Source organism: uncultured Thiohalocapsa sp., assembly GCF_913062725.1.
Taxonomy (GTDB): Bacteria; Pseudomonadota; Gammaproteobacteria; order Chromatiales; family Chromatiaceae; genus Thiohalocapsa.
Genome location: NZ_CAJXWY010000002.1, coordinates 1 through 56743, shown reverse-complemented (window position 1 = coordinate 56743; position 56743 = coordinate 1). Strand labels below are relative to the sequence as shown.

The following is a 56743-nucleotide window of genomic DNA, read 5'->3' as shown; positions in this document are numbered from 1 at the left end:
AGATTGTTCTGATAATTGAGCGCGCCGAGCAGCGTCGCCAGCAGCATCAGGCCATAGCCGATGCCGGCCTTGGTGGGGAGGATGTAGACGCTGCGGTGATGGGTGGCGACGGCGGCGCTGGCCGGCGCCGTGCTGCGCCGACGCCCCGGGCGCATCCCGGCGTCGGCGAAGCGGGCGATCAGACGCGTCCCGTGGCGCGCCCCAAGGCCGGTTGCGGTCTTGCCTTTAGCCACGTTGTACTCAACCTTTGGCGGATGCCGTGGTGGCCCGTTGGCGCGCTTCGGCGCCGTTGGCTGATGCTGACGCCGCAGGGGTGCCGAGTCGAGTGTGAGCTTGTGGCTGGCGTTGCCGCGGTAACCCGTCCGCCCGGCCCCCCTGCCCGACCCCCCCTGCCTGGCCTCTGAAACCGTTGGAACGGGCGGCCGCGACGCGGTTCCTGTGCGTCGCGGGCGATCCTGCGACGGCTTCAGGTCACGGCAACGGCCGTGAGGATCAGCTCGGCGATGGCGGCGTGACCGCCGTCGCTGTGGTCACCGCCGGCCATGAGCCGATGCGGCACCACGGCGGGCAGCACCCGCTGGACGTCCTCCGGCAGCACGAAATCACGTCCGTCGAGCAGCGCCCAGGCGCGCGCCGCCCGCAGCAGCCCGAGCCCGGCCCGCGGCGAGAGACCGTGCACGAAGCGCTCGCTGCGGCGGGTGAACTGCAAGATGGCGTGACAGTAGTCGATGACGGCGGCGGCGGCATGGACGTTGTCGACGTCACGTTGAGCGGCGAGCAGCCCCGCGGCGTCCAGCACCGGCTTCAGGTCGGCGACCATCTCGCGGCGGTCCCGGCCCGCCAGCAGGGCCTTCTCCTCGGCGGCGGCTGGGTAGCCCAGGGCCAGGCGCATCAGGAAACGGTCCAGTTGCGATTCCGGCAGCGCAAAGGTGCCCACCTGGTCGTACGGATTCTGTGTGGCGATGACAAAAAAGGGCTCGGGCAGCGGGCGCGTCTCGCCCTCCGTGGTCACCTGACGCTCTTCCATGGCCTCCAGCAACGCGCTTTGGGCCCTGGGGGTGGCGCGGTTGATCTCGTCGGCCAGCACCAGCTGCGAGAAGATCGGACCCGCGTGGAATTGGAACTGCTCTCGCCCGCGCTCGTAGATCGATGCGCCCACCACATCGGCGGGCAGCATGTCGCTGGTGAACTGGATGCGCGCGTGCTCCAGCCCCAACAGCCGCGCCAGCACATGCGCCAGCGTGGTCTTGCCGACGCCGGGCACGTCCTCGAGGAGCAGATGGCCGCGGGCCAGCACGCAGGCCAGCGCCAGCCGCAGTTCGTCGCGCTTGCCGAGGATGATGGCATCGGCGGCATGGAGCACCGCCTGGATGGGGGGCTGCGCGTCGCGCTTGCTTAGGGTCTGGCGCATGCGTCGGTTCCGGCTGTCTGCAGTGCCTGGGCCACAGGGGCGGGCTGCTCACCGCCGGGGACAGTCTTTTTTATCTTGGTGTCCGGCGGAGGCTCGCTTGGATGCGCGGTTTGGGCGACTGGGTTCTGCCCCGGCGCCTGGCGCCTGAAAAGCGTATGGCGGCGGGGAATCAATCCGAAGGAACGCTGTAGTATATGCAACGGCTGTCGATGTCCGGCGCAAGCTTCGACGGGCCGGGTGGCGGCTGCGGGGCTTGCCAGCAGGGATGCCTCCGCCAGCCGTCACCCTGCCGGCAGAAACCGAAAACCCAGCTATGACGAACCTGAAGTGGGGCTCATCCGGCGGGACTGCGAACTATGTCGAACAATCAAGCATACGATGTCATCGTCGTCGGCGGCGGCCACGCCGGCACCGAGGCGGCGCTCGCCGCGGCCCGCATGGGCGCACGCACGCTGCTGCTTACCCACAACCTCGAGACCATCGGCCAGATGAGCTGTAATCCGGCCATCGGCGGCATCGGCAAGGGGCACCTGGTCAAGGAAATCGATGCCCTCGATGGCCTCATGGCGCGTGCGGCGGACCGCGCCGGCATCCAGTTCCGCGTGCTGAACCGGCGCAAGGGCCCGGCGGTGCGCGCCACCCGCGCACAGGCGGACCGGGCGTTGTACCGGGCCGCCGTGCGCAGCGCGGTGGAGCGCCAGGCCAACCTCTGGCTGTTCCAGCAGGCGGTGGACGACCTGATTCTGACCGGCGACGGCGAGCGCGTCGCCGGCGTGCGCACGCAGATGGGCCTGGCATTCCACGCGCCTGCGGTGGTGCTGACAGTGGGCACCTTCCTCGGCGGGCGCATCCACGTGGGCTTGAGCAACTATCGCGGCGGCCGCGCCGGCGATCCCCCGGCCATGGCGCTGGCCCATCGACTGCGGGAGATGCCCTTCACCGTCGAGCGCCTCAAAACCGGCACCCCGCCACGCATCGACGCCCGCAGCGTCGATTTCTCCCGGCTCGAGGAACAGCCCGGTGACACGCCGGTGCCCGTGTTCTCCTATCTGGGCGATGCCGCCGAGCATCCGCGGCAGGTGAGCTGCCACATCGCCCGCACCACCGAGCGCACCCACGACATCATCCGCGGCGGCCTCTCGCGCTCGCCCATGTTCACCGGCGTCATCGAGGGCGTCGGTCCGCGCTACTGCCCGTCCATCGAAGACAAGATCGTGCGCTTCGCGGACAAGACGTCGCACCAGATTTTCGTCGAGCCGGAGGGCCTCGACGCCGCCGAGCTCTACCCCAACGGCATCTCCACCAGTCTGCCCTACGAGGTACAGCTGGACCTGGTGCGCTCCATTCCGGGCTTCGAGCAGGCGCACATCACCCGCCCCGGCTATGCCATCGAGTACGACTTCTTCGACCCACGGGATCTGCGGCCAACCCTCGAGACCGCCTGCGTGCCCGGGCTCTATTTCGCCGGCCAGATCAACGGCACCACCGGCTACGAGGAGGCCGCCGCCCAGGGGCTCCTCGCCGGCGTCAATGCCGCGCTGGCGGTGCAGGGTCGCGAGCCCTGGAGCCTGCGCCGCGACCAGGCCTACCTCGGCGTGCTGGTGGACGACCTCATCACCCGCGGCACCAGCGAGCCCTACCGCATGTTCACCAGCCGCGCCGAATACCGGCTGCTGCTGCGCGAAGACAATGCCGATCTGCGCCTGACCGAGACCGGTCGCCGGCTCGGCCTGGTGGGCGAGGCGCGCTGGCGGCGTTTCACGGCCAAGCGCGAGGCCATCGAGCGCGAGCGCGAGCGCCTGCGCGATTGCTGGGTGCGCCCGGGCACGGCGGCGGCGGCGGACCTGACCCGACACACCGGCGAGCGGGTCACCCGCGAGGCACGCGCCCTCGACCTGCTCAGCCGGCCCCAGGTCGGCTATGCGGCGCTGACGGCGGTGGATGGCGTCGGCCCCGGCGTGACCGACCCCCAGGTGGCCGAGCAGATCGAGATCCAGACCAAATACGCGGGCTATCTGGAGCGCCAGCAGCAGGAGGTGGTCCGTCAGCAGGCCGAGGATGCCCGGATGCTGCCCCGGGACTTCGACTACGACAACGTCCGCGGGCTCTCCGCCGAGGTGCGTGAGAAATTCCAGCGGGTGCGCCCGTCCACCGTCGGCCAGGCGGCGCGCATTCCGGGCGTCACGCCGGCGGCGGTATCGCTGCTGCTGATCCACCTCAAGCGCCAGAGCGCCTGATGACGGCGACAAAGACCCCACCAGCAACGGCCAGCGCCGCGCCGGCGCGCCTCGAGGCCGAGGCGGGCGCCGGCCTGGGCGGCCAATTGGACGCGGGCCTCGCCGCCCTCGGCGTGGCCGCGAGCGCCACACAACGCAAGCAGCTCCTCGCCTATGTGGACCTGCTGGCGCGCTGGAACCGCACCTATAATCTCACCGCCGTGCGCGAGCCCCGGGACATGATCCCCCGCCACCTGCTGGACAGCCTGGCGGTGCTCCCCTGGGTGCACCGGGGCCCGGTGCTGGACGTGGGCACCGGCGCCGGCCTGCCGGGTATGCCGCTGGCCATCGTGCGGCCTCACCTCGCATTCACGCTGTTGGATAGCAACGGCAAGAAGATTCGCTTCGTGCGCCAGGCGGTGCTGGAGCTCGGGCTCGATAATGTCATTGCGCTACAGGCGCGCACGCAGGCGTACCGGCCGCAGGCGAATTTCGCTACCATAACGGCCCGTGCGGTCACGTCATTGGATCAGCTCTGCGCCGATTGCGCGCCACTGCTCGCATCCGGCGGCGTGCTCTTGGCACTGAAAGGGCGCGAACCGACGGCAGAGCTCGATGCATTGGCCAAGGCGGCACCTGCCGGCGCACGCGCGCAGGCAGTCACTGTGCACCGGCTCACAGTCCCCATGCTGGATGCCGAGCGCTGTTTGGTGGAAGTGCCCTTTGAGTGACCTGTCGCCGCCCGTGTCGACCGGACTCGCTTCGCGAGCACGCAACATCCAGCGTGGCCGCCTGAATCAGCCCCGAGCGCGCCCGCATCACCCCGCTCGCCGATGGCGCGGCGCGCCGGCATAAGCCCGAAGGAACCCCATGGCTCGGATTATCGCCATCGCGAACCAAAAAGGCGGCGTCGGCAAGACCACCACCGCCGTCAACCTGGCCGCCTCGCTGGCCTCCCTGAAGCGCCGTGTGCTGCTGGTGGACATGGACCCGCAGGGCAACGCGACCATGGGGGTAGGCGTGGATAAAAACGCCCTGGAATACACTGGATGCGATCTACTGCTGAGCGACATCCCCTTCTCGCAATGCGTGCAGCGGGTGGCGGAGCCCGCGCCGGGCTTCGACCTGTTACCGTCCAACGGCGACATGACTGCCGCCGAAGTCGGCTTGATGCAGGGAGACGCCCGTGAGCGCACCCTCGCGCAGCGGCTCGCCGCGCAGGCGCCAGACTACGAGGTCATCCTGCTGGACTGCCCGCCATCATTGAACATGCTCACGGTCAACGCGCTGGTGGCGGCGCACGGGGTGCTCATCCCGATCCAGTGCGAATACTACGCGCTGGAAGGCCTGTCCGCGCTGCTCGACACCATCGAGCAGATTCGCAGCAGCCGGAACGCCGCGCTGCGCATCGACGGCATCCTGCGCACCATGCATGATCCGCGCAATAATCTGTCCAATCAGGTCTCCACGCAGCTGGTGACGCACTTCAAAGGCCAGGTCTACCGCACCATCGTGCCCCGCAACGTGCGCCTCGCCGAGGCCCCCAGTCACGGCCTGCCGGTGCTCAAGTACGACGGCAGCTCCCGCGGTGCCCTCGCCTATGTCGCCCTGGCGAGCGAGGTGCTGCGCCGCCGCGAGCCGGCCTCCACCGCCGCATGACCCGGATCACACGAGACACGGCCCGTCATGAAAAACGCGCTCTCCCTGACCGAGACCCGCCCGGACGCCCAACTTGACCACCAGGCCGACTCGCTGGATGCCGCCGATGCCCCGACATCTTCACACCCGGCTTCGGCGTTGCGCACCGACACATCCCCGGCGGGCGCCGCAGACAGGGGCGCGGGCTCCGAGCCCGCTTCGGTATCGGAGCCGGCCCCAGAAGCGGTCGAAGGGTGCGCCCAAGCTGCCACTGCGGGGGGCATGCAGCCCATGAACAGCGCCAAGAAGCGCGGCCTTGGCCGTGGCCTGGATGCCCTGCTCGGCGGGGTACGGGAGACTGTGGGCCCTGGTGTCGAGGCGCTGAGCGTCGAGACGGCCCTGACGCAAGGCGCGCCCGGCGAATCGGTGCGGCAGCTGCCGGTGGCGAGCATCCACCGCGGCCGCTACCAGCCGCGCCGGGAATTCGACCCTGAGGCCATGCGCGAGCTCGCCGCCTCCATCGCCCGCCAGGGTGTGCTGCAGCCCATCGTGGTCCGGCCACTCGATAGCGAACGCTACGAGATCGTCGCCGGCGAGCGGCGCTGGCGAGCGGCCGCGCAGGCGGGTCTCGCCCAACTGCCGGCGGTCGTGCGCGCGGTTGACGAGCAGACCGCCCTCGCCATCGCGCTGATCGAGAACATCCAGCGCGAGAATCTCGCCCCGCTGGAAGAGGCCGGCGCCCTGCACCGGTTGCAAGAGGAATTCGGCCTGACGCATCAGGACGTTGCCGACGCCGTCGGCAAGTCCCGCACCACGGTCACCAATTTACTGCGGTTGCTCGAGCTGGGTGCCGAAGTGCGCGGCCTGCTGGATGCCGGGCGCCTGGACATGGGCCATGCCCGGGCGCTGCTCGGCCTCAAGGGCGATACACAGGTACTGGCCGCCCGCCAGGTGGTTGCACGCGGGCTCTCGGTGCGTGAAACCGAGCGCCTGGTGCGCCGGCTGCAGAGCGAGCATGCCGGCGCCGAGCGCCCGCGTGAGCCCGCGCCGGACCCGGACATCCGTCGTCTGCAAGACGATCTCGCCGAGCGTCTCGGTGCCCGGGTCGCCATCCAGCACGGCGCCAAGGGCGGCGGCAAGCTGGTGATCGCCTACAACAGCCTCGACGAGCTTGATGGCATCCTGGGTCATCTTCAGTAATTTCCACAAGAGACCCCGTCATCAATCCGTAAAGCCTCTTTGTCACATTTATGGCACTATACAAACAGTTCGATCAGGGGTTTGACCGGAATATTCGGGCACGCTTATACTTCCGGGTCTTTGCGGGGGGCAGGTGATTTCGGGGGACTCCCGTGGACTCGGCCCGCGTGATCGCGCACAGCTGCGGCGCCTGTTGACTTGGCAGGGCGTCTTCGCCGTGCTCGCCATTGCGTTGGCCGCGCCCTTCGGCGCCACCGTCGTCGAGTCGGCCGCGATCGGCGCAGGCGTCTGTCTCCTCGCCAACTGGGTGTTCGCGCTGCGGGTCTTCCGTCACTACCGCGCTCAGGCGCCGACGGAGCTCGCACTGCGAATCTACGCAGCCGAGATCGTCAAGATTGCCTTGATTCTCGGCTTATTTGCGCTCGCGTTCGCCACCCTCGCGAATCTCAACCTGCCGGCGTTGCTCGGCACCTATTTCGCGGTGCAGGTGCTGCCCGCGCTGTTTGCATCGCGGCCGGCGCAGTAGCGCCGCCGCCAACCAGGACTGATCGATGGCTGCAGATACCCTCACCGCCCAGGACTACATCTCGCACCACCTGACCAACCTCACGCTGGGCTTCCACCCGGAGCACGGGCTCACGTTCGCACACAACGCCGAAGAGGCCGCGGCGATGGGCTTCTGGGCGCTGCATGTCGACAGCCTGCTGTGGTCCTTCGGGCTCGGCTACCTCGCCTATCGGTTCATGCGCGGCGTCGCCGAAAAGGCCACCGCCGGTGTGCCCACCGGCGGCCAGAATTTTTTCGAGTGGATCGTCGACTTCGTCAACGAGAACGTCCGCGGTTCTTTCAGCGGCAAGAACGACCTGGTCGCCCCGCTGGCGCTCACGGTCTTCGTCTGGGTCTTCCTGATGAACCTGATGGACCTCATCCCGGTCGACCTGATCCCCCACGCCTTCGCGCAGTTCATGAGCCTGTTTGGCGCCGATCCGCATCACGTCTACATGCGCATCGTCCCCACCACCGATCCCAACATCACCTTCGGCCTGTCGCTATCGGTGTTCTTGCTGGTGCTCTACTACAGCATCAAGATCAAGGGCGTGGGCGGCTTTGCGGCGGAGCTCACCATGCAGCCCTTCGGCAAGTTCGGTCTGCCCGCCAACCTCGTGCTCGAGGGCATCAGCCTGCTATCCAAGCCGCTCTCGCTGTCGCTGCGACTGTTTGGCAACCTCTACGCCGGCGAGATGATCTTCATTCTCATCGCACTCATGTACGGTCACAACCTGCTGTTGGACGCGTCCGGCATGACACTGCAGCTGGCTTGGGCCATCTTCCACATACTCATCATCACGCTGCAGGCCTTCATCTTCATGGTGCTGACCATCGTCTATCTGGACATGGCCCATCAGCATCATTGAGGCCCGGCGGCGCCACGTCCGTCGCCTCGTATTCCGAGGCGGGTGGCGGCGGGCGCAGACACCAAAAACCCTGACCATCCAACCAAACAGATCCCGAGGGGAACAACATGGAACTCGCACAAGCACTCGTCTACGTCGCCGCCGGTCTGATGCTGGGTCTCGGCGCCATCGGTGCCGGTGTCGGCATCGGCGTGCTCGGTGGCCGTTTCCTGGAAGGCGCCGCGCGCCAGCCAGAGCTGATCCCGATGCTGCGCACCCAGTTCTTCATCGTCATGGGCCTGACCGACGCCCTGCCCGTCATCGCCATCGCGATGGGGCTATACGCCATGTTCGCCCTCTGAGCTGTCCTCTGGCGCCCGAGCCCACACTGGGCGGTCGGTGGCATCGGCCGGTGACCGCCGTTCAACACTAGAGGCACAAGTTCCAGAAAGGCAGACGGATGAACATCAATCTTACTTTGCTCGTGCAGATGATCGCCTTCGGCGTGTTCGTCGCCTTCTGCATGAAGTACGTCTGGCCGCCGATCATGAAGGCGCTGGAGGAGCGCACGGCGAAAATTGCCGAGGGACTAGCTGCGGCGGAGCGTGGCAAGGAAGAGCAGGAGCTCGGTGAGCAGCGCGCGCTGGAGGTCATGAAAGAGGCCAAAAGTAACGCCGCAGACATCGTCTCTCAGGCACAGAAGCGCTACAACGAAATCCTCGACGAGGCCAAGCGGGACGCGGTGGCAGAGGCGGACCGCATCCGCACGGCGGCCCACGCCGAGATCGAGCAAGAGGCCAACCGCACACGAGAGGAGCTGCGCGAGCGCATGGCCCAGCTCGCGGTGGCCGCGGCCGAGAAGATTCTGCAGAAAGAGGTCGACGCCCAGGCGCACAAAAACCTCGTCAAATCCTTTGCCGAGCAGATCTAGGGGCAGCCCATGGCCGGAGATACCACCACCATTGCGCGTCCCTACGCTGAAGCGGCCTTCGAGGTTGCCAAGGCAGAGGGTGCCCTCGACGCCTGGGCCGACGGGCTGAGCCTGCTCGGCGCCATCGCCGATGATGCGCAGATCGCCGCCCAGGTCGGTAACCCCCACGCCTCCTCGGAGCAGCTGCGGGATCTGATCTTCGGCGTCGCCGGCGAGGGCCTCAACGCGCACCTGCAGAATCTGGTGCGTCTGCTCGCCCGCAACAAGCGGCTCAGTGTGCTGCCGGATATCGCCCGCCTGTTCGCGCAAATGAAAACCCTTCACGACGGCCTGCAGCAGATTCAGATCACCAGCGCCTATCCGGTGGGTGATGCCGAGCGTGACGAGCTCATCGAGCGGCTCAAGGCCCACTTCGGCGGTGATGTCCATCTGACCATCGACGAAGACCCAGACCTCATCGGCGGCGTCAAGGTACGCGCGGGCGATGTCGTCATCGACGGCTCCGTGCGCGGCAAGCTGGAGCGGCTGTCCAACGATCTGCAATTCTGACGGCGGCCAGGTCCAGCGCTCGGCGACGGGCGCTCATCGGCGGCCCATCATCGGAGCAACCCTATGCAACTCAATCCGTCCGAAATCAGCGACCTGATCAAACAGAAGATCGAGCAGTTCGATCTCAAGACCGAGGCGCGCGCCGAAGGCACCATTGTCAGCCTTACGGACGGCATCGTGCGTATCTACGGCCTCTCGGACGCCCAGTACTACGAGATGCTGGAATTCCCGAACAACACCTTCGGCCTGGCGCTCAATCTGGAGCGTGACTCGGTGGGCGCCGTGGTGTTGGGTGACTACACCAAGCTCTCCGAGGGCGACTGGGTGCGCTGTACCGGCCGCGTGCTGGAGGTGCCGGTGGGTGAGGGCATGCTCGGCCGCGTCGTCGACTCCCTCGGTCAGCCCGTCGACGGCAAGGGGCCGGTACAGACCGACATGACATCGGCCATCGAGAAGATCGCCCCCGGCGTCATCGCCCGTCAATCCGTCGATCAGCCCATGCAGTCCGGCATCAAGGCCATCGACGCCATGGTGCCCGTCGGTCGTGGTCAGCGCGAGCTCATCATCGGCGACCGCCAGACGGGCAAGACCGCCGTGGCCATCGACGCCATCATCAACCAGAAGGGCACCGGCGTTAAGTGCATCTATGTCGCCGTCGGCCAGAAGAACAGCTCGGTGGCCGGTGTGCAGCGCAAGCTCGAAGAGCACGGTGCCATGGAGCACACCATCATCGTGCACGCCGGCGCCTCGGATTCTGCAGCCATGCAGTTCATCGCCCCCTATGCGGGCTGCGCCATGGGCGAGTACTTCCGTGACAAGGGCGAGGATGCCCTCATCATCTACGACGATCTCACCAAGCAGGCCTGGGCCTATCGTCAGGTGTCACTGCTGCTGCGCCGCCCGCCGGGCCGCGAGGCCTATCCCGGCGATGTCTTCTACCTGCACTCGCGGCTGCTGGAGCGCGCTGCGCGCATCAGCGAGCACGAGGTCGAGAAGCTCACCAACGGCAAGGTGAAGGGCAAGACCGGCTCGCTCACCGCATTGCCGATCATCGAGACCCAGGCCGGGGACGTATCCGCCTTCGTGCCCACCAACGTCATCTCCATCACCGACGGCCAGATCTTTCTGGAAACCGATCTCTTCAACGCCGGCATCCGGCCTGCGATCAATGCCGGTCTGTCGGTGTCTCGTGTCGGCGGTGCCGCACAGACGAAGATCATCAAAAAGCTCGGCGGCGGTATCCGGCTGGCACTCGCCCAGTACCGCGAGCTCGCGGCCTTCTCGCAGTTCGCCTCCGATCTCGACGAGGCCACCCGCAAGCAGCTCGAGCGCGGTGAGCGCGTCACCGAGCTGATGAAGCAGATGCAATACCACCCCATGAGCGTCGCGCAGATGGCCGTCTCGCTCTTCGCCGTCAACGAAGGCTACCTCGACGACGTCGACGTCAAAAAGGTGGTGGATTTCGAGCGCGCCCTGCAAAGCTACATGGCCTCGGCACAGAAGGCCCTGCTGGACAAGATCAACGCATCCGGCGACTACGGCGATGAGATCAAGGAAGGCTTGCACGCTGCGCTGAAAGACTTCAAGGCCAACAACACTTGGTAAAAGGCTGGCGCGCCGGGCGCTGGGGGCTGGGCATATCCGCCGAGCGCCCGGTACTCGGCGCCGACCTGACGCATACCGCATCAAGCAGCAGGGCGAGGGCCAGTGGCTCGCGTCCGCACCGCCCCTGAACGGAATATCCCCTGAACGGAGCATCCCATGGCAGGCGCCAAAGAAATCCGCACCAAGATTTCGAGCATCAAAAGCACGCAGAAGATCACCAAGGCCATGGAGATGGTCGCGACGTCGAAGATGCGCAAAGCCCAGGAGCGCATGCGTGCCTCGCGTCCCTACGCCGAGAAGATGCTCCAGGTGATCCGCCATTTGGCCAAGGCGTCGCCCGAGTACAAGCACAGTTTCCTCGCCACCGAGCGCGAGGTGAAGCGTGTGGGCTACATCGTCGTCTCCTCCGACCGCGGCCTCTGTGGCGGTCTCAACGCCAACCTGTTCCGAAAGATGGTGGCGGAGATCCGTGCACGCCAGCAGGACGGTGTCGAGACAGCGTTCTGCACCATCGGCAACAAGGCGCTCGGATTCTTCAAGCGCTTCGGTGGTCAAGTGCCGGCGCAGGTCACCCACCTCGGTGACACGCCCCACATCGAAGATCTCATCGGTCCCGTCAAGGTCATGCTGAACGCCTTCGAGCAGGGTGAGATCGACGCCATCTACGTCGCCTACAACGAGTTCGAGAACACGATGACCCAGCGCCCGACGATTCGCCAGCTGGTGCCCATCCAGGCCGAAGAGGACGGTCCCACCGGGCCGATCTGGGACTACATCTACGAGCCCGATGCCCGTCTGGTGCTGGATAATCTGCTCACGCGCTACATCGAATCGTTGGTCTACCAGGCCGTGGTCGAGAACGGCGCCTCCGAGCAGGCTGCACGACGGGTGGCCATGAAGGCCGCCACCGATAACGCCGGCGGCCTCATCGACGAGCTGCAGCTCGTCTACAACAAGGCCCGCCAGGCGGCCATCACGCAGGAGCTCTCCGAGATCGTCAGCGGTGCTTCTGCGGTATAGCGGCGCGGCCGAGCCCACCGAATTCCCCACACGACAAATCGATCCGTTGCGTGCTCCCGCGCGCAGCAGCAGACGAGGAAAACATTATGAGCTCCGGTAAGGTCGTGGAAATCATCGGCGCCGTCGTCGATGTCCAATTCCCCCGCGGTGAGATGCCAAAGGTCTATGATGCGCTGATGATCGACAAGAACGGTCTGACGCTGGAAGTGGAGCAGCAGCTCGGTGACGGTGTCGTGCGCACCATTGCCATGGGCTCCACCGATGGATTACAGCGGGGTGTGGACGTCACCAACACCGGCAAGCCCATCAGCGTGCCCGTCGGGCAGCCGACCCTCGGCCGCATCATGGATGTGCTGGGTCGTCCCATCGACGAGAAGGGCGAGGTCGCCGCCGACGAGCACTGGTCCATCCATCGCAAGCCGCCGAGCTTCGAGGAGCAGTCCGGTGCCACCGAGGTCCTGGAAACCGGCATCAAGGTTATCGACCTCATCATGCCCATTTCCAAGGGCGGCAAGGTCGGGCTGTTCGGCGGCGCCGGCGTGGGCAAGACCGTCACCCTGATGGAGCTGATCCGCAACATCGGCGTCGAGCACTCGGGCTACTCGGTGTTCGCCGGCGTCGGCGAGCGGACCCGCGAGGGCAATGACTTCTATCACGAGATGACCGAGTCCAACGTGCTGGACAAGGTGGCCCTCGTCTATGGCCAGATGAACGAGCCCCCCGGCAACCGCCTGCGTGTGGCCCTGACCGGTCTCACCATGGCGGAATTCTTCCGCGATGAAGGCCGCGACGTGCTGATGTTCATCGACAACATCTACCGCTACACCCTCGCCGGCACAGAGGTCTCGGCGCTGCTCGGCCGCATGCCCTCCGCCGTGGGCTACCAGCCCACCCTGGCTTCCGAAATGGGCGCCCTGCAGGAGCGTATCACCTCCACCAGCACCGGCTCCATCACCTCCTTCCAGGCCGTCTACGTGCCGGCGGACGATCTCACCGACCCGTCACCGGCCACCACCTTCGCGCACCTGGACGCCACCCTGGTGCTCTCGCGCCAGATCGCGGAGCTTGGCATCTACCCGGCCGTGGACCCGCTGGACTCCACCAGCCGGATCCTCGACCCGAACGTCGTCGGCCAGGAGCACTACGACACCGCCCGCGCCGTACAGGGCACGCTGCAGCGCTACAAGGAGCTCAAGGACATCATCGCCATCCTCGGCATGGATGAGCTCTCCGACGAGGACAAGCGCATCGTCGCCCGCGCGCGCAAGATCCAGCGCTTCCTCTCGCAGCCGTTCTTCGTGGCGGAAGTCTTCACCGGCTCGCCCGGCAAATACGTGTCGCTCAAGGACACCATCGCCGGCTTCCAGGCCATCGTCGATGGCGAGCACGACGGACTGCCTGAGCAGGCCTTCTACATGGTCGGCTCCATCGACGAGGCCGTCGAAAAGGCCCAAAAGATGTAAACCGACCGCGCTCGGCGCGGCGGCACACCCAGTGCCCGTCGCGTCCAGCCCGGCAGCTATCCGGAGTCCGCCACCATGGCAATGCAGATTCACGTGGATATCGTCAGCGCCGAAGGCGCGATCCACTCCGGCAGCGCGACCATGCTCTACGCGCCCGGGGAGATGGGTGAGGTCGGCATCGCCGCCCGTCATGCACCACTGATCACCCGGCTCAAGCCCGGCGACGTGCGGGTGGAGGACGCACATGGTGAGATGGAGCACTTCTACGTCTCCGGCGGCATGCTCGAGGTGCAGCCGGACGTCATCACCGTGCTCGCCGACACCGCGATCCGTGCCGAGAACATCGACGAAGCCAAGGCACTCGAAGCCAAGCGCCGTGCCGAAGATACCCTGTCGGGTCAGACGGCCCAATTCGAGTACGCCAAAGCCCAGGTTGAGCTCGCCGAGGCCGTCGCCCAGCTGCGCGCCATCGAAAAGCTGCGCAAGATGCGCGGCAGCTGATCCGCTGCGGCCCCCTGCGCGCCGTCGGCTGTGCCGCACCGTTCGCCCGCCCGAGCCCTGTCGGGCGTGTGCCAGCCGGGGTATGCTTGGGGTTGCGGACAAAAGTAAACAGCGACCCTGCCCATGACCGATCGCGTCGACGTCGGCCAGCCCATTGCCTTGCCTGAAGGCGCCCGCGCCAAGGTTATCACGTCATGACCCTCGGTGTCGTCATTCTCGCCGCCGGCAAAGGCACACGCATGCGCTCGGCGGTGCCGAAGGTGCTGCACCCCCTTGGCGGGCGCCCACTCCTGCGTCATGTGCTCGATGCCGCCGACGCCGTCGGCGCCGCCCGCGTCTGTGTGGTCTACGGGCACGGCGGCGGGCTCGTGCCACAAGCCCTGGCCGATGCCGACTGCACCTGGGTGGAGCAGGCCGAGCGCCTTGGCACGGGGCACGCCGTGCAGCAGGCACTGCCGGTCATGGCAGACGTCGAGCGGGTGCTGGTGCTCTACGGTGACGTGCCCCTGATCGAGCCGGAGACCCTCAATCGCCTGATCGCCGATAGCGGCGAGACGGGCTTGGGGCTGCTCACCATGACACTGCCCGATCCCAGTGGCTATGGACGCATCGTCCGCGATGGCAGCGATCGCGTCGTGCGCATCGTCGAGCAAAAAGACGCGAGCGACCAAGAGCGCACCATCACCGAAGTCAACACGGGTATCATCGCCGCCGATCGGCACCGCCTTGCCCATTGGCTCGGGCGCGTGGACAACGACAATGTCCAGCGCGAGTACTATCTCACCGACGTCATCGGGCTCGCCGTCGCGGATGGCATCGAAGTGGTGACGGCGCAGCCCGAGCGCCTGGAAGAAGTCGCCGGCATCAACGACCGCGTACAGCTGGCGGCGTTGGAGCGCATTCATCAGCGCCGCATGGCCGACTGCCTGATGCGTCGCGGCACCACCCTCATGGACCCGGCGCGCATCGACATCCGCGGCCGCCTGGAATGCGAGCGCGACGTGGTGCTCGACATCAACCTGATCTGCGAAGGCGATGTGCGCATCGGCGCCGGCGCGCGCATCGGCCCGAACTGCCTGCTCAAAGACTGCGAGATCGGTCCCGGTGCCGAGGTGCTCGCCAACTGTGTCATCGAAGGGGCACGGGTGGGCGCGGGTGCGCGCATCGGCCCCTTTGCGCGGCTGCGACCCGAGACCGAGATCGGCCGAGCGTGCCATATCGGCAATTTCGTCGAGATCAAGAAAGCGCAGATCGCCACGGCCAGCAAGGTCAACCACCTCAGCTACATCGGCGATGCCGTCATCGGCAGCGGCGTCAACGTCGGCGCCGGCACCATCACGTGCAACTACGACGGCGCCAACAAGCACCAGACGGTCATCGATGACGGCGCCTTCATCGGCTCCAACACGGCATTGGTGGCGCCCGTGACCGTGGGCGCAGACGCCACCATCGGCGCCGGCTCGGTTATCACCAGCGACGCGCAGGCGCAACAGCTCACGTTGAGCCGCGCCCGGCAGGTGAGCATCAGCGGGTGGCAGCGGCCGGTGAAAAAGTGACGCGCGCCGGCGTTCGGGGCAAGGTGCCCACGGTGCTTGGATAGACCTGGTATCCCCGATGGCCAATAGGGGGCTTCGCCCCTGCACACACGATCCTCATCACTGGAAACTGCCCCCTCTCAACCCTCAGCAGGCATTCATCTTATGTGCGGCATCGTCGGCGCCATCGCCCAGCGGCCCGTCGCGGCCATCCTGTTGGAAGGCCTGAAGCGCCTGGAGTATCGCGGTTACGACTCCGCCGGCCTCGCCGTGCTCAGTACCGAGCGGGGCATGCATCGTCTGCGCACCCTGGGCAAAGTCTCCAGGCTCGCCGAGGCCGTCGTCGCCGACCCCATGCCCGGCACCCTCGGTATCGCGCATACCCGTTGGGCCACCCACGGTGAGCCCTCCACGGACAATGCCCACCCGCATCTCTGCGGCGAGCGTTGCGCCATCGTCCACAACGGCATCATCGAGAACCATACCAGGCTGCGATCCGAACAACTCGCCGCCGGTCATGCCTTCAGTTCCCAGACGGATACCGAAGTGGTGGTGCATGCCGTCTACGATGAGCTCACCGCCGGACATTCCCTCACCGAGGCGGTGCGTCGCACCACGACGCAGCTGCAGGGCGCCTACGCGCTGGGTGTCATCGACGCCGAGGACCCCACCCGCCTGGTCGCAGCCCGCCAGGGCAGCCCGCTGGTCATCGGGGTCGGCTTCCAGGAGCACTTCATCGCCTCCGATGTCTTCGCCCTGCTCCCGGTCACCAACCGTTTCATGTTCCTCGAGGAAGGTGACCTCGCCGAGCTGCGCCTCGACGGCGTCACCATCTGGGACCGGGACGGGCAAGTGGTGGAGCGCCCGGTACGCGAGTCCGCCGTCGCCGCCGACTTCGCCGAGCGCGGCGAGTATCGCCACTACATGCAAAAGGAGATCTTCGAGCAGCCGCGCGCCATCGCCGATACCCTGGAAGGCCGTATCGCCGCCGGGCGGGTGCTGCCCGAGGCCTTCGGGCTGGAGGCGGAGTCGGTGCTCGCCGAGGTCGATGCCGTCACCATCGTCGCCTGCGGCACCAGTTATCACGCCGGGCTGGTGGCCAGATACTGGATCGAAGCGCTGGCGAACATCCCGTGTCGTGTCGAGGTGGCCAGTGAGTATCGCTACCGCAAGCACGTGGTGCCCGCGCAGGCCCTGTTCGTGACCCTCTCCCAGTCCGGCGAAACCGCCGACACCCTGGCGGCGCTGCGTATCGCCAAGGACAGCGGCTATGCCAAGACCCTCGCCATCTGCAACGTGCCCGAAAGCTCCCTGGTGCGCGAATCGGATTTGGTGCTGCTGACCCGCGCCGGACCCGAGATCGGCGTCGCCTCCACCAAGGCCTTCACCACGCAGCTGGTCGCCCTGCTGTTGCTCACCATCAGCCTCGCCCGCACCCGCGGCATGGACACGGCGGCGGAGGCGCATGCCGTGGAGCTGCTGCGCGGCCTGTCGGCGCAGCTCGAAGCGGTGCTCAGCATCGATCCGCAGCTCGCCGCGCTGGCCGAGCACTTCATCGAAAAAGAGCATTGTCTGTTCCTCGGCCGCGGCGAGCAGTACCCCATTGCCATGGAGGGGGCCCTCAAGCTCAAGGAGATCTCCTACATCCACGCCGAGGCCTATCCCGCCGGCGAGCTCAAGCACGGCCCCCTCGCCCTCATCGACGAGCACATGCCCGTGGTGGCGGTGGCACCCAACAACGCCTTGTTGGAAAAGCTGAAATCCAATCTGGAAGAGATCCGCGCCCGCGGCGGGCAGCTGTTCGTCTTCGCCGACACCCAGGTGCCCATGCAGGAAGAGGCGGGCATCACGGTCATTCGCCTACCCGAGACCGATGATCTCATCGACCCCTTGGTCTTCACCATCCCCATGCAGCTACTCGCCTACCATGTGGCGACGCTGAAAGGCACCGATGTGGACCAGCCCCGCAACCTGGCCAAATCCGTCACCGTCGAATGACGCTGCGCCGGCCGCCGACTGGCTATCATCCCCGGCGCAGGGTCACTCACCCATCAGACCCGGTGGTCAGATCGGTAACGGCTTGAGGGCGCGACGCGCATATCGACGATCGCCCGGATAACAGACGTGTGGTCGATGCCGGCGACGCGTGCGACGTCGCTCAGGCGCGCAGACAGGTACGATCGCGCTATGGCTGCAGCAGACGGAGGTCAGTGCGTATGCACATCGCATTCACCAAGCAAGAGTACCAGACGCTTGTGGAGATGCTCCTCGTCGCCGACCTGGTGATCCGGGGTGATGAGGAAGCGCCGCGGGCAGAGACGGCGCCATACGCTGCACTGCGAAAGAAGGTGCTTTCACATTTCAGGGAGATGGGTCTGGCAGAGGACTTCCATTACGACCCGGCGCGTGACGACTACTTCGAGACCTCGGCGTATGAAGCCCGCGCGTCGCATCTGCGGTTCGTCGACGAGCACGACGAAGCCGTGTTCTGGTCGCAGCTCGCAGCCAAACTGGCGGCTCGTGACATGGCCGCCGAACAGCTCAAGCGCGGGGAGCAGGTGCTCAGCGATGAGGCACGCTTTGGCCGGCTCCTTGAGATCACCGAACGCTATGCAAGGGCGCTCGAGGCCCATGGTGTCGACAACCTGCGCCTCGTGACAGATGCATCTGCGCCGTGATAGCGCGTCTGGCTGTCGCGCCGGATCAGCGCGGACGCTCGATGACCAGCCGTGAATCCAGGTCGCGCACGCCGGGCATGTTGCTGGCCAGGTCCTCCGCCACCTTGCGCTCCGCCGAGGACGTCACCGCCCCGCTCAGAATGGCCGTGCCTTCCCGGGCCTCCACCTCGATGCTGTGTGCGTTGACTGTGGTGTCGAATTGCAGCAAGCGGCGCAGCCGGCGCGTAATCCAGGCATCGGGGCGTTGCACCTGCTCCAACTCCGCCTGCCGCTCGCGAATCTGCACAATGTTCGCCGGGTCCACACTCATGTAGTTGAACACCGCATCCACGCCTTCGGTGGTGGCGGCGAGGGCGGCGACGCGGTCTTTGGTGGCGGTGGTGCCGACGTCACCGTTGAGACGCACCTCGCCGCGGTTGACTTCCAATGCGACATCCAGGGCGGCGGTATCGCGCTGCCAGCGCAGTGTCTGGCGCAGCCGCGCGGCGGTGGTTGCGTCTTCGTCTTCTCGAAATAGGGCCCCTGGATCGCGCGGCAGATCAGCATCCAGGGTCAAGGCATTATCGATCTCAGCGCTCGCGGCCACGAGCGCGGTGAGCGCAACGGCCAGCCGTCGCTCGGCGGTGTCGACCACGGCACCCTCCAGGCGCAGCCCCGAATCGGTGGCCCGCACGCGGATGTCGTGGCCGCTCAGCAGCGGATTCACGTCGATCAGGGTCTGGGCCCGGGCGGCGGCGCCGGTTTCGGCCATGGCGGTGACGGCAACGCCCGAGAGCACGGATACCGCGGCGACGGTGGCGGCGAGCCGGGCGAGTCTGGACTGCGACATGGAAGACGCTCCTTTGTTGGGGTGAATGGTTGGGGTGAATGGTTGGGGTGGCTGTGCTGGGGTGGCTGTGCTGGGGTGGCTGTGCTGGGGTGGCTGTGCTGGGACCGCGCGCCGGTGTCGACGTATGGCGCCATGGTAGCCGCTGGCGGCACGGTGACGCTGCTGGCCAGCAATTGCGCTCCGGCCGCGTCGGTCAGCGTGGTGCTACCAACCGAGAACTGCAACCATATCGGAACAAACCCGCCTGACATCCAGGACTTGTGACCTCCGATACCCTCGGGTGTCTTGTGGCGGTCGCCCGGCGCCGTGCGCGTGCTAGGCTGATCCGGTGCCCACGCGCATCGGGGCTACGCACGGCGGTGCGCGTCCGCTACCGACGCTGCGAGTCCTGTGTCGTCATGATGATCATGCAGAAGCCAGGTTCCAACGCCCGTGACGGGCAACCCAAAGCCCCGCCCTGGCAGATCGTGCCGCTCGCCGACTACAACCTGCCGTCCACCCCGGCCGCGAGCGCCGCCCGTGCGCGCTGGATGTCTCTGCGCAGGCTCTTTGCCCACCGTAGTGAGCCGGTCGCGCCGCCGGCGCGGGCCGAAGCCGATTTGCGCGGTCTCCCCGAGCCCGTCCTCGACGCCTTGGTGGCGCCGGTGGATTGGTCAGCCGGGGCCGAAGCCCTCCAGCAGCAGCGCGCGCACGACGGCGGCGGCGATGGCGTGAGCTTCGTCGTTGGCCCGCCGCGCAGCGGCCATGACGCGCTGCTGCGCCGCTGGGCGCGCGCCTGCGACGCGCGGGTCATTCTGCCGCCGGAGGCCCATGCCATGCTGGCGGATGGATGGGCGGGCGGGCGGGCCTGGCTGGATGCGTGGCCGCGGGATGACCGTCTGTGGCTGCTGCCGCGGCTCGAGCATTGCTGGCTGCGCCACGCCGCCGGACTCGCCCTGGTGCGCGAGCTGCTGGAACGGGCGCAGTTGGGACGGCTCGGGCGCGGCGTCATCGGCTGCGACAGCTGGGCTTGGGCCTACCTGCGCCGGGTTGCGGCGCCGCCGACGCAATCCGCGTTGACGCTCCAGGGCTGCGACGGCCCGCGCTTGGCCGCGCTGTTTCGGACGTTGGTGGTGTTGGATGATGCCCGCCCGGTGCGCTTTCGCAACGCCCAGACCGGCAAGCTGGTGCTCGCCGTCGACGGCGACGACGACGGCGGCACCGAGCTGCAGTATCTCGCGGCGCGTAGCCGCGGTAATGCCGGCCTCGCGCGCGCCCTTTGGCGCCGTCGGCTGCGTGCCGAGCCCGATCCGGCGGAAGACGCCAGCGGCGCCGATGCGGCAGCGGCAGCCGAGGACGGCGCGGGTATCACGCTCTGGCTCGCGGCGGCGCCTGCGCTCAGCACGGAGCCGGACGAGGCTACGGCCCTGATGCTGCACGCGCTGCTGCTGCACAACGGGCTGAGCGGACCCCTGCTGGCCGAACTGTTACCGCTGCCGCCCTATCGTGTGCAACGGCGCCTGCTGCGGCTCGCGGCGCTCGGTGCCATTGCCGCCGGCGCCGACGGACGCTGGCGCGTCCACGCCCTCGCCTATGCCGACGTGCGTGATCTGCTGCGCACCCAGGGCTTACTGCTCGACGATTTTTAAGGGCCGTTCGCATGGATCAGACGCTCTCGCGCCTTTTCTCGGATCTGGACACCGGGGTGCTGCTGGATCTGGGCATCATCGTCGCCGTTGCCGCCGCGTTGATCCTCAGCACACAGAAGATCCTACCCTGGCTGGCCAACCGCCTGCGCGGACGGCGGCGCTACCTGCTGCTGGCGCTGGTGCCCCTGCTGCGGCTCAGCATCGTCGTCGTCGCCTTCCTGCTCATGGTGCCGAAGGTCATCGAGCCGTCCTTTCAGAACATGGTGGCGGTGCTGGGCTCCCTGGGCCTGGCGCTGGGCTTTGCGCTCAAGGACTATGCCAGCAGCCTGGTGGCCGGTGTCGTCGCCGTGGGCGAGGCGCCTTACCGCAACGGCGACTGGGTGGATATCGACGGCATCTACGGTGAAGTGACGCATGTGGGTATGCGCGCCCTGCGCCTCGTCACGCCCGACGATAATCTGGTGACCATTCCACACCTCAAGCTCTGGACCGGGTCCATCAGCAATGCCAACAACGGTGGACCGCAGCTGCAGTGCACGGCGGACTTCCATCTGCACCCGGCGCATGATGCCGCCAGGGTGCGGGCCGCGCTGGAGGACGTGGCGCTGACCAGTCCCTACCTCGCGCTCGAGCAGCCCATCGCCGTGGTGGCGCAGGAGCAGCCCTGGGGCACCCGCTACCGGCTGCGCGCCTATCCCATCGATGCCCGGCAGCAGTTTCGCTTCGCCACAGACCTGACGGTGCGGGGCAAGGCCGAGCTGCTGCGCCTGGGGCTGGCCTTCGCCGCGGCCTCCACGGCGCCGGACCCGGACCCGCGCGCGACCTGATACGCTAGCGCCTTGCTCCTTGTCGGGCGGTACCGAGCCCATCGGCGGTCCCGATCCGCCTGCTGCCATCCGGAGGCGCCGTGGAAATCGCCGAGCTCCTCGCCTTCAGCGTCAAGAACCAAGCCTCGGACCTGCACCTGTCCGCGGGCCTGCCGCCCATGATTCGCGTCGACGGCGACATGCGCCGCATCAATGTGCCGCCGCTGGCGCATCAGACGGTGCAGGCGCTGCTCTACGACATCATGAACGACCAGCAGCGCAACGAGTACGCGCAGCATCTCGAGACCGACTTCTCCTTCGAGCTGGCCGGGGTCGCGCGCTTTCGCGTCAACGCCTACAACCAAACGCGCGGCGCGGCTGCGGTATTGCGCACCATCCCCTCCCGCGTGCTGACGCTGGAGGACTTGGGCGCGCCGGCCATCTTCAAGGACATCGTGCAGGCGGCGCGCGGCCTCGTGCTGGTGACCGGGCCCACCGGCTCTGGCAAGTCGACCACCCTGGCGGCGATGATGGACTACCTGAACGAGCACCAGCACGCGCACATCCTCACCATCGAGGACCCCATCGAGTTCGTCCACAAAGCCAAGCGCTGCCTGGTCAACCAGCGCGAGGTGCACCGCGACACGCTCGGCTTCAGCGCGGCGCTGCGCTCGGCGCTGCGCCAGGATCCGGACATCATCCTGGTGGGCGAGCTGCGGGATCTGGAAACCATTCGCCTCGCGCTCACCGCGGCCGAGACCGGCCATCTGGTGTTCGCCACCCTGCACACCAGTTCCGCGGCCAAGACCATCGACCGCATCGTTGATGTGTTTCCGGCCGCCGAAAAGGACATGGTGCGCTCCATGCTCTCGGAGTCCCTGCGCGCGGTGATCTCCCAGACCCTGCTCAAGAAGACCGGCGGTGGGCGCGTGGCCGCCCACGAGATCATGATCTGCACCCCGGCCATCCGCAACCTGATCCGCGAGGACAAGATCGCGCAGATGTACTCTGCCATGCAGACCGGCCAGGCCAACGGCATGCAGACACTGGATCAGAACCTCAAGCACCTGCTGCAGCGCGGCCTGATCAGCCAGGCCGAGGCGCGCGCCAAGGCCGAGCACAAAGGCGGCTTCGGCTAGCAGTCACGGGCCCCACAACGCACCAACCGCGTCGGTCTGGTCGCCGCCGGCATCCGCAGTGCGTCCCGGCCCCGCCGTCGCGGGGCCGGGGCGACTCGGCGTTCTCCGCCGGGCGGTCAAACGTCCGGCATGCTCCCGTTATTCGCCAAGACAGGCTCGCCAACCGCCGCGCCTGAAGGTGTTCTTATCACACCAGGCCGCCACTGGATAGTATTCGTCCATGATGGCTTGCACGGTTGGCCCGGCCTCGGTCACTTCGGCTCGTGAGGGCAGGTCCGGGAGGAGGAAATCGATGACCGCCTTTGGATAGAGGCAAGCCTCTCGGTCGCCATCCTCTTTTCCCTCCCAGCAATCTACCACCACCTTTTGGATGGCATAGTCGAACGGGATATCGGCATATTCGCTCTCGCTTTCCACCGGGATCATGTGGCGGTAGAACAGGAGCTTCGGATAGCGTTCGTCGCCCCAGGGCAGCCAATTGACATTGGGTCGCAGCCAGCGCGGGCGCACCAGGTCGTTGGAGATCACGATGGTGTAGCCATGGCCCTGGCGCTTGATGCTGCGGTCGGCCAGGCAGCGCACCGTGCCGATGGGCAGCTCCATGTCATTCAGGCAGATCGACCAATAGCGCACATCGGGCTCCTTGCCGCGGCGCTCCTCATGCTTGCGGTTGGGCGGCCCGCCGGCGGTCGACTCCGGAAACGTCGGTGCTTTGGCATGGATCACCAGCATCTTACCGGGCTGGTAGGGTCCGGGGATCGCCACGAGATACTTGTTGTCCGGGTTCGGGAACAACAGCACCGGCGGGTCCCAGGGCGGTGCGAACCACACCTGCCCCTCGGGCATGTCGTCCCAGTCTTTGTGCTGGTTGATATCGAAATCCTCCGGGAACAGGAACCGCAAAAACCCCAGGACATCGGCGAACTTATTGATCGATCGCATCGGGAAATAAGCCGGTGGGTCTATGGACGCCGGGATGGGACAGGGCTCGAGCACCGTCACCGACGCCTCATCATCGGCGCTGGTGAGTGTCACCATGGGTAACGGCACGCCGCCGGATAACGCCAGGCCGCCGAGCGCATCGTCGGCCGCCGGCACATAGATGCGCAGCGCAATCCAGGCGGGATTTTCGTCCACCACAATGGTATTCGCGCCGTTCGTCACCGGTACCTCTGTCGCCTCGCGTACCACGTTAATGGTGTAGGTTCCGACATCCGGCTTCGGCGGCCGCCGCTGGCCGTTGTAAGGAATGAACGGATTGATACCGGAGCCGGGGTCAGGCGCGATGATGGCATCAAAGAGATGCCCTGCGGTGCGCACAGGACGGCCATCTGCATTTCCCGCGTAGGCGACGAAAGAAAAATACCGGGCCGCGGGATAGGTGCCCTCGATCGTCATACTGTCGTAAGCCGCTTCGAACGGCATCATCCAGTAGCGGGCCTGGTCGTCGGGCGCCAGGTAATTGCCGAAACCTTCCGGAGATACCTGCAGCGGCCAAGCGCACGCCGAGAACGTCGGCGGCGTCTGCGCCTGCAGGAGTCCGGGATGACTCAGTGTGGCGATACTGACGAGGCCGATCGCCAGCCATCGTTTCAACGCTTTCATGGCAGCCTCACCTATTGGTTGAGTAAAGACGCCAGGCTGCGGTGATATCGGGAAAAGCCATGCCCATCAGTGCTGACACGGCGTCAGGATCTGCACAAATGCTCGCGCCCGGTGGGTAACGACTTCCACACCCAGGGCCATTAGCGTCTTTTTGCGTTGTATAAAGCGAGCCGCGGGGCTCCTTCCCCTGGATGCGATGGCAATGCTGTTGCCATCGGCGAAGTGCGCATGCCGATTGCGCTCGAGCATTGTGACCGCAGGCATTCAATCGCTTCGGGACTCCCCTGAAGCCCCATTGGCATTCGCTGACGACGGCGATCAGTGCTGTTTCGCAATCGCGCGCTTCTGCTACCGAGAAGTATAGCGGCGAACGACGCCTTCGCTTGCTCACTCGCGAAACTGCGGTGTGCGACTGACATCAGGCTCAAACATTCACCGATGGCAGTGCGGGCAGGGGCGACTTCCTGCTTGGGCAGGGCGGCGCCTGGGCCAAGTGCAACCTGCCCGCGCACCAGCAGGACGCCCGGTACTGACTCGGGCGGATCCAGTTTGCGCACAAGGGATTATTGAGACACGACGGGGAACGGGTGAGGCGGCGGCTTGCCCCGGCCCTGTGGAGCCGGCTCAGCGCTGTAGACCGTGACCGCGTGCGCAACGCCGCACTTGCGGCTATCGAGCGTTACGTCGGCGCCGCCAACCTGAGCATGTGCGGGATGGATTGATGAGACGCGGGATACTGAGGCTGTCAGGCTTAGCCTTGAGCAGCTTCGTAATGACCGGGAAGATGGGAACTGAGTGGCGCAGCCCGGTGCACCAAGCGGCGGCATCCCTGCCGCCGGGGTTCTTACCGAAGCCGGTGTCGGTTCCGGCCGCACTCATCCGATGGATGGCTGCACATGAAGCGGCAGGGCTTGACCAGCACGCCTGCGCGCAGGTCGCCTAGCCGCAGCAGAACGGAGTATCAGTCCGCCGAGGCCTGCTCGTTACCTGCCGTTTCGGTCACCTCCTGGTTCACCGGCGACTCCGGATCCAACAGGTAGGCCATGACGTCAGTGAGTTGCTCCTGCGTCAATGTGCCGTGGTGGCCGAAGCGCGGCATGTTCGTGCACGGAAAGAACGTATGCGCGTTGTAGAGGATCTTGTAGGTGTGGTTTAGCATGGCATCGCTGGTACCGCGCAGCCGGCCGTAGCCCGTGAGGCTCGGTCCGACGGTGCCGTAGGCGATTTCATTCGGGTCCAGTTGGTGGCAGGCATAACAGTTGCCGCCAGGTGTTCTGCTCGCATGGTCGTCGACGCGGTGACCGATGCGGAACCCGTAGCCGGAGCGGGCGATTGCCTCGCCGCGCTTCCAGTCGCCGAGGGCCACGCCGCCTTCCGGGAAGACGATGGTTTCTTCCGCCAAGGCACTGATCTTGGCGGCCGTGGCGCGGTCGAGCTCTTCGCCGCTGCGGTTGATGGCGGAGCAGACCTTCTGTGTGCGGTCTTGAATCATGCGCTCGAGGGCGGTGCTACCGTCCTGAGTGGTTGCGTCGAGGTCGAAGCCGCCGGCTTCGAAGACCAGGTACTCCGCGAGCTCTTCGGGGCTCATGGAGGTGTAAGCCGCTTGAGGTGCCGGCGGGGCCGCCGTGGCGGACGTCGTCAGACCGAGCAGCGCCGCTGCTGCGAAGACGGTGACTGTGGAGGTGTGATGGTTCATGGCTGCTTCCTCGTGGCTGATGACCGTGCTCAACGCTTCATGTCCGGCAGGATAGCCGGCTGGCCGCGGGCCGCGTCGGTCCAGTAGGACATCAGTGCGATGGCGGCGTCGGAGCCGGGAATGCTTTGTGGTTGGCGCATCTGCCAGTAGCAGCCACGGACACGATGGTTACTGCTTCGCACCTGCTGATGACCCACGCGGTAGGCAGGCCAGGAGATGGCCTTGGTCCACTCGTGCGGGGCGTTGATGTTGGGCAGCACGGAGGCGCGGATACGGTTGCCGGTGTTGGTGTGGCAGGTGGCACAGCTGAAGTCCGAGGTACCGGCACGACGGTAGAAGAGGGCTTCACCGGCGTCTCGCATCGCCTGTTCCAGAGGATGATCCAGGGGTGGATTCCAGGGCAGACCGCTGGAGCGGCTGGCGATGTAGGTTTGCAGCTTCATCATGTCGGAGTCCGTCCCGTGACGCGACTTGACCGCGGGGTCGTCAGGCGCGAAGCCCTGGATGGTGGTCATGCAGTAGATGAGGCGGCTCTCCAGATCCATGACGCGCCCCGTGTCTTCGAAGAACCGCGGCAACTCGACGTAAGCGCCGTCGACGACGCCAGGCCCCTTGCCGAGGTCGCACGTCTCCAGCGAAACGTTGTTGGGGCCGCGCTTTTCGAGAAACAGTTCTTTGCCTTCGTCTGCCGTCCAGAGGGCGGCGTTGTCCGGCATCATCATGATGTTCTGTTCGCTCTGCGTGAGATACGCAGACTCGTGGTTATCGATGAGCTCCTGCAGCACATCCTCCGGTGCGCGCACCTCACTGGCAAGCGCGGCTGTCGATAGAACCGCCGCGAAGGCGGCGGCGGAAGCGATGGGTTTGACCATTGGTGGTGTCTCCTCCCGACTCTTGGGCTGTTTCGCCGTTATCTTTCGCACACAAATCGGCCGACGCAGCCGCTGGGCGCGTCGACGTTCATCCGTTGGGGTTAGCTGGGACCCGTCGACCGTCGTCTGTTCGGGGTGGCTGACCCCCGCGGGCGATGTTCCATTTGGGCTAGTTTGCACGCGTTCAAGGGCGAGGTCGACCCCCAACCATAAAGCTTCGAAAAAACGACTCAAAGCATCGAAATTGACAAGAAAATGTTGGTCTGGGCGGGGCTTTGTGTGTACTGAAGAGTGCGTCACGGCCCGATCGGGATGGCCCTCGGAGATCGTGCGGGATGATGTGGCTCAGCCTTAACCGGCTGCGGTGACGGCGGCGGCGGGGTTAATGCGTTGGGCGCGATACACAGGTTACGCGGCCGCGCATGCCCGTGAAAAAGCCCGGCCCGGATGCCGACCTGCGGTCGGCTGCCGGCACCGGGCTTGCGGCCTTTCGCCACGCCCGAGGGGGCTGAAAGAGAAGCTGCCCGGCTCCGTGCCGGGGCGAGCTTACCGAGCCCGCCTACTCACAAGGGTCTCGGGCCCGTGGGCTGAAGAGCCGGAGGACTTACCAGCGGCGGCCGCCGCCGCCACCGCGCGGGCGGTCGCTCTTCGGCTTGGCCTGGTTCACGGTGATATTGCGGCCCTTGTAGTCGGTGCCGTTCAAGGCCTTGATGGCGGCGTCTGCCTCGGTGTTGTTACCCATCTCGACGAAGCCGAAGCCCTTGGATTCGCCACTGAACTTGTCGGTGATCAGGTTGACCTGGTCGACGCTGCCGTACTCGGAGAAGGTCTGACGCAGATCGCTGTCGGTGACGCTGTAGGGCAGGTTGCCAACGTAGATGTTCATGGATGTGTCTCGCGAAAAATGATGCTTGAGTTGACGTTGTCGCAACCACGTCGACGCATGCCTGCGACCCTGCCGGTTTCGGGCGGGACGCGCATGCGCGGGCGCGGGCGCGAACTGCCGCTGGCCGCCACACTTGATTGGTGATGCGGCGTCTGCGCGGCTGCGCGAGGAGACAGGGAGCTACGGATCTCGGGGGGAGTGTGCGGGCTATGTTGCGTTGGCGACCCGATCCGGTCCGGATCGCGGGCCTGGCAACGCGCCGGGCGGTCTCGTCGAAACTGGCAGATGCCTTGTGCCGGGCAGCCCGGGGGCGGCGCCGGCGTATCCTCAGGACGCACAATAGCAGGTTTGCCGTGGGCGGGAAGCTTTTTTTGTGGCGGCCGGTAGCGCCGCCCCGACGGATGCACGCCGTGCCGCCGCTAGCCCTTCGCCTCATGCACCACCCGCCCCGCCAACAGTGTCCAGCGCACGCGCCCGATCATCTCGGCGCCGCGCAGGGGGGTGTTCTTGCCGCGGCTCACCAGGGTGTCCTCACCCACCACCCAGCGCGCGTCCGGGTCGAAGATGCAGACGTCGGCGACGGCGCCCGGCTGCAGCCGTCCCAGGGGGCGGTCGAGGATGGCCGCCGGGTGGGCGGTGACGCAGGCGAGGGCGTCGCAGAGGTCCAGCACATCCTCGCGTACCAGGCCCAGCACCAGCGGCAGCAAGGTCTCCAGCGCCGACATGCCGGGCTCGGTCTGCGGGAAGGGGTTCAGCTTGGCGTCCGGCTCATGGGGCTGATGATCCGAGCAGATAGCGGTGATCTCGCCGGCGGCGATCGCCGCGCGCAAGGCGTCGCGGTCGGCGGCGGTGCGCAGCGGCGGGATCAGATGGGCGTCGGCGCTGAAGCCCGCCACGGCATCCTCGGTGAGCCAAAGCTGGTGGGCGGCGACATCGGCGCTGACGGGCAGGCCACGGGCTCGGGCCTCCGCGAGCATGGCCGTGGCGCGCGCCGTGGACAGGCCGCGGAAGTGCACCCGGGCACCGGTCTGCTCCGCCAGGGCCAGGTCCCGGGCGACGCCGAGCACCTCCGCCGCCTCCGGAATGCCGGGCAGTCCGAGCTGGGTGGCCACCAGGCCCTCGTGCACCAGGCCGCCTTCGCTCAGGTAGGCATCCGCCGGGTGCAGAAAGGTGCCGAGGCCGTAGGTGCTGGCGTACTCCAGCGCCCGGCGCAGCACCCGGGTGTTGCGCACCGGTCGGTCGGCATTGCTCATGACCGGGCAGCCCGCCAGCTTGAGAGCCGCCATTTCGGTGATGTGCTCGCCCTCCAGCCCGCGGGTGAGGGCGCCCGCCGGCAGGACCCGCGCATAGCCGCGCTCCTCGGCGAGCTGGCGGATGAGCTGCGCCACCGCTGGCGTATCCACCGCTGGCAGGGTGTCCGGCGGGCAGCATAGGGTGGTGATGCCGGCGGCGGCGGCGGCGCGGGTCTCGCTGGCGATGGTGGCCTTGTGCTCGCGCCCCGGTTGGCGCAGCCGCGCGCTCAGGTCCACCAGCCCCGGGCAGACGACGAGCCCGGCGGCATCGATGATATGTTGGGGCGCAAAGCCCGCGGGCGCCTCGCCCAGGGCCTTGATGGCACCGTCGGCGAGATGCAGATCCATGACGGCGTCGATGTTGGCCGCGGGGTCGATGACCCGGCCGCCGCGGATGCTGATGGCTTGGGGGCTGCCGGCGGCGGCGTTGTCAGGCATCGCCGGTCTCCGTCAGCGGCCGCTGGCCGGCGGCGTGCAGCCATAGGTTCTGGGTGCCAATGCACATGGACATGACAGCCATGCGCACGGCGAGCCCGTTGCTCACCTGCTCCAGGATCACCGAGCGATCGCCGTCGGCCACGCCGGAGTCCATCTCCACGCCGCGGTTGATGGGGCCGGGGTGCATGACGATGGCGTCGGCTGCGGCCAGGCGCAGGCGCTTCTCGGTCAGCCCAAACAGGTGGAAGTACTCGTGCTCGCTGGGCAGGAAGCCGCCGTCCATGCGCTCGTGCTGCAGGCGCAGCAGGATGATGACATCGACGCCGCGCAACCCCGCGCGCAGGTCGTGGCAGACGCGCACGCCGAGGGCCTCCGCCGCCCGCGCCGGCACCAGCGTGCTCGGGCCGATGGCGCGGACCTCGGCGACGCCCAGGGTGTTGAGCGCGGTGATCTGCGAGCGCGCCACCCGTGAGTGCAGCACGTCGCCGACGAGGGCCACCGTGAGTCCCTCGAAGCCGCCCTTGTGGGCGCGAATGGTGAACATGTCGAGCATCGCCTGTGTCGGGTGCGAGTAGCAGCCATCGCCGGCATTGATGACGGCCACCGGCGCCGCCGCATGGGTGGCGATGAAGTGCGCCGCGCCGCTGTCGGCATGGCGCACGACGAACATATCCACGTGCATCGCTTCCAGATTGCGCAGCGTGTCCAGCAGGGTCTCGCCCTTGGCCGTGGCGGAGGTGCTGATGTTGAGGTTCAGCACGTCTGCCGACAGGCGCTTGGCGGCGAGCTCGAAGGTGGTGCGGGTGCGGGTGCTGGTCTCGAAGAACAGATTGGCGATGATCTTGCCGCGGCACAGCGGCACCTTCTTGACCGCCTGCTGAGCCACCCCAAGGAAGCCCTCGGCGCGGTCCAGAATGTCGATCAACAGCGCCCGGTCCAGTCCGTCCAGGGTCAGGAAATGCTTGAGGTTGCCGTCCGCGTCCAGCTGCAGCGCGGCGGCCTGCTCCTGCTGCGAGGCGCGCGGCGTGATCACGGCCCGGCGCCCTCTGCGCCGCTTGCGCGTCCCACCGGCGGGCTGCCGCGGTAGAGCGAGAGCGGTCCCGGACCGGCGAGCTTCAGGTGCTCGCCATGGGCGAGGTCCGCATGCAGGCCCACCACATTGGGCTCGATGGGCAGCTCGCGACCGCTGCGCTCGGCGAGCACCGCCAGCATCACGGAGGCGGGGCGCCCGTAGTCGAAGAGCACGTTCAGCGCCGCGCGGATGGTGCGCCCGGACTGGATCACGTCGTCCACCAGCACGATGTGGCGATCGTCCACGGCCACCGGCAGGTGCGATGGGCGCACCCGCGGGTGCATGCCGATGCGCGTGAAGTCATCGCGGTAGAAAGAGATATCGAGATACCCCAGCGGCTCGGCGAGCGCCAGCAGCCGGTGCAGGCGCTCGGCCACCCAGACGCCGCCGGTGTGAATGCCGATCATGAGCGGCGGTCGGGCGCCGCGCGCGCTGAGCAGGGTGTCCAGCGCCTGCGCCATGTCACTGATGGCCGCATCGACGGCGGCGGCGTCGCGATACAGCGCGGTGGCGGGGCCGGGATTGGCAGTGTCCGGGGTGTGGGTGGGGGTCATGGGCGCGGATCGGCGAGCCAGGTTTCCAGGATCAGTTTTGCGGCGTAGGCATCCACCACATCACGCTGCGGGCCGCCGTGGCGGCGGCGCTTACGCGTTCCGGCGCCGGCGTCTGCGAGGCGCCCCTCAGCGGCGAGGGCGCGCTCGGCGGCGAGGGTGGTGAGGCGCTCGTCCACCAGATGTACGGGAATGGCGAAGCGCCCGGTGAGCTGGCGCGCGAAGCGGCGCACCGGTGCCGCCAGGGTTTCTTCTTCGGTGTCGTCCATGTTGTGCGGCAGGCCCAGCACCGCGGCTTGCGGACGCCATTCGCGGATCAGTGCCTCGATGGCGGCCCAGTCCGGCTTGCCGCCGCGATGGCGCAGCGTTGTCAGCGCACTCGCTGTGGCGGTGACCGTCTGGCCCACGGCGACGCCGATTTTGCGGGTGCCAAAGTCGAAGCCGAGCAGCGTGGCCAAAACATCCGACCGCCGTCTCGGCTAGGCGGCCCGCTGGACCGGGAGGCTGCCGGGGAGGCGACCACTGGCGTAGCCACTGGAGCCGCTGGGCGGCGTGCCGACATGGTGCCGCCTGGACCTGAGCCCCTCGGCCCTGGGGCCCGCCTCAGGCATGGCCTGCCTCGCCGCTGAGCAGATTCAGGTCGATGCCGAGCAGCCGTGCGGCGGCGAGCCAGCGCTCCCCGACGGGCTTCGAGAAGAGAATCTGCGCATCCGCCGGGCCGCTCAGCCAGGCATTGGCGCTGAGCTCCTCTTCCAGCTGGCCTCCGCTCCAGCCGGCGTAGCCCAGGGCTACCAGGCATTGCGCCGGTCCCTGTCCCGCGGCGATGGCTTCCAGCACGTCCTTGGAGGTGGTGACGCGCAGATCAGCGGTGACCGCCAGTGTGGAGTCGTACTCCGTCGGCCCCGAATGGATAACGAAGCCGCGGTCCGTTTGCACCGGTCCGCCGAGGAACACCTGCGCATCGCCGACGCCGGCGACGCTGGGCTCGATGTCCAGTTGCTCCAGCACCTCGCCGAGCTTGATGTCCATGGGGCGGTTGATGACGATGCCCATGGCACCCTGCTCGGTGTGCTCGCAGACATAGGTGACCGTGCGCGAGAAGTTCGGGTCGTCCAGACCCGGCATCGCGATGAGAAAGTGGTTGGTGAGGGAGGTGGCGAAGCTCATGGGGCTAGTATCCCGGGGCGCCCGCCCTGTGGCAAGCACCGCCGACGGCATTGGATCAATCGTTCCAGCCGAGCCGATGGTTACGCTGGAATTGCCAGACCCGGGTGATGTCCAGCACGTCGGTCTCGGCCTTGATGCTGTCGGGGAAAGGGGCGAAGGGTGCGGCGAGTCGGACGATCTTCACGGCCGCCTCGTCGAGCACCGCATGCCCCGAGGAGCGCACCACGCGCACGCCCTCGAGGCTGCCGTCCGCACGCACCGCCACATGCAGGATCAGGCTGCCGAACAGGGCCTGCTCGCGGGCCGCCTGCGGATAGTTCAGATTGCCGATGCGCTCCACCTTGCGCCGCCAGGCCTCCATGTAGGCGCCATAACGATACGCCTTGGTCGTGCCGCTGATGGCCCTGCGGCGCCCGCCGCCGGCGGCGTTGTGGGCGCTGATGCGGGCGCTCAGCGCCGCAATGGCGTCATTGCGGCTGGCGAGGATGGCGCCGGCGTCCGGTGCGCTGGCCGGCATGCTGGCCGGTGCACTCATGGGGTCGCCGGCGGGCGCAGGGGACACCGTCGCCAAGCGCGGCGGTGCGACGGCCGCGCCGGGGCCGTTGAAGATCCTGGCCATGGCCTCGGGCGTGGTGTCCAGGAGTCGGCGAATGGGCGGCGTGTCCGTCGGCGAATCGGCGACGGGCGGCATTGGCTCGGGCGCTGGCGCTGCTGTCGGCGCCGGCTCGGGCGCTGGCTCGGGCGCCGGCTCGGGCGCTGGCGCTGTTGTCGGTGCTGGCTCGGGCGCTGGCGCTGTTGTCGGCGCTGGCTCGGGCGCTGGCGTTGCTGTCGGCGCTGGCTCGGGCACTGGCACCGTTGTCGGCTCCGGCTCCGGCGCCAGCACTGGCGTCTTTGCGGCGGTGGCGTCGGCGCGGGCTGGCGACGGCGTCGACACGTTGGCGGTCTGGCCCGCCGCCGCCGATGCGACCACGGCCTCTGGTGCGGGCTCGCCGGCGTCGCCCGCCGGCGCGGCGACGGTCATCAGCGCCAGCGTCCGCACCGGCGCTGGCCCCGGCGCCGGCAGTTCGAAGCCGGTGCCGAGCAATACCAGCAGATGGACCGCCAGCGCGGCGGCTACGGCCCAGGGCATGGCGCTGCGTCGGGCGGCGGCGCCACCCCCATGACCAAACGTCGTGCCTGATGTGGCGCCCCGCATGCCAGGCTCAGTCGTCGGCGCCGCCCCTGTCGCTGGGCGCCTCGGGCTGGAGGATGGCCACGTCGGCGCCGTCGTCGAGCAATTCCAGGCGCTCGGCCATGGGCGGTGTCATGTGCATGGTGCCGGCGTCGTCGATGAGTAGCACATAGCGCAGATCGAGCCGCGCGGCCACGTCCCGCCAGCCCTCCAGTCCTGCCACCATTAGGGCGTCGGCGGCGACGTCGGCGACGGCGGCGGAGCCCGCCACCATGACCGTCACCGCCTGCAGACCGGTGGCGGGCCGACCGCTGCGCGGATCGATGACATCATGGAAGACCTGGCCGTCGTGGATGAAGTTGCGCTCATGCATGCTGCTGGTGAAAACAGCCATGTCGCCAACCACGTCGATGATGCCGAGCACGCCGGTGCTGCTGCCGCGGCGCACTGGCACGCGCCAGGGCCGGCCGGCGCGGTCGCCCATGGCGCGCACATCGCCGCTGCGGTTCAGCATGGCGTGATGGATGTCGCGCTGGCGTAGGTTGTCCATGGCGAGATCCATGGCGTAGCCGACGACGATGCCGTCGAAGTCGAGCAGTACCGCCGGGTTGTCGCTCTGCAGCATGATGCCATCGAGATAGAGATCCGCCATGGTCGGTGCTTGCGTCACCAGGGACTCGATCGCGCTGGCCGAGGGCGGCGGGCGGCATTCCGGCTCTGCGGCCTGAAAGCCCCAGAGCTGTAACAGTTGGCCGATGGCCGGATTGAACAGATTGCGCGTCCGCAACGCCAGCGCCTGGCTTTGCTGTAGCAGCGGCAGCAGCGAGGGCGGCGCGGCAAAGGGCTCGCCCTTGGGCAGTAGCGCGTTGACCCGGGCCATGGGGCCGGGCTTCCAAGTGTTGGTGGCGTAGTCCAGGAACAGAAAGTCCTGCTCCACCTCCGCGGAGGCGGCTTGGGCGTCTGCCTTGAGCTTGCCGACGATGCTCAAATCAACCGCCGCGTCGAAGGCGACGAACTGCGTGGTGTAGACCGGCGTTTCGGCGCCGCGGCAGCCACTCAGCAGAGCGCCCAACAGGGCGCCGATCAGGACGTTGGCCAGGGCGCCCAATGGCAGCGTCGACGCCCGCGCCGGGTGCCGCAGCCGCAACCTGCGAGTGGGCACAGGCAGGGGCGGCGTGGTTGCGGCGTCCGGGCGCTCAGCGCGCACCGAGGTGGGCCTCGATACAGGTCATCAGATCGCCTGCGACATCGGTGCCGTAGGCATGGTCGATTTCGCGGATGCAGGTGGGGCTGGTGATGTTCACTTCCGTCAGGTAATCGCCGATGACATCGAGGCCGGCGAAGAGCACGCCGCGGGCGCGCAGCTCGGGCCCCACCCGGGCCGCGATGGCGCGCTCGCGGGCATTGATGGGGGCGGGCTCGGCGCGGGCGCCGGCGGCGAGGTTGCCGCGGGCGTCGTCGGCGGACGGAATGCGCGCGAGCACGTAGGGCACCGGCTCGCCGTCCACCATGAGCACACGGCGGTCGCCGTGGGCGATCTCGGGGATGAAGCGCTGCGCCATGCAGAAGCGCTGGCCATGGTCCGTCAGCGTCTCGATGATGACGCCGGTGTTGGGGTCGCCGGTGCGCACGCGAAAGATCGAGCGACCGCCCATGGCGTCGAGGGGTTTCAGCACGGTGTCGCCGTGCGCGGCGATGAATGCGCGCAGGATGGCGGCGCTGCGGGTGACCGTCAGTGGCGGCGCGCAGTCCGGGAATTGGGCCGTGAAGACCTTCTCGTTGGCATCGCGCAGGGTGCGCGGCTGGTTGACGACCAGGCAGCCGGCGGCCTGTGCCAGCTCCAGCAGATAGGTGGCGTAGACATATTCCATGTCGAAGGGCGGATCCTTGCGCATGAGCACCGTGTCGAGCGCATGCAGCGGTCGGCGCTGGGGCTCACCCAGACTGAACCAGCCGGCGGCGTCATCGCTGACCGTCAGCGCGCGCATGCGCCCCTGGGCTTCGCCGTCGAGCAGGAAGAGATCGGCGAGCTCCATGTACCAAAGCTGCCAGCCCCGCCGTTGCGCCGCCAGCAGCATCGCGAAGGTGCTGTCCTTCGCGATCTTGATGGAGCCGATGGGGTCCATGACGACGCCGACTTCTCGTTTCATACGGCCATGTTAACGCAAGCGTCGGGGGGACTCAGCCGGCCTGGGTGTGCGGCCTGCGCTGCCCCGGGCTGTGTCCGCAGTGACGGCGGATGAAAGTGCTGATGTTGCCTGGCTTGCCAGGACATGGTCGCGCCGGCATCGCGGCGGACCACCGCCAAAATAAACCCCGGTGCTCGGGGGAAGCAACCGGGGCAACGTCTCCCGATTGCTCGGGAAAAAGTCCGCCGGGAGGGGGAGGCCCAACGGACTCGCGCCGATCAGCGCTTAACTCATCAGACTCGCCACCCAGATCTTTGGTTCCGGAGGATTCAAACGGGCGCTTGAATCCTCTGGCCGGCCGTCTGCCATCGACCACCGTTTGTCAAGTCGCTTCGCCGTGGCTGCGCTCACATACCCGTCGCATCTCGGTTTTCGCTTTCTGCGGGCTGGGTTGCAGCTGGCGGGGGACGCCGTGAATACGTCCCTGTAGGCTTCACGACAGCATCCCTGCTGTCGAGACCCCCGCCAGCTGCAACCCAGCCCGCAGACGCCTGCGCCGGACATTGACATCCGCCGGGTATCAGTTCGCGGGCGCTCGCGCCGGCGCGTGGCTGTGTTTCGTCGTCGGCGTTCAGGGCAGCACCACCTTGACGAACTCCGACGGGCGCAGAATCTCGTCCGGGCGGGCGTCGAAGATCACATCGAGCTCGTAGACGGCCCCGGCGGGGTCGATGCGCACCGCCTCGACGCCGAGGCTGTAGACCACCGCCGGACGGCGTTCGCCGCGGATGATGACAGCCGCTTCCTGCCCGGGGCGGTAGCGCCGCAGCACTTCGGCGGTGACGAGCGCCCGCGCCAGCATGCGATCGGTGGGGGCGACGGCGACCAGCGGCGCCTGCTGGAGGCTGGTATAGATGACGGCACCGTCATAGGCATTACGCTCGACGACGATGCCGGCGAAGGGGGCGCGCAGCTCGGTGCGCTCCAGCATCACCTCGGCGGCGGCGACGGCTGCGCGATCCGCCTCGTGTGCGGCGAGTGCGGCGCTGTGGCCGAGCTCGGCGTCTTTGAGCTCTTCCATGGCAATGAGGCCGCGGTCGAAGAGCTCTTGTGCGCGGTCGAGCTCGCGGCGGGCGTCATCCAGGGCCACGATGCCGCGGGCGAGTCGCGCTCGCGTCTCCAGCAAGGTGGCCCTGATCTCGCGCTGGTCCATGCGCAGCAGCAGCTCGCCTGGCTCCACGTGTGCGCCCACGGTTACGAGCACCTCGTCCACCACGCCGTTGGTCACCGCCCGCATCTCCACGCGGTCCACCCATTCGAGCCGGCCGCTCAGCTGCTGCGTCGCCGTCGCCGCGGTGCTCGCGGTGAGCAGCAGGCACAGCAGGCCGCGCCGGGCCGCGGGTCGCAGACGCTGGCATGTGTCCTTCATCGGCTTGCCTCCGGGCTGTCCGCGGCGCCGGTGATCTCGATGGGCTTGCCCTGGAGGGCGTCCAGCTCGGCGCGGGTGAGGATGCGGCAGAGGTCTACGGCCATGCGATCGCGGTGAGCCTTCGTTTGCCGGCTCATGGCGTAGCCGAGGTCGGCGGTCACTTCCATCTCGTACATGGTGCGGCTTTGGTCCAGCTTGAGATCGCGCCAGTCGGCCTCGACCCGGGTCTGCTCGGCGGCCACGGCGAGAAGCTCCAGGCGCTCCAGCAGTTCCAATGCCTGCTGGCGTAAGGCCATGCGCAGCAGCGCCTCTTGCGTGGCATCGGCGCCGTCGCGCAGCGCCCGAATCCGCGGGTTTTGGGCGCTTGCCGTCGCCACCACAACGTCCAGATCCGGCGGCGGTGTGTCCGCGGGCGGCGGCGGGTCGACCAGATCCTTCGGTAGATCTTCGGGTGTGCCTATGGCCTGTGCCAGCAGCGAGCGGGTCACGCGACGGGCGGCATCACTGGCCGCCCGGCGGCGGCGGATCACCTGATAAGCTGCCTCTAACTCAGCCACCACCAGCGGCGAGTATTGTCCGAGGTCGCGACGGTTCTCGGCGCGGTCGAACTGGATATAGGCGACGGCCATGGCTTCGTTGTCGCGCATGTAGCTCAGGTCCGCCAGCAGTACGTCGAAGAAGCGCTGCATGATCTCCAGACGCTGTGCCGCCGCCGCCGGCAGCAGCGGCCCCCAGGCGGTATCGCGCTCGGCATCCGCGGGCCGGGCGTTGTTGAAGGCCAGGCTATGACACGCCAGATGCAGGGGCTGTGGACGCGCGGGCAGCCAGGGCTCGGCGCCCGCCGCAGCCCGTGGATGGCCGTCGGCGAAGGCCAGTGCATCCATGAGGGTGAGCGGCTCTGGTGGTGTCTGAGCGATGCTGGCGCTGCCCGTCAGGATCAGCAGTAGCACCGGCGCCCAGCGCAGGGCGCGGTGGCGGCAGCGAATGTGGGCGGGCCGGCTGGCGTTGTGCATCGGGCTGATGGCGGTGGGACGTCGCGGGGGTGGGGTTGCTTTGCTGGTTTGCGCATCACAGCACCGCGCCACGCCAAGCGCAAGCGCCCCGGTCGCTGCGCCATGCATCCCAAGGCAGCCATTGCGGCTGCGGCCCTGCGCCGCAACCGTTCGCAGCGCACCTGAGCAACGTCGCCGGCCACGGCAGGACGGCCTGCGCATCTCTGCCGCACGCCCTGCGTTGCGTTATCATGCTGAGGTTTATCGCGGTGAGCTCCAGCCCATGGCAAAGGATCCGAGCCCGCTAGTCCAGGGCCGACTCGGCGTGCGGGTGTACTACGAAGATACCGATGCGGGCGGCGTCGTTTATCACGCCCGTTACCTACACTTCATGGAACGCGCGCGCACCGAATGGCTGCGCGCACTCGGCTTCGAGCAGGACCGCCTGCGCGCACAGGCGCAGATACTGTTCGCCGTGCGTCGGCTGGATATCGGTTTTCTGTACCCGGCCAGGTTCAATGAGCTGTTGCAGGTGGAGACGGCGGTGACGGGCCACGGCCGCGCCAGCCTCGACTTTGTGCAAAGCGTGCTGCGCGACGATGACCAGCGAGTGTGCTGCCGCGCCAGCGTCAACATGGCCTGTCTCGACGCCGAGCGGTTGCGCCCGACGCGCATCCCGGCAGATATCCTGGCCGCTATTTCGTCGGAGAGCACTGCCCATGGGCGCTGAGCTGTCACTACTGGACCTGGTGCTGCAGGCGAGCTTGATGGTACAGCTCGTGCTGGTGGTACTGGTGCTCGCGTCGGTGTTGTCCTGGGCCGCGATTTTCGAGCGCTCCCGCATACTGCAGCGCGCGCGCCACGCCGCCGACGATTTTGAAGCACGCTTCTGGTCCGGCGGCGACCTGAGCGCGCTGTACCGCGAGCTGGGTCAGGAAGAGAGCAAGGGACTCAATGGCCTCGCCGCCATCTTCCGCAACGGCTTCCGCGAGTATGCGCGGCTGCGCAAGAACGCACCCGACGACACCATGGCCGTCATCATGGGCGCCGAGCGCTCCATGCGGGTGGCCCTGAGCCGGGAGATGGACCGGCTGGAGAACAATCTGTCCTTTCTCGCCACCGTCGGCTCGGTAAGTCCTTATGTGGGCCTCTTCGGTACCGTGTGGGGCATCATGCACGCTTTTCAAGCGCTGGGTAACGTGCAGCAGGCGACGCTGGCCCTGGTGGCACCCGGCATCTCCGAGGCGCTGGTGGCGACGGCCATCGGGCTGTTCGCGGCGATCCCCGCCGTGGTCGCCTACAACCGCTACTCCAATCAGGTGGAGCGGCTGAACAACCGGTATGAAGAGTTCATGGAGGAGTTCTCCACCCTGCTCCAGCGCCAGGGTCGAAGCACGGCGGCAACCACGGGTCAGGCCGCATGAAGCAAAAGGAGCGCCGCCAGCGCCGCAAGCCCATGGCGGAGATCAATGTCGTTCCCTACATCGACGTGATGCTGGTACTGCTGGTGATCTTCATGGTCACGGCGCCGCTCATCACCCAGGGCGTGAAGGTGGATTTGCCGCAAGCGGTCGCGGACCCGCAGCCGGGCGAGGGCACGCCGCCGGTGGTGATCCACATCGATCAGTTCGGCGATACCTATCTCGATCTCGGCGATAACGAACTACTGCCCGTGGACCAGCAACTGCTGTTCGAGCGGCTGCTGGCCGTGCTGGACGATGCGCCCATGACCCCCATTATGGTGCGCGCCGATCAGTCGATCGACTACGGCCTGGTGGTGGATGCCATGGTCGCGGCGCAGGCGGCGGGCGCTCCCAGCGTCGGTCTGGTGACCCGGCCGCCGCCCGGCGCCGACGCGGCCCGCGGGCCGGGCTGACCGGGAGCCATGTGGCAGATCTGGACCCACTATCCGAAGGCCTTCCTGTGGTCGATTCTTCTGCATCTGACGCTGGCCGCCTTGATGTTCTTTGGCATTGATTGGCTGGTGCGCAATCAGGAACTCGGCGCCTTCGAGAACATGGTTCAGGCGCAGATGACGGCGACACCGGACATCGAGCGCCGCATCGAGGCGCTGCGCGCCAATGCCGCGGGCTCGCCGCCACGGGCGCCGGTGGCGCCGCAACCCCTGGAGCCGCCGACACCGACCGAGACCGAGCGCACCGCCGAAGCCGCCCGCCAGGCGGCGCTGGCGCAGGCGGCGGAGGAAGCGCGTGACGCCGAGCTGGAGCGCCAGCGTGAAGCCGAGGCTGAGCGCCAGCGCCAGGCCGAGCTGGAGCGCCAGCGTGAAGCCGAGGCTGAGCGCCAGCGTCAGGCCGAGGCTGAGCGCCAGCGTCAGGCCGAGGCTGAGCGCCAACGTCAGGCCGAGCTGGAGCGCCAGCGTCAGGCCGAGGCTGAGCGCCAACGTCAGGCCGAGCTGGAGCGCCAGCGCCAGGCCGAGGCTGAGCGCCAACGCCAGGCCGAGCTGGAGCGCCAACGCCAGACTGAGCTGGAGCGCCAGCGCCAGGCCGAGGCTGAGCGCCAACGTCAGGCCGAGCTGGAGCGCCAACGCCAGGCCGAGCTGGAGCGCCAGCGCCAGGCTGAGGCTGAGCGCCAACGCCAGGCCGAGGAGGAAGCTCGCCGCCGCGCCGAGGAAGAGATTCGCCGCAAGGTGGCGGCGGAAGCGGCCCGGCGGGCGGAGGAAGAAGCCCGCCGCCGCGCCGAGCAGGAGGCCCGGCGTCAGGCCGCCGAGGCCGAGGCCGCCGCGCGTGCCGAGCGCGAGCGTCAGGAGGCCGAGCGCCGCGCCGCCGAGCTGGCCGCTCAGCGCGAGGCCGACGAGCGGGCCCGCCGCGAGGCGGAAGCCGCCCGCCAGGCGGCGCTCGATGCGCAGCGCCGTGCCGAAGAGCGGGCCCGGCGCGAAGCCGAAGAAGAAGAAATCGCCCGGCGCGAGCGCGAGCTGCAGGCAGCACTGGCCGCGGAGCTTGAGCAGGAACGGGCCCGCGCGAGCGCTGAGCAAGCGGCGCAGGCGGCCGAGCAGCGGCGCCGGCGGGACGCCCTGGAAGCGGCCCAGCGCGAAGCCGCCCGCGAGCAGGTCACGAGTCGCTGGGTACCCATGATCCAAACCCGCATCCGCAGCTTCTGGGTGCGGCCCGCGGGCAGCCCGCGCGGCGTCGAGACGGTGGTCAACCTGCGCCTGGAGCCGGGCGGGCAGGTGATCCCCGGCAGCGTGCAGGTGATCCGCAGCAGCGGCCATGGCGCCTTTGATCAGTCTGTGATTTCCGCCGTCTACAAGGCCTCGCCGCTGCCGGTGCCCGATGGTGAAGACTTCGAGGCACTGTTCCAGGACTTCAATTTCCGCTTCAAGCCATGAGTAACGGGCTTATGCAACCACCACACAGTCTCGCCGCGCTGCTGCTCTCGGCGCTGCTCGCCTGGGGCCTCGCGGGCACCGCCTGGGCCAAGCTCACCATCGAGATCACCGGCGGCGTGGAAGGCGCCCAGCCCATCGCCGTCGTGCCCTTCGGCAATGTCGACGGCGCCCGGCCCGACGTTGATATCGGCGCTGTCATCGCCGCCGATCTCGCCCGCAGCGGCAAGTTCAAGCCCATGCCGCGGCGCGAGATGCTCATGACCCCGCACCGCGAAGAGGACGTGGACATCCGCGAGTGGCAGGTCCTGGGCATGAACAGTCTGGTGGTCGGAGAGGTGATGCCCCGGGCCACCGGCGGCTACGACATCCGCTATGCGCTGCTGGATGTCTTCAGCGGCAAGACCTTGCTCGTGGACACCGTCATCTCCACCAGCAGAGGCCTGCGCAACGCCGCCCACCGCATCGCCGATGCCATTTATGCCGACCTCACCGGCGAGCCCGGGGTCTTCGCCACCCGTATCGCCTACGTGACTTCCGGCGATGATCCATCGCGCGTGGCGCTGCGTGTGGCAGATGCCGACGGCTTCAATGCCCAGACCATCGTCGACTCCGCACAGCCCATCATGTCGCCGGCCTGGTCGCCGGACGGCCGCTGGCTCGCCTATGTCTCGTTCGAGGGCGGCCAGTCCGCGATCTATGTGCAGGATCTCGGCAGTGGCCGGCGGGAGCGCATCGCCAGCTACGAGGGCATCAATGGCTCGCCGGCGTTCTCGCCGGACGGGCGCAAGCTCGCCATGACCCTGTCCAAAGACGGTAACCCCGACATCTATGTGCTGGAGCTGGGCAGCCGTCAGTTGACGCGGCTCACGACTCACTACGCCATCGACACCGAGCCCGCCTGGTCGCCCGCCGGCGACCATCTGGTATTCACCTCCGACCGCGGCGGCCAGCCGCAGATCTATCGCATCGCCGCCACCGGCGGCATGGCGCAGCGCGTGACTTTTCAGGGCGACTACAACGCCGCCGCCGACTATTCGCCAGACGGCAATTCGCTGGTGATGGTGACCCGGGAGGGCGGGCGTTTTCGCGTCGTGATGACCGATGCCCAGGGCGGCGCCAGGCGTTACGTCAGTAACGGCAGCCTGGATGAGTCACCGAGTTTCGCCCCCAATGGCAACATGATAATTTACGCCACGCAGAACAACGGCCGCGGTGTGCTGGCGGCCACGCCGGTCTCCACCGGCGCCAGCCACCGCCTGTCGCGGGATTCCGGCGAAGTCCGCGAGCCCGCCTGGTCGCCACTGTTGCGGTGAGCGCCGCAACTCACACATTTGTGCCACGCACTGTGAAGCCGCACGCCACCGTGCCGGCCCGGCTCGGACGGCCGATGCATCGGCGGCGATCACCGTCTCGACCCCGCGCCCGCCGCCAGGAGCCCGACGTGAATCTGCATGCCCACCCGCTCATCGTGCTCCCGGCTGTCGTGCTGTTGCTCGCGGCCGTCGCCGGCTGTGCCACCCAGCGGCCACAGCCGGCGCCGCCGAGCGCCGCCGAGCTGGATCGCCTGCAGCGCAGCGGCGACGGGGCGCCCGCCGCGCGCGAGCCCGCACAGCCGCGTTCGCCGCTGGACGACCCCGCCAGCCCGCTCTACCGCAAAGTCGTCTATTTTGACTACGACACGACCGAAATCCGCCCGGAAGGCGCCGCGCTGCTGCGCACTCACGCCAATTACATCTACCAGACACCGGGCGCGCGGGTGACGCTTCAGGGACACACCGACGAGCGCGGCACGCGGGATTACAACCTGGCACTCGGCGAGCAGCGCGCCGATGCGGTTCAGCGTTTCCTGATCGCCGAGGGCGTGCCGGCGGAGCGGCTCTCGCGCCTGAGCTACGGCGAGGAGCGCCCGGCGGAGCGCGGCCGCTCCGAGCGCGCCTGGGCCCTGAACCGCCGCGTTGAACTGGTGTACTGACCATGACTTGCCACCTGACTCCCGCCGACCCCCCGCCCGCGCGCCGGCGCCAGGGCGCCGCCGCTGTCCCGGGCAAGCCCGCGCGCACCGCCCACGGCTCGTGCTTGTGCGTTACCCCGGCAATTGCCCCCATCGTTGCCCCGATCGTCGCCCTGGCGCTCGCCGTCAGCGCCGCCAGCGCCTCGGCGCAGCTGCGCCGCGATGACCTGCTGGCGCCGGCTCCTCTGCCGGGGGCCACCGGCGAGGTGCTCTCCAACGCCGAGCTTAGCCAGCGTCTGGCACGTCTGGAGCGCATGCTGAACGACAAGAGCCTGTCCGACTTCGTGCTCCAGCTGCAGCAGCTTCAGCAGGAGGTGCAGGCCCTGCGCGGCCAGGTGGAACTGCATCAATACTACTTGCGCCAGGCGCGCCCCGGGCGGCCACAGCTCGGCGAGTCCTATGCGGCGCGTCTGCGCACCGAAGACAGCGGCGGCGAGACCACCGCGGGCGCGACGGACTTCGACGCGGCGGCCCGCGTCGGTGGCGGGTGGCTGGGCACCGCGGTCGACGCGCCCACTGGCGCGCAGACCACAGCGGACACCGCGTCGCAGGTGCCGTCGACGCCACCGCCGCAGACCGGCGTGGGGGCCCGCGGCGGTGGCGATGATGCCGGCGGCACGCTGGCGCTGCCAGCGCCCGAAACACTGGCAGGTGGCGAGCGCGAGGCCTATCGCGATGCCTTCGAACTGCTCAAGGCGCGCGATTACGACGCCGCCAAACAGGCGTTCGCCGCGATGCTGGCGCGCTATCCCGAAGGCCAGTTCGCTGACAACGGCGCCTTCTGGCTCGGTGAGATCGGCTATGTCACCAAGGACTACCCGGCGGCCCTCACCCACTTCAACCGACTCGTCAGCGATTATCCGGGCAGTCCCAAACTGCCCAGCGCCATGCTCAAGCTCGGCTATGTCCACTACGACCAGGGCAACCTGCAGCAGGCCCGCAGCATGCTGGAGGCGGTGGTGGCACGCTTCCCGGACACCACCGAAGGACGCCTGGCGCAGGGACGGCTGCAGCAAATGACGCGCGAAGGCAGCTGACGCGCCCGGCCGCGCCCGGACCCACGGCGGGCGACGATGACCCCGGCGCGGGCGCGAGCGTCCAGCCCCAATCGTGGCCCCCACGCATGGTCGTGCATCGCCGTACCAGCCCTCCGGTGAGACAAAGCGATGCGCCGGATCACTGTTTTCTCGTCCGCTGATCTGTAATCCTGAGCCGTCGAATCGGGCGCCGCAGGTGGCCGACACCGAGCCGTAGGGACTCTTGATCCCTCACAGCACGCGATTTCACAGTGACCACACCGTCTGTACAGGTTTCCCAGGGCGCCGCCGAGCCCGTGAGTGACGACGAGCACCTGCTGGCGGCCATCACCGCGCTGGGCGAATGCCCCGGTTGGCTCTTCACCGTCGCCGCCACCTGGGGCGCCTCGCCGCGCCCGCCGGGCTCCATGCTGCTGTTGGATGCGCACGGCCGGGAGACCGGCTCGGTTTCCGGCGGTTGCGTGGAAGCCGATCTGGTGCGGCGGGTGCGCGCCGGGGAACTCGCCGCCGCCCTGCCCGGTGTGATGCGCTACGGCGTCGACGCCGATGAGGCCAGGCGCTTCGGCATCCCCTGCGGTGGTCGGCTCGACCTGTTGGTGGAGCGCATCGGCGACCTGACGCCGTGGCGGCTGCTGGAGGAGCGTGTCATCGCCCGCGCCAGTCTGCGCCGGCGGCTCTGTCTGGAGACGGGCGAGGCGAGCCTGCACCGAAGCGCCGAGGAGCATCCTGACAACGCCGCGTTTCGCTTCGACGGCCGCATCGCCGAGCGTACCTTCGGCCCCTGCCTGCGGCTGGTCATCATCGGCGCCGTCCATATCACGCGCCATCTGATACCGATGGCACGGGCCCTGGGCTATCGGGTCATCGTCTGCGACCCGCGCCGGGAACGCCTGGCGGCGCTCGCCGGCTTCGGCGTGGAGTTGGATGCGCGCATGCCCGACGATTGCGTGCGCGATCTCGCCGATGACCCGCGCAGTGCCGTGGTGGCCCTGACCCACGACCCCAAGCTCGACGAGATGGCGCTGATGGAGGCGCTGATGGGGGATGCATTCTACGTCGGCGCCCTCGGCTCACAGCGCACCCAGCAGGGGCGCCGGCAACGGCTTGCGAGCCTTGGCGTGACGCCCGGGCAGGTGGCGCGGTTGCGCGGCCCCGTCGGGCTGCCGCTGGGCGGGCGCACCCCCGCAGAGATCGCCGTGTCCATCGTCGCCGAGCTCGTGGCCGTGCGCCAGGGCGCCGCGTTGGCGCAGGGCAGACCTGGGGTGTCCGCGTAGCCGACCCGCCCATCGGGCACTCGAGCAGCGGCGCCATGGGCGCCTCTGCGCGGCGGCTTGCTGACTGGGCGAAAACGGCCGTGCCGATCCGGGGCGAGCGCGACGCGGGGCGCGCGCACCCGACCCCGTGTGCCGGGCGCGTCAGCTGCGCTCGTTGAGCCAGTTGCCGATGGCCGGGGTGACCTCTTTCTGCGCCTTGCCGCTCACGTAGATACCGATATGGCCGCCGGGGAAGGCAAGCTCCGTGTAGTCTTCGGAGCTGGTCATGCCGTTCAGGGCTTTGGACGCCGCCGGCGGCACGAGGTGGTCCTGCTGGGCGTAGATATTGAGCACCGGGCAGGTGATCTGCTTTAAGTCCACCAGCCGGTCGCCAACGCGGGCAGTGCCCTCGATGAACGCGTTGTTCTGGTAGAAGTCCTTGATGAACTGGCGGAAGGTCTCGCCCGCCTGATCCGGGCTGTCGAAGATCCATTTCTCCATTCGCAGGAAGTTCTTGACCTTGGCCGGGTCGTCCAGCAGATCGACCATGTTGACGTACTTCTGACCCGTGAGGCTGAAGGGCTTGAGGCTCAGGAACGTCCAGTTGAGCAGCTCGCCGGGGATATTGCCCATGGTGTCCACGGCCAAATCCACATCGATGTTCTGCACCCAGCTCGAGAGCAGATTATCCGGTGTTTTGAAATCCACCGGTGTCACCATGGTCACCAGGTTTTGCACCTTGTCGGGGTGCAGCGCGCTGTACATCAGGCTGAAGCTGCCGCCCTGGCAAATGCCCAGGATATTGATCTTATCCAGGCCGTGCTTGTCGCAGATGTAGTCCACGCAGCCGTCGAGGTAGCCGTTGATGTAGTCATCGAGGGTCAGTGACCGGTCTGCCTGATCCGGATAGCCCCAGTCGATGAGGTAGACGTCCTGGCCGGTGCCGAGCAGTCCCTTGATGGTCGAGCGGTTCTCCTGGATATCCGTCATGTACGGACGGTTCACCAGCGCGTAGACCACCAGCAGCGGCACCGCTTGCTGCGCCACCTCGCTGGGGCGGTGGTAGCGGTAGAGGGTCAGCTTGTCGTCGTGGTAGACGGCGTCCTTGGGGGTCACACCGGTGTCGATGTCACCGGCGTTGACGAGGTTTTCCATACCCTGACCCAGCTTGCGGCTGTAGTCGAGCATTTCCTCGCCGAGTTTGTCGGGGCGGATTTCGATCGGGAACATGGGCGCGTAGATCCTCGAAGGTGGTGCTAGTGCATCGGCGGCGGCGGTGTCGCCGCGCCGGGCGCGTCGTTCTGGCGAGGGCGCGGGGCCGACGCGCTAGACAGCGCGTATGCGGCTCGCGTCCCTGGGCGCTCTGTGCCGGGCTCTTTGTGCCGGGCTTGTTGGGTTGGGCGCCCGGCGTTAGGCGAGCGGACCCTCTTTGGCGGCCGTTTTCTTGCGCGCGACGGCCTTTTTCCTTGGCATCGGCGGCGCAGGCGCCGGCCTGGCCGGGGTCGGGCGCCCGGCGATCTGACGCTTGATCGACTCCAACTCCCGGCGCAGGCGCTTGTTCTCGCGACGGGTCTCCTGCATGCGGTCCTGCAGCGTGCGCAGCTCTCTGCCGGTGGGCATGTTCAACGCCCCCAGGGTCTCATCCACCAGTAAAGACATCCGCTTCTTGAGCGCCATCTGCGCGTTGACCAGCCGGCCGTGGATGCGGGCATACTCGGGCGTGCTCACCTCGTCTGCATAGACGTGCTCGCAGCAGGCAACCCAGTTGTCGTACAACTCGCGGGCGGACTCGATGGCCTTGCCCTCGTTGGCACGGGACTGAATGAGCTCGCGCAGGCGATCGACGGACTTGCCGCCGAGCTTGGCGAAGAAGCCCATGTACTCCTGGTAGGTGCGCTGGTAGTCCATGCTGACGCGCAGCAGGTCCTGGTACTGGGCCTGTTCCTCGCGGGTGTAGCCGAGGCCCGGCGCCGAGAGGATGCGGTCGAAGTTCTCTTTCAGCTGCTCGTGCGGCATATTGCGCAGCATGTCGCCCGGCATCATGGGCGACAGCGACGACATCATGCGCTGCCAGTTATCCAGCGGCATTTCCCAGAACCCCAGCATGCGTCGCATGGCGTCATCGCCGCCGGCGAAGGGGTTGGCCGAAACGCCGCTTTGCATGGCGTCGGTGAAGGCGCGCTGCATCTCATCGAAGGTTTTGTTCAGTGCGTCCCAGCCGGTGCCGCCGCCGGTGTCCGACAGACCGCGGGTGAAGCGCTCGATGGTGGCGAAGTAGGCCTTGCCCTGCTCCATGAGCCGTTCCATGAACTGCTTGGAAGGGTCGCTGGCGGCCGGCGAGACCGCCTTCCACCATTGGTCCATGGCGGCCTCCCAGGGAGCGGCTTCCCAGCGATGCTGCCGGGGCGCCTCCAAGCCCATCGCCTTGCGGCTCATGTTAGTGAGGTTTTCCCAATAACGCTGTTGCAGCTTCAGCCAGTCTTCGTTGAACCAGGTATCGTTCGCCATGTGTGTTGCGGACGCCGCCGCCCTCCTCTTTAGTGCTATCCCAGTCACGCTAACACGGAAATTTGTGCACTGCAACAAAACCCCGTAGACTTTGACTGCGTCAGCGCACGCACGATCACGTCATTGTCGCTAGACTCGCAGTCGCCGACCTGGCCTTCCGGCCCAGGCCGTGAGCACGAATAACGCTGGCCAGCGCAGACGGCCGGCGGATCCCGTAACCGAAGACGCCACCGCAGAGGAGATCCCTGTCATGTCCCAATCCGCCGTCATCGTCGCCGCAGCCCGCACCCCCGTTGGAAACTTCGGCGGCAGCCTCGCATCCCTGCCCGCCACGGCGCTCGGCGCCGCTGTCGTCAAGGCCCTGCTCGAGCGCACCGGGCTCAAGCCCGAGCAGATCGACGAGGTGATCCTGGGCCAGGTGCTCACCGCCGGCGTCGGCCAGAACCCGGCCCGTCAGACCACCATCCATGCCGGGCTGCCGCAGGAGGTGCCGGCGATCACCATCAACCAGGTTTGCGGCAGTGGCCTGCGGGCCGTGCACCTGGCGATGCAGGCCGTGCTCTGTGGCGATGCGGATGTGGTCATCGCCGGCGGGCAGGAAAGCATGAGCCAGGCCGCGCACGTGCTGCCCGGCTCGCGCGACGGCAAGCGCATGGGCGACTGGAAGCTGATCGACAGCATGATCGTCGACGGTCTCTGGGACGCCTTCAACAACTACCACATGGGCGTCACCGCCGAGAACGTTGCCAAGAAGTACGAGTTCTCGCGCGAGCTACAGGATGCCTTCGCCGCCGATTCGCAGCAAAAGACCGAGGCCGCCCAGGCCGCCGGTCGCTTCGACGACGAGATCGTCCCGGTGGCGATCCCCCAGCGCAAGGGCGACCCAATCATCTTCGCCAAAGACGAGTTCCCCCGCGCCGGCACCACCGCCGACAAGCTCGGCAAGCTGCGGCCTGCCTTCGACAAAGCGGGCACGGTAACCGCAGGCAACGCCTCCGGCATCAACGATGGCGCCGCCGCCGTGGTGGTGATGAGCGAGGCCAAGGCACAAGCGCTGGGCCTCGAGCCGCTGGCGCGTATCAAGGCCTTCGCCACCGCCGGCGTCGACCCGGCCATCATGGGCACGGGCCCCATTCCGGCATCCACCAAGTGCCTGGAGAAGGCCGGCTGGAGCGTGGCCGACCTCGATCTGGTGGAGGCCAACGAGGCCTTCGCGGCGCAGGCGATGTCGGTCAACAAGGACATGGGCTGGGACACCGAGAAGGTGAACGTCAACGGCGGCGCCATCTCCATCGGCCACCCCATCGGTGCCTCCGGTGCCCGTGTGCTGGTGACCCTGCTGCACGAAATGCAAAAGCGCGATGCCAAGAAGGGCCTGGCGACGCTTTGCATCGGCGGCGGTCAGGGCGTTTCGCTGGCTGTGGAACGGGGCTGATACGGTGTTGTGCCGGCGGCGGCAGCGCCCGGCACAAGGACGTTGATGGATGATCACTCAGCCCCGCCGTGGGTGGGTTAGACTGGGGGGACAACTCCGCTGTCTCCCCGGTCGCTATGCCCACCGAGCGCATCATCAAAAAGTATCCAAACCGGCGTCTGTACGACACCGAGCTGAGTCGTTACATCACCGTTGCGGATGTGCGTGATCTCGTCATGCGCGGCGTGCCGTTTCGGGTGCTCGACACGGCCAATGACGCGGATCTGACCCGATCGATCCTGCTGCAGATCATGCTCGAAGAGGAGGCCGGCGGCGAGCCGCTGTTCTCCGCTAACATGCTGGCGCAGATCATCCGCTTCTACGGTGGCACACTGCAGGGGGTGTTCGCACGCTATCTGGAGCACTCGCTGGACGCCTTCGCCGACCAGCAAAAGCACCTCGCCGAGACCTGGGGCGAGACGCCCTTCGATGCCATCAACCGCATGGCGCAGCACAATATCGATCTCTGGGCGGATGCCCAGGACACCTTGCTGCGCGCAGCGGGTCTGGAGCCGGCGCGCGCATCGCACAAGGCCGATGATGACCGATCCGACGACGCGGACGGCGACCAGCACAGCTGAGGCGGCGCGCTCGCGCCCGGGGTTGGTGGCGCCATCGGTGTCTGCGACGGCGACGGTGCACAGCGACTTCAGCCGGCGCCCAGGTAGTTGCGGGCCGCGGCGGCGTCGCGGCCGATCTGCGCCTTCAGCGCCTCGAAGGACTCGAAGCGATGCTCGCCCCGCAGGCGCAATCGCAATTCCACTTCCAAGTGGGCGCCGTAGAGGTCGCCGTCGAAGTCGAGCAGGTGCACTTCCAGGCGCACATCCTGGCCGTCCACGGTGGGCCGGCGACCGACGTTGGCAACCGCTGGCCACAGATCCGGCCAGCGCCCGGTCCAGGTGGCGGGCCGCCGGGCCGGCAGCCGTCCGCCGTCCAGATCTCGCACCGCGACGGCATAGACACCGCTGACCGGGCTCACCCGCCGATGCAGCGGCAGATTCGCCGTTGGAAAGCCGATGCTGCGCCCGCGCTTGTCGCCGTGGGCCACACGCCCGCGCATGGCGTAATGGCGGCCCAGCAGATGGCGGGCCTGCGCCAGCTCGCCGCGGGCCAGGGCTTCGCGCACCCGGGTGCTGCTGATGCGCGCCTCGCCATGGGTGATGGTGTGCAGGTTCTCCACCTCGAAACCGTGCTGCGCCCCCGCCGACTGCAGCAGCTGGAAATCGCCGCCGCGGTGACGACCGAAGCGGAAATCGTCCCCCACGAGCAAAAAGCGCACCCCCAGCCCTTGCACCAGCAGGTCGTCGATGAAGGCGTCCGCCGGCATGGCAGCGAGCCTGGGGCCGAACTCCAGCAGCATCACCCGGTCGATGCCGTCGGCGCCGATGGCAGCGAGCTTCTCGCGCAGTCGCGTCAGGCGCGCCGGTGCAGCGTCCGGCTGGAAATACTCCATGGGCTGCGGCTCGAAGGTGATCACCGTCGCCCCCAAGCCCAGCTCGCGTCCGCGCTGCAGTAGGCGCTGAAACACGGTGCGGTGACCAAGATGGACGCCGTCGAAGTTGCCGATGGTGGCGACACAGCCGCGCTCGCGCGCGCGCAGATTGTGTAGGCCCCGGATCAGTCTCATCGCGCTTGGTTGCTCGGGCTGGGGTTGGTCGGGATTGCGCGGCCGATTATAGACTGCCTGCGGCCCGCGCTTGCGCGTCGTCATGCACCGCCAGCGGCGGCGGCTCGCGAAAATGACGCGGGCGCAGGCCCAAGGCCAGCAGTGCTCCGCCATACACCAGGGCGGCGGCGGCGATGATCGCCAAGAGCCGGCCGGTTCGGCTGGCGGTGTCGGCGCTCAGCCAATCGGCGTCTGCGCCCGCGAGCCACCACAGCAGCAGCGCCATGGCCAGGTTGGCCGCGAGTGCCCGGCGCAGCAACCGTCGCCAGCCCGGGCGCGGGCGATAGACACCACTGCGCACCAGACCCAGCAGCAAGAGTCCGCCGTTGAGCAGGGCCGCAACGGATGTGGCCAGCGCCAGACCGCCGTGGCCGAAGGGGGCCATCAGCACCAGGCTCAGGGCCAGATTCACGGCCAGCGCCATCAGTGCGATGCGCACCGGTGCGCGCATGTCCTGACGGGCGTAGTAGCCGGGCGCCAGAGCCTTCACCGCCATGAAGCCCGTCAGTCCCGCCGCGTAGGCCACCAGGCTCTGCCGGGCCATGGCGACATCGCCGGCGTCGAAGCTGGCGGACAGAAACAGCGTCGCCAGTATGGGGCCCGCGAGCAGCATCAGGCCAATGCTCGCCGGTACGCCGAGCAGCAGCACCCAGCGCAGGGCCCAATCCAGGGTGGCCGAGAAGGGCTCGTCGGCGCCGGGCGCTGCCCGCAAGGCGCCCGATCGCGACAGCCGCGGCAGGATTACCGTGCCCAGTGCCGCCCCCAGAATCCCGAGCGGGAACTCCACCAGGCGATCAGCATAATACAGCCAGGAAATGCTGCCGGTGGTGAGGAAAGACGCCAACAATGTGTCGATCAGCAGTGCCAGCTGCGCCACCGACACCCCAAACAGGGCCGGTCCCATCAGGCGGCCGATGCGCCGCACCCCCGGATGCCGGAAGCCAAGCCGCGGCCGCGGCAAGAGCCCGAGCTTGGCCAGAAACGGGAGTTGGAAGGCCAACTGCATCAGCCCCCCCAGCAGCACCCCCCAGGCCAGCGCCATCACCGGCTCGTGCAGCCGGGGGGCCAGCCACAGCGCACAGGCGATCAGCACCAGATTCAACAGCACCGGGGTAAAGGCCGGTACCCCGAAACGCTCATAGGTGTTGAGGAGGGCGCCGGCGAGGGCCGTGAGGCCGATGAAGCACAGATACGGCAGCGTCAGCCGCAGCATGGCCGCCGCCAACGCGTGGGTTTCGGCAGCCGCTGCGAAGCCCGGCGCAAAGACGAGCACGAACATCGGTGCCGCGAGCACGCCGACCAGCGTGAGGGCGAACAGCACCAGCGCCAGGGTGCCCGCGGCCCGGTCGATGAAGGCCCGCAGGCCGGAGGCATCGCCGAGTGTCCGATACTGCTGCAGGACCGGCACCAGCGCCGCCGCGAAGGCACCCTCCGCAAACAGCCGCCGCAGCAGATTCGGCACCTTGAAGGCCACGAAGAAGGCATCCGTGGCGGCATCGGCGCCGAACAGGCGGGCGATGAGCAGGTCGCGCAGAAAACCGAGCAGCCGCGAAAGTAGCGTCGTGGCGCCCACCCTGGCGCCGGCGGTTGTGAGCCCGGCCACGGTCACTCCTCATAAAGGGGTCAGAGCCCTTTATGGCCTGACTGCGCTGCGATGCGCAAGACCCAGGGCCTCGCAACACGCCTGATCGGCGCCCGGCTCGCGGTTATATCCACCAGCAGCTGGCGGCCGCCGTGGCGGAGATGATCCCCGTCGCGGAGGCCTACGACGCCACTCAGAGGCGAACGCGTACCCGATAGGTGAGCACCGTCTCGCCCTCCGCGGGCACCGTCAACCTCCAGACCGCCATGTTGGCGTTACCCACCTCGTGCGGGGCGCTCTCTTCGAGTATCCGCCAGTCGCCGGGGATGCGTTCCTGCACGGTGACGGGCTGCGGCTCGGGCTTGGCATTTTTGATACGGATCTCGTAGGCGCTGTCGAACTCGTACTGCCAGGGGCCGGTGCCGGAGCGCTTGTCGAAGGCGGTTTGCTTGCGCTCGGCGGTGACGTCGAAAGACTCGCCGAGCTGCAGGCGCAGGGTTTCGTTTTTGGGCGTATGGTCGATGCGATCCTCGCCGACGAACTGGGCGTTGCCGGCCGCATCGCGCTTGTAGATGCGCACCGTGCCCGCCGGCAGCGGCATGCCCAGGTTCGATGCCGCGTCGTTGGTGAGGGTCAGGAAGACGCTGACCGTCATCTCTTCGCTCAGCTGTCCGCGGGCGCCGCGATAGCTGCCGGGGTTGCCGCGGATCAGCAACTCCTTGGCGACGGCCACCCCGGGGGCATCGAGCAGCGACACCTGCTTGGTCTGGTTGTCGGCGATGGTGGTGGGGCGCTCCAGGGTGTAGAGGTGATACTCGAACAGGCGCTCCTCGCGCATCTGCGGCGCCGCCACGGCCCGCGGCATGGCCTGCATCATCATCATATCGGCCTGCGGCTCGGCGGCGACGTTGACCTCGCCGGCGACGAGCTGGAGCTTGGCATCGGGATAGGCGGTGCCGCTCTGATTGGTGAGGGTGACCCAGCCGGTGAGGTCGAGAGCGGTCTCGTCCGCGGCCAGCTCGCCGACGTAGTCCGCCTCCCAGCTGAGTCCGCCGCTCAGATAGGACAGCTCCAGCTCACGCTCGGCGGCGCTGGCCGTGTCCAGCGCCAGCACCAGGGTGGGGCGATCCCGCAGGTTGGACGGGATGTCGCGATAGACGATGCGCCCGGGCAGCTCGCCGCCGCGGCTCGTCTCGATCCGCTGCTCGTCGCCATGGCCGATGCGCAGTACCACGCCGTCGCTGGCGGCGAGCACGGTGGCGCGTTCCTCGGTCTCCTCACCTGTCGTGGGGTGGGTGCGCACGATGCCCACCTCGCGGCCGACATACTTTTCCAGCAGCTTGTTGGGGGTCAGCAGGTCGAAGTCGAAGTTCTGCTCCAGCACCGTGAAATCGCCCGCGCCGGCGGTATCGCGCAGTAGGGCGGTTTCCGGGCGCATGCGGGCGCTCACGTCCCGGTAGGCCAGGTCCACGCGCCCGGCGGGCAGCGTCAGTCGGCGGCGGTCCTTGATGAGGGCCAGATTTTGATTGTAGATGGTCACGGCGACGCCGGTCTGCGTCGACAGCGTGCTGGTTTGCTCGGGCACGTCGCTTTGAGCCGGGCGCTGCTGCTGAGCGCCCGTGGTTGCGGACGAAGAGACGGGCGTCTGCGCCGGCGGTTGCGCCGCGGTCATGTCCGTGCCGATGAGGGACAGGGCCGCGAGCAGCGCGGCCGGTATGCCGATGGACTGATGCATGAGTCACCTAGTCGGTGGGCGCCGGCCCCGAGCTTGGACCGGACAATGGGCCAGCGCGCCGGCGCTCGCCGGTCGGTCTCGGCGTGGATGGCCGGGAACAGCCGCGCCAGGAGCTCCGGAAAGAATCCCTCCAGGGCCGCCTGCCAAGGACTGTCGCCGTCGCCCGACGCCGATCCCAACGCGGCTGGCGTGTTGCTGCGAACCATGTCGTCAGTGTAGCCGGTCGCCCGCCTGCTGTCGGCAGTACCGTCAAGGGCTCTGACCCCTTTCAGCCCGAGGCGGAAACATGTCGCAGGTCGATCGGCTGCTGGACCTAGATCATGCTTCCAGGTTCTCACAAATCGAGCAGGCGGCCGCCTCGCTCGGCAAGCGTGTGAAGGTGCGGGTGGTCTAAGGGCTCCCGCTGCAGCAGAGGCTGATGCGCGAGCTCGGAGCACAAGCCGGTCAGGTCCCTCACCGCCTCGGCCAGCTTGATCCTTGCGTCGCAGGCGCGCAAATCAAATCCTGAGCCCCATTCCTGATCGGATATATCGAGTCGACAAACACGCATCTCTGAAACTGACAGCATCCACGGGCAACTTCCCGATCCGATGTTTGATCGCCACTTCCCAGACGCTGGCGACGGAGACCCGTGCGCGATACGACGCGATTAGTACTCGGGTGTCATCCCGCAAACGGGTGTCACCCAGCAGCCACCAGAGCATGACCTGGGTGTCCAGTAGCAGGGTCACGGACCATCGAACAATTTGACAACCTCTGACTCCGTTGCCTCCGTGAAGGCCTCGTCGACATCCATGCGCCGGTCCGCCCAGCTCCCCCAACCCCGCAATCCCGAAGCCGGTGTGCATGGCACCAGACGCACCTGAGGCTGGCCGTGGCTGGCGATCACCACCTCCTCACCGGCAGCGGCGGCCTTGACCAGCTTCGAGAGTTGGTTCTTGGCCTCGAGCATGTTGACTTGCATGCGTTGTGGCTCCTCTAAAGCGTTTCCGGTCAAAGGATAAACGTATTAGCCAGGTTAGCCAACCTCAACTTTGGTCATCACGTCAATCAAGAAGTGACATAGTGCCCGGTAGAGGTGCTCAACCCCGACATCCGGCCCCGGCCTCACGTCAGACCCGACTCGGCGCCTGGGTGACCTTTTTCGAGCATTGGCAGGAGGAACAGACGATGGCACAGCTCGAGCACGCCCCCATCCAGCGGGCGCTGAGCCGGGTACGCGAGTTGAGCGTGGACAGAAGAGGCGCGGCGCCTGGCCTTCGTGCGTGAGCGGGCCCTGGGGTAAAGTCAACTGCCCCCGGAATTCGCAGACCCCCACTCCTCGCTTAATGAAAGATGGTTTCCGGGGTCTCGGCGCTTAGAATGCGGATCGACCACTGCAGCAACTGCTCGGGCTCGGCGGCCGTGATGCGCTCGCGGTAAGCGTCGGCGGTGTCTGGCCCGAATTTTTCTTGTAGCAGCGCCAGCAACATCATGGCTTCGCCCTGCTTGACGCCCTGCTTAAGCCCCTGCTTGACGCCCTGCTTGAGGCCCTTCTCGATCCCCGCTTGTTCAACCGTGGTGACATAGGGCATACGCTGTTGCTCCTCGTAAGCATAGAGTGCTTGGCGAAAGTCTGCTTCCAGTCCTGCAGGCAGACGAATCATCCAGTCGATGAGCCGAAACAGTTCCAGGATCAGCGCGCGCTCGTAGCCGCGCTCGTACATCAGGCGGATCAGGCGGAATTTCCAACCCTTGAGCGTTTCGCCATCGTCGGTCACTTTGGCCCGGATCTGTGCCATCACCACCAGGGCAAAGACGTTGTCGCTGGCTTCCAACTCGGCCCACCGCTCCGGCTCATCGTCGTCGAGCAGTTTCACCATGGGAAAGCGGAAGTCAACCCGGCAGTCCCAGAGCGCTGCGCTGTAGTGTTGGGGGCGAAAGCCATGATCCGTATCGGCGAGCACGGCCAGACTGGCCACGGGCACCTGGTAGCGGTCGCGGATCTTATAGTGGTAGGTGTACATCCGCTCAGCAAAGGCCGCTTCTGGCTCGCCTTGCACCTCCACATGGATCAGCACCCAGGCCGCCGTGCCATCGCGCAGCGTGACGCCGACCAACTTGTCGGCATAGCGCCGGGTGGTCTTGGCCTCACGCACGATCTGCTGGAATTCCTTGTCAAGGAATTGAATCTCCTTGGCCCAGTCGATCCCGGCATGGACGCGCGGGAACAGCAGCGCGAGAAACTCCGGAAAGAAGCGCTCCAAGGCCTCCTTCCAGGGGCTGTCGTAGTCGCTCTTGGCTGATCC

53 protein-coding genes (1 of these 53 cut by a window edge) are annotated in these 56743 nt (G+C 67.5%); 29 read left to right on the top strand and 24 right to left on the bottom strand.

The features are described 5' to 3' along the window. Together QZ588_RS00830 and QZ588_RS00825 are read right to left on the bottom strand one after the other, a co-directional pair. A protein-coding gene (locus QZ588_RS00830; RefSeq protein WP_295538621.1) for a DUF58 domain-containing protein crosses the window boundary here: on the bottom strand, positions 1-233 show its beginning. 784 nt of this gene lie to the left of the window's left edge; 233 of the gene's 1017 nt are visible here — the first part of the coding sequence; the start codon lies at positions 231-233; its stop codon lies off the left edge, out of view. A 233-nt stretch (positions 234-466) separates the two neighbouring features. Continuing rightward, positions 467-1411: an AAA family ATPase gene (locus tag QZ588_RS00825; protein ID WP_295538618.1), complete on the bottom strand. Its 945-nt coding sequence runs from the start codon at positions 1409-1411 to the stop codon at positions 467-469. Between the two features lie 356 nt (positions 1412-1767). Here QZ588_RS00825 and mnmG point away from each other — a divergent pair, with 356 nt between their 5' ends. The 16 genes from mnmG to QZ588_RS00745 all read left to right on the top strand — a co-directional run bounded on the left by mnmG (position 1768) and on the right by QZ588_RS00745 (position 18141). Then, on the top strand, positions 1768-3648 hold the full coding sequence (mnmG, locus tag QZ588_RS00820; RefSeq protein WP_295538617.1) for a tRNA uridine-5-carboxymethylaminomethyl(34) synthesis enzyme MnmG: 1881 nt from the start codon (positions 1768-1770) through the stop codon (positions 3646-3648). Beyond that, positions 3648-4358 (top strand): 16S rRNA (guanine(527)-N(7))-methyltransferase RsmG, encoded by a 711-nt coding sequence (gene rsmG, locus QZ588_RS00815; protein ID WP_295538614.1) that lies wholly within the window; start codon positions 3648-3650, stop codon positions 4356-4358. Before mnmG ends, rsmG begins: the two co-directional genes overlap by 1 nt. Before the next feature lie 139 nt (positions 4359-4497). Further along, positions 4498-5286, top strand: a complete 789-nt coding sequence (locus QZ588_RS00810) for a ParA family protein (RefSeq protein WP_295538611.1) — start codon at positions 4498-4500, stop codon at positions 5284-5286. A gap of 270 nt (positions 5287-5556) precedes the next feature. Then, positions 5557-6465 (top strand): ParB/RepB/Spo0J family partition protein, encoded by a 909-nt coding sequence (locus tag QZ588_RS00805; RefSeq protein ID WP_295538609.1) that lies wholly within the window; start codon positions 5557-5559, stop codon positions 6463-6465. A gap of 133 nt (positions 6466-6598) precedes the next feature. After that, on the top strand, positions 6599-6991 hold the full coding sequence (locus QZ588_RS00800; protein WP_295538606.1) for an ATP synthase subunit I: 393 nt from the start codon (positions 6599-6601) through the stop codon (positions 6989-6991). A gap of 25 nt (positions 6992-7016) precedes the next feature. Further along, entirely contained in the window at positions 7017-7880 is an 864-nt protein-coding gene (atpB, locus tag QZ588_RS00795) for a F0F1 ATP synthase subunit A (protein WP_295538603.1), read from the top strand. 107 nt (positions 7881-7987) lie between these two features. Next, entirely contained in the window at positions 7988-8221 is a 234-nt protein-coding gene (gene atpE / locus QZ588_RS00790; protein WP_058557788.1) for a F0F1 ATP synthase subunit C, read from the top strand. A 98-nt stretch (positions 8222-8319) separates the two neighbouring features. Then, entirely contained in the window at positions 8320-8790 is a 471-nt protein-coding gene (locus tag QZ588_RS00785) for a F0F1 ATP synthase subunit B (RefSeq protein WP_295538597.1), read from the top strand. Positions 8791-8799: 9 nt separating this feature from the next. After that, complete coding sequence (locus QZ588_RS00780; RefSeq protein ID WP_295538595.1) at positions 8800-9339, top strand: F0F1 ATP synthase subunit delta; 540 nt, start codon at positions 8800-8802, stop codon at positions 9337-9339. 63 nt (positions 9340-9402) lie between these two features. Then, positions 9403-10944 carry a F0F1 ATP synthase subunit alpha gene (gene atpA, locus QZ588_RS00775; protein WP_295538593.1) on the top strand — a complete coding sequence of 514 codons (1542 nt, stop codon included), beginning with the start codon at positions 9403-9405 and terminating at the stop codon, positions 10942-10944. 156 nt (positions 10945-11100) lie between these two features. Further along, a complete protein-coding gene (gene atpG, locus QZ588_RS00770) occupies positions 11101-11964 on the top strand; it encodes a F0F1 ATP synthase subunit gamma (RefSeq protein WP_295538592.1) in 864 nt (287 codons plus the stop codon). Between the two features lie 86 nt (positions 11965-12050). Further along, on the top strand, positions 12051-13427 hold the full coding sequence (atpD, locus tag QZ588_RS00765; RefSeq protein WP_295538590.1) for a F0F1 ATP synthase subunit beta: 1377 nt from the start codon (positions 12051-12053) through the stop codon (positions 13425-13427). 75 nt (positions 13428-13502) lie between these two features. Next, entirely contained in the window at positions 13503-13928 is a 426-nt protein-coding gene (locus tag QZ588_RS00760; protein ID WP_295538587.1) for a F0F1 ATP synthase subunit epsilon, read from the top strand. Between the two features lie 194 nt (positions 13929-14122). After that, the gene (gene glmU / locus QZ588_RS00755) at positions 14123-15484 is read left to right on the top strand and encodes a bifunctional UDP-N-acetylglucosamine diphosphorylase/glucosamine-1-phosphate N-acetyltransferase GlmU (RefSeq protein ID WP_295538585.1); all 1362 of its coding nucleotides are present in this window, start codon (positions 14123-14125) and stop codon (positions 15482-15484) included. 144 nt (positions 15485-15628) lie between these two features. After that, complete coding sequence (glmS, locus tag QZ588_RS00750) at positions 15629-17461, top strand: glutamine--fructose-6-phosphate transaminase (isomerizing) (RefSeq protein WP_295538583.1); 1833 nt, start codon at positions 15629-15631, stop codon at positions 17459-17461. Positions 17462-17679: 218 nt separating this feature from the next. After that, positions 17680-18141, top strand: a complete 462-nt coding sequence (locus tag QZ588_RS00745; protein ID WP_295538581.1) for a hypothetical protein — start codon at positions 17680-17682, stop codon at positions 18139-18141. Between the two features lie 25 nt (positions 18142-18166). On the opposite strand, the gene QZ588_RS00740 is transcribed toward QZ588_RS00745, so the two are convergent. Beyond that, positions 18167-18970 (bottom strand): BON domain-containing protein, encoded by an 804-nt coding sequence (locus tag QZ588_RS00740; RefSeq protein WP_295538578.1) that lies wholly within the window; start codon positions 18968-18970, stop codon positions 18167-18169. A gap of 398 nt (positions 18971-19368) precedes the next feature. On the opposite strand from QZ588_RS00740, the gene QZ588_RS00735 reads away from it, so the two are divergent. From QZ588_RS00735 to QZ588_RS00725, 3 genes are all read left to right on the top strand, one after another. Further along, complete coding sequence (locus tag QZ588_RS00735; RefSeq protein WP_295538574.1) at positions 19369-20598, top strand: hypothetical protein; 1230 nt, start codon at positions 19369-19371, stop codon at positions 20596-20598. 11 nt (positions 20599-20609) lie between these two features. After that, positions 20610-21425 (top strand): mechanosensitive ion channel domain-containing protein, encoded by an 816-nt coding sequence (locus QZ588_RS00730; RefSeq protein WP_295538572.1) that lies wholly within the window; start codon positions 20610-20612, stop codon positions 21423-21425. Between the two features lie 80 nt (positions 21426-21505). Then, entirely contained in the window at positions 21506-22543 is a 1038-nt protein-coding gene (locus tag QZ588_RS00725; RefSeq protein WP_295538569.1) for a type IV pilus twitching motility protein PilT, read from the top strand. Positions 22544-22681: 138 nt separating this feature from the next. Here the strand turns inward: QZ588_RS00725 and QZ588_RS00720 are convergent, their stop codons facing one another. The 14 genes from QZ588_RS00720 to QZ588_RS00655 form a co-directional block, all read right to left on the bottom strand. Next, on the bottom strand, positions 22682-24148 hold the full coding sequence (locus QZ588_RS00720; protein ID WP_295538567.1) for a hypothetical protein: 1467 nt from the start codon (positions 24146-24148) through the stop codon (positions 22682-22684). Between the two features lie 961 nt (positions 24149-25109). Beyond that, the gene (soxX, locus tag QZ588_RS00715; RefSeq protein ID WP_295538564.1) at positions 25110-25844 is read right to left on the bottom strand and encodes a sulfur oxidation c-type cytochrome SoxX; all 735 of its coding nucleotides are present in this window, start codon (positions 25842-25844) and stop codon (positions 25110-25112) included. 29 nt (positions 25845-25873) lie between these two features. Beyond that, a complete protein-coding gene (gene soxA / locus QZ588_RS00710; protein WP_295538562.1) occupies positions 25874-26716 on the bottom strand; it encodes a sulfur oxidation c-type cytochrome SoxA in 843 nt (280 codons plus the stop codon). Positions 26717-27320: 604 nt separating this feature from the next. Then, positions 27321-27602: an RNA-binding protein gene (locus QZ588_RS00705; protein ID WP_295538560.1), complete on the bottom strand. Its 282-nt coding sequence runs from the start codon at positions 27600-27602 to the stop codon at positions 27321-27323. A 419-nt stretch (positions 27603-28021) separates the two neighbouring features. Further along, entirely contained in the window at positions 28022-29332 is a 1311-nt protein-coding gene (locus QZ588_RS00700; protein WP_295538558.1) for a dihydroorotase, read from the bottom strand. Further along, positions 29325-30365 carry an aspartate carbamoyltransferase catalytic subunit gene (locus tag QZ588_RS00695; protein ID WP_295538556.1) on the bottom strand — a complete coding sequence of 347 codons (1041 nt, stop codon included), beginning with the start codon at positions 30363-30365 and terminating at the stop codon, positions 29325-29327. Before QZ588_RS00695 ends, QZ588_RS00700 begins: the two co-directional genes overlap by 8 nt. Continuing rightward, positions 30362-30958 carry a bifunctional pyr operon transcriptional regulator/uracil phosphoribosyltransferase PyrR gene (gene pyrR / locus QZ588_RS00690; RefSeq protein ID WP_295538554.1) on the bottom strand — a complete coding sequence of 199 codons (597 nt, stop codon included), beginning with the start codon at positions 30956-30958 and terminating at the stop codon, positions 30362-30364. The genes QZ588_RS00695 and pyrR overlap by 4 nt, the downstream gene beginning before the upstream one ends. Beyond that, entirely contained in the window at positions 30955-31413 is a 459-nt protein-coding gene (gene ruvX, locus QZ588_RS00685; protein WP_295538552.1) for a Holliday junction resolvase RuvX, read from the bottom strand. Before ruvX ends, pyrR begins: the two co-directional genes overlap by 4 nt. Before the next feature lie 145 nt (positions 31414-31558). Then, positions 31559-32122, bottom strand: a complete 564-nt coding sequence (locus QZ588_RS00680) for a YqgE/AlgH family protein (protein ID WP_295538551.1) — start codon at positions 32120-32122, stop codon at positions 31559-31561. 55 nt (positions 32123-32177) lie between these two features. After that, positions 32178-33251 carry a TonB family protein gene (locus QZ588_RS00675; protein WP_295538549.1) on the bottom strand — a complete coding sequence of 358 codons (1074 nt, stop codon included), beginning with the start codon at positions 33249-33251 and terminating at the stop codon, positions 32178-32180. 73 nt (positions 33252-33324) lie between these two features. Continuing rightward, on the bottom strand, positions 33325-34500 hold the full coding sequence (locus QZ588_RS00670) for an FAD:protein FMN transferase (protein WP_295538546.1): 1176 nt from the start codon (positions 34498-34500) through the stop codon (positions 33325-33327). Continuing rightward, complete coding sequence (gshB, locus tag QZ588_RS00665; protein ID WP_295538545.1) at positions 34490-35443, bottom strand: glutathione synthase; 954 nt, start codon at positions 35441-35443, stop codon at positions 34490-34492. The genes QZ588_RS00670 and gshB overlap by 11 nt, the downstream gene beginning before the upstream one ends. A gap of 610 nt (positions 35444-36053) precedes the next feature. Next, the gene (locus QZ588_RS00660) at positions 36054-36851 is read right to left on the bottom strand and encodes an efflux RND transporter periplasmic adaptor subunit (RefSeq protein ID WP_295538543.1); all 798 of its coding nucleotides are present in this window, start codon (positions 36849-36851) and stop codon (positions 36054-36056) included. Beyond that, positions 36848-37864 (bottom strand): hypothetical protein, encoded by a 1017-nt coding sequence (locus QZ588_RS00655; RefSeq protein WP_295538542.1) that lies wholly within the window; start codon positions 37862-37864, stop codon positions 36848-36850. Before QZ588_RS00655 ends, QZ588_RS00660 begins: the two co-directional genes overlap by 4 nt. Before the next feature lie 262 nt (positions 37865-38126). Between QZ588_RS00655 and ybgC the strand changes: the two genes are divergently transcribed. From ybgC to QZ588_RS00615, 8 genes are all read left to right on the top strand, one after another. Further along, on the top strand, positions 38127-38573 hold the full coding sequence (ybgC, locus tag QZ588_RS00650) for a tol-pal system-associated acyl-CoA thioesterase (protein WP_295538541.1): 447 nt from the start codon (positions 38127-38129) through the stop codon (positions 38571-38573). Beyond that, positions 38563-39267 carry a protein TolQ gene (gene tolQ, locus QZ588_RS00645; protein WP_295538540.1) on the top strand — a complete coding sequence of 235 codons (705 nt, stop codon included), beginning with the start codon at positions 38563-38565 and terminating at the stop codon, positions 39265-39267. The genes ybgC and tolQ overlap by 11 nt, the downstream gene beginning before the upstream one ends. Then, the gene (gene tolR, locus QZ588_RS00640; protein ID WP_295538539.1) at positions 39264-39719 is read left to right on the top strand and encodes a protein TolR; all 456 of its coding nucleotides are present in this window, start codon (positions 39264-39266) and stop codon (positions 39717-39719) included. The genes tolQ and tolR overlap by 4 nt, the downstream gene beginning before the upstream one ends. A 9-nt stretch (positions 39720-39728) precedes the next feature. Then, entirely contained in the window at positions 39729-41189 is a 1461-nt protein-coding gene (tolA, locus tag QZ588_RS00635) for a cell envelope integrity protein TolA (protein WP_295538538.1), read from the top strand. Between the two features lie 11 nt (positions 41190-41200). Further along, positions 41201-42502: a Tol-Pal system beta propeller repeat protein TolB gene (tolB, locus tag QZ588_RS00630; RefSeq protein WP_295538536.1), complete on the top strand. Its 1302-nt coding sequence runs from the start codon at positions 41201-41203 to the stop codon at positions 42500-42502. Positions 42503-42630: 128 nt separating this feature from the next. Continuing rightward, positions 42631-43161 carry a peptidoglycan-associated lipoprotein Pal gene (pal, locus tag QZ588_RS00625; protein WP_295538534.1) on the top strand — a complete coding sequence of 177 codons (531 nt, stop codon included), beginning with the start codon at positions 42631-42633 and terminating at the stop codon, positions 43159-43161. 2 nt (positions 43162-43163) lie between these two features. Further along, positions 43164-44237 carry a tol-pal system protein YbgF gene (gene ybgF / locus QZ588_RS00620; protein WP_295538533.1) on the top strand — a complete coding sequence of 358 codons (1074 nt, stop codon included), beginning with the start codon at positions 43164-43166 and terminating at the stop codon, positions 44235-44237. 251 nt (positions 44238-44488) lie between these two features. Next, complete coding sequence (locus QZ588_RS00615) at positions 44489-45511, top strand: XdhC family protein (protein WP_295538531.1); 1023 nt, start codon at positions 44489-44491, stop codon at positions 45509-45511. Between the two features lie 141 nt (positions 45512-45652). Here the strand turns inward: QZ588_RS00615 and QZ588_RS00610 are convergent, their stop codons facing one another. Next, positions 45653-46720: a class III poly(R)-hydroxyalkanoic acid synthase subunit PhaC gene (locus QZ588_RS00610; RefSeq protein WP_295538530.1), complete on the bottom strand. Its 1068-nt coding sequence runs from the start codon at positions 46718-46720 to the stop codon at positions 45653-45655. A 180-nt stretch (positions 46721-46900) separates the two neighbouring features. Beyond that, positions 46901-47998 (bottom strand): class III poly(R)-hydroxyalkanoic acid synthase subunit PhaE, encoded by a 1098-nt coding sequence (phaE, locus tag QZ588_RS00605; RefSeq protein ID WP_295538528.1) that lies wholly within the window; start codon positions 47996-47998, stop codon positions 46901-46903. Positions 47999-48248: 250 nt separating this feature from the next. Here phaE and QZ588_RS00600 point away from each other — a divergent pair, with 250 nt between their 5' ends. Together QZ588_RS00600 and phaR are read left to right on the top strand one after the other, a co-directional pair. After that, on the top strand, positions 48249-49433 hold the full coding sequence (locus tag QZ588_RS00600) for an acetyl-CoA C-acetyltransferase (RefSeq protein WP_295538526.1): 1185 nt from the start codon (positions 48249-48251) through the stop codon (positions 49431-49433). Positions 49434-49549: 116 nt separating this feature from the next. Further along, positions 49550-50053 carry a polyhydroxyalkanoate synthesis repressor PhaR gene (phaR, locus tag QZ588_RS00595; RefSeq protein WP_295538525.1) on the top strand — a complete coding sequence of 168 codons (504 nt, stop codon included), beginning with the start codon at positions 49550-49552 and terminating at the stop codon, positions 50051-50053. A gap of 68 nt (positions 50054-50121) precedes the next feature. On the opposite strand, the gene ribF is transcribed toward phaR, so the two are convergent. The 5 genes from ribF to QZ588_RS00570 all read right to left on the bottom strand — a co-directional run. Continuing rightward, on the bottom strand, positions 50122-51099 hold the full coding sequence (gene ribF, locus QZ588_RS00590; RefSeq protein WP_295538524.1) for a bifunctional riboflavin kinase/FAD synthetase: 978 nt from the start codon (positions 51097-51099) through the stop codon (positions 50122-50124). A 46-nt stretch (positions 51100-51145) separates the two neighbouring features. Next, positions 51146-52741, bottom strand: a complete 1596-nt coding sequence (gene murJ, locus QZ588_RS00585) for a murein biosynthesis integral membrane protein MurJ (RefSeq protein WP_295538523.1) — start codon at positions 52739-52741, stop codon at positions 51146-51148. A gap of 172 nt (positions 52742-52913) precedes the next feature. Then, positions 52914-54455, bottom strand: a complete 1542-nt coding sequence (locus QZ588_RS00580; RefSeq protein ID WP_295538521.1) for a DUF4139 domain-containing protein — start codon at positions 54453-54455, stop codon at positions 52914-52916. Between the two features lie 727 nt (positions 54456-55182). Beyond that, on the bottom strand, positions 55183-55419 hold the full coding sequence (locus QZ588_RS00575) for a type II toxin-antitoxin system Phd/YefM family antitoxin (RefSeq protein WP_295538518.1): 237 nt from the start codon (positions 55417-55419) through the stop codon (positions 55183-55185). 361 nt (positions 55420-55780) lie between these two features. Beyond that, a partial coding sequence (locus tag QZ588_RS00570; RefSeq protein WP_295538515.1) for a hypothetical protein occupies positions 55781-56743 on the bottom strand: 963 nt, incomplete at its 5' end.

Excerpts from the sequence above, each read along its gene's own strand:
- QZ588_RS00825 (WP_295538618.1), bottom strand. The coding sequence starts at position 1,411 with ATGCGCCAGACCCTAAGCAAGCGCGACGCGCAGCCCCCCATCCAGGCG.
- mnmG (WP_295538617.1), top strand. The coding sequence starts at position 1,768 with ATGTCGAACAATCAAGCATACGATGTCATCGTCGTCGGCGGCGGCCAC.
- rsmG (WP_295538614.1), top strand. The coding sequence starts at position 3,648 with ATGACGGCGACAAAGACCCCACCAGCAACGGCCAGCGCCGCGCCGGCG.
- QZ588_RS00810 (WP_295538611.1), top strand. The coding sequence starts at position 4,498 with ATGGCTCGGATTATCGCCATCGCGAACCAAAAAGGCGGCGTCGGCAAG.
- QZ588_RS00805 (WP_295538609.1), top strand. The coding sequence starts at position 5,557 with ATGAACAGCGCCAAGAAGCGCGGCCTTGGCCGTGGCCTGGATGCCCTG.
- atpB (WP_295538603.1), top strand. The coding sequence starts at position 7,017 with ATGGCTGCAGATACCCTCACCGCCCAGGACTACATCTCGCACCACCTG.
- atpE (WP_058557788.1), top strand. The coding sequence starts at position 7,988 with ATGGAACTCGCACAAGCACTCGTCTACGTCGCCGCCGGTCTGATGCTG.
- QZ588_RS00785 (WP_295538597.1), top strand. The coding sequence starts at position 8,320 with ATGAACATCAATCTTACTTTGCTCGTGCAGATGATCGCCTTCGGCGTG.
- QZ588_RS00780 (WP_295538595.1), top strand. The coding sequence starts at position 8,800 with ATGGCCGGAGATACCACCACCATTGCGCGTCCCTACGCTGAAGCGGCC.
- atpA (WP_295538593.1), top strand. The coding sequence starts at position 9,403 with ATGCAACTCAATCCGTCCGAAATCAGCGACCTGATCAAACAGAAGATC.
- atpG (WP_295538592.1), top strand. The coding sequence starts at position 11,101 with ATGGCAGGCGCCAAAGAAATCCGCACCAAGATTTCGAGCATCAAAAGC.
- atpD (WP_295538590.1), top strand. The coding sequence starts at position 12,051 with ATGAGCTCCGGTAAGGTCGTGGAAATCATCGGCGCCGTCGTCGATGTC.
- QZ588_RS00760 (WP_295538587.1), top strand. The coding sequence starts at position 13,503 with ATGGCAATGCAGATTCACGTGGATATCGTCAGCGCCGAAGGCGCGATC.
- glmU (WP_295538585.1), top strand. The coding sequence starts at position 14,123 with ATGACCCTCGGTGTCGTCATTCTCGCCGCCGGCAAAGGCACACGCATG.
- glmS (WP_295538583.1), top strand. The coding sequence starts at position 15,629 with ATGTGCGGCATCGTCGGCGCCATCGCCCAGCGGCCCGTCGCGGCCATC.
- QZ588_RS00745 (WP_295538581.1), top strand. The coding sequence starts at position 17,680 with ATGCACATCGCATTCACCAAGCAAGAGTACCAGACGCTTGTGGAGATG.
- QZ588_RS00740 (WP_295538578.1), bottom strand. The coding sequence starts at position 18,970 with ATGTCGCAGTCCAGACTCGCCCGGCTCGCCGCCACCGTCGCCGCGGTA.
- QZ588_RS00735 (WP_295538574.1), top strand. The coding sequence starts at position 19,369 with ATGATGATCATGCAGAAGCCAGGTTCCAACGCCCGTGACGGGCAACCC.
- QZ588_RS00730 (WP_295538572.1), top strand. The coding sequence starts at position 20,610 with ATGGATCAGACGCTCTCGCGCCTTTTCTCGGATCTGGACACCGGGGTG.
- QZ588_RS00720 (WP_295538567.1), bottom strand. The coding sequence starts at position 24,148 with ATGAAAGCGTTGAAACGATGGCTGGCGATCGGCCTCGTCAGTATCGCC.
- soxX (WP_295538564.1), bottom strand. The coding sequence starts at position 25,844 with ATGAACCATCACACCTCCACAGTCACCGTCTTCGCAGCAGCGGCGCTG.
- soxA (WP_295538562.1), bottom strand. The coding sequence starts at position 26,716 with ATGGTCAAACCCATCGCTTCCGCCGCCGCCTTCGCGGCGGTTCTATCG.
- QZ588_RS00705 (WP_295538560.1), bottom strand. The coding sequence starts at position 27,602 with ATGAACATCTACGTTGGCAACCTGCCCTACAGCGTCACCGACAGCGAT.
- QZ588_RS00700 (WP_295538558.1), bottom strand. The coding sequence starts at position 29,332 with ATGCCTGACAACGCCGCCGCCGGCAGCCCCCAAGCCATCAGCATCCGC.
- pyrR (WP_295538554.1), bottom strand. The coding sequence starts at position 30,958 with ATGACCCCCACCCACACCCCGGACACTGCCAATCCCGGCCCCGCCACC.
- QZ588_RS00680 (WP_295538551.1), bottom strand. The coding sequence starts at position 32,122 with ATGAGCTTCGCCACCTCCCTCACCAACCACTTTCTCATCGCGATGCCG.
- QZ588_RS00675 (WP_295538549.1), bottom strand. The coding sequence starts at position 33,251 with ATGCCCTGGGCCGTAGCCGCCGCGCTGGCGGTCCATCTGCTGGTATTG.
- gshB (WP_295538545.1), bottom strand. The coding sequence starts at position 35,443 with ATGAAACGAGAAGTCGGCGTCGTCATGGACCCCATCGGCTCCATCAAG.
- QZ588_RS00660 (WP_295538543.1), bottom strand. The coding sequence starts at position 36,851 with ATGAAGGACACATGCCAGCGTCTGCGACCCGCGGCCCGGCGCGGCCTG.
- QZ588_RS00655 (WP_295538542.1), bottom strand. The coding sequence starts at position 37,864 with ATGCACAACGCCAGCCGGCCCGCCCACATTCGCTGCCGCCACCGCGCC.
- ybgC (WP_295538541.1), top strand. The coding sequence starts at position 38,127 with ATGGCAAAGGATCCGAGCCCGCTAGTCCAGGGCCGACTCGGCGTGCGG.
- tolQ (WP_295538540.1), top strand. The coding sequence starts at position 38,563 with ATGGGCGCTGAGCTGTCACTACTGGACCTGGTGCTGCAGGCGAGCTTG.
- tolR (WP_295538539.1), top strand. The coding sequence starts at position 39,264 with ATGAAGCAAAAGGAGCGCCGCCAGCGCCGCAAGCCCATGGCGGAGATC.
- tolA (WP_295538538.1), top strand. The coding sequence starts at position 39,729 with ATGTGGCAGATCTGGACCCACTATCCGAAGGCCTTCCTGTGGTCGATT.
- tolB (WP_295538536.1), top strand. The coding sequence starts at position 41,201 with ATGCAACCACCACACAGTCTCGCCGCGCTGCTGCTCTCGGCGCTGCTC.
- ybgF (WP_295538533.1), top strand. The coding sequence starts at position 43,164 with ATGACTTGCCACCTGACTCCCGCCGACCCCCCGCCCGCGCGCCGGCGC.
- QZ588_RS00610 (WP_295538530.1), bottom strand. The coding sequence starts at position 46,720 with ATGTTCCCGATCGAAATCCGCCCCGACAAACTCGGCGAGGAAATGCTC.
- phaE (WP_295538528.1), bottom strand. The coding sequence starts at position 47,998 with ATGGCGAACGATACCTGGTTCAACGAAGACTGGCTGAAGCTGCAACAG.
- QZ588_RS00600 (WP_295538526.1), top strand. The coding sequence starts at position 48,249 with ATGTCCCAATCCGCCGTCATCGTCGCCGCAGCCCGCACCCCCGTTGGA.
- phaR (WP_295538525.1), top strand. The coding sequence starts at position 49,550 with ATGCCCACCGAGCGCATCATCAAAAAGTATCCAAACCGGCGTCTGTAC.
- ribF (WP_295538524.1), bottom strand. The coding sequence starts at position 51,099 with ATGAGACTGATCCGGGGCCTACACAATCTGCGCGCGCGCGAGCGCGGC.
- QZ588_RS00580 (WP_295538521.1), bottom strand. The coding sequence starts at position 54,455 with ATGCATCAGTCCATCGGCATACCGGCCGCGCTGCTCGCGGCCCTGTCC.
- QZ588_RS00575 (WP_295538518.1), bottom strand. The coding sequence starts at position 55,419 with ATGCAAGTCAACATGCTCGAGGCCAAGAACCAACTCTCGAAGCTGGTC.